Origin of the sequence: Klebsiella sp. CN_Kp113 (assembly GCF_040064585.1) — a bacterium.
GTDB lineage: Bacteria > Pseudomonadota > Gammaproteobacteria > Enterobacterales > Enterobacteriaceae > Klebsiella > Klebsiella michiganensis.
This window is the reverse complement of sequence record NZ_JBEAID010000021.1, coordinates 1-56263: the sequence shown is the minus strand read 5'-3', so window position 1 is coordinate 56263 and position 56263 is coordinate 1. Positions and strand designations below refer to the sequence as shown.

Here is a 56263-nt window from a genome sequence, read left to right as displayed (position 1 = left end):
AATACCACTAATGAAAGTTCTGTCTAACTTAATCGCATCAAATGGAAATTCTCTAAGATAGTTGAGAGAGGAATATCCAGTCCCAAAATCATCAATGTGAATTTTATATCCTTTTTCTTTAAGTTTAGTCAGGTTGTTTAAAGCTAAAGTTGGATTAGTTATCATTACGCTCTCAGTAATTTCAAAAATTATTCTGCAAGGATTGACTTCATATAGTTCAGCCATTTTGTCTATATGATTAAGAAGGGTACTATTTTCAAAATCCTTACCAGATAAATTAATCGAGAAAGAAATGCTATTCACCTGTTGTGAGAAACTGAAGACCGTTGTGATAACCATTGCAGTTATAGAATGTATTAAATCTACTTTCTCAGCAAAAGGAATAAAATTGTCTGGTGGTATGAAACCATAATTTGGATGATACCATCGTATTAATGCTTCTGCGCCGGATACATCAGAATTAATAAAACTATATTTAGGTTGATAATAAACAACAAATTGGTTTTCGCGAATTGCTTCAGTTAGCAGACCAAGCATAATAATTCTCTCTTCGTGTTCTTTATATAAGCTTTCGCTACCAAATATTACATTTTCTTTATCTATTCTGTAAGTTTGAGAGAAGGCAATTTGAACATGACTTATTATATTTGATCCTGAGATATTACAGTTGTTAACTATGAGGCAACCTGCGCATATGATCGGTTTAACTAATGAATCATTACCTGTGATGGATTTTTGTAATTCCTGGAAAAAAAATCCAATTCTGTTTTGAATAATATCTTTTGTGTGATATTCAACACGCTTCAATTGCAACGAGAAAATTATAGTATCGTTGTCTTTTTTAATAACAAAATCATTTTCTGAGCATTCTGCAGACAATTCCTTACAGAGGTTTTCAATAATTGAAGTAATGACATCCCTTCCGTAAACCTCACTGATCAGTGAGATGTTTCGTACAGAAATCTGTGATATAATTAGTACAGTATCTCTAAAGTTTACTTTTGATAAAGACTGCTCAATATTTTTGCAAATATTTTCTTTATATCTTACTTCATTATCTTCACTAGAAATGATGACAGATTTATTTTTAATATGATCGTCTGTAACGATTAATAATAAACAAATAAAATCATTTCGTCGAACGTACGTTTTACACGCTATCATCTCAACTTTAAAATTAATAGATTTATCGAGTGAGAAAAAACAATCACTGCTGTTTCTTATTAAACCATATTTCAGTTCTGAAAGCCAATTATCTATACTGATAACTGGGCTGTATAATATATCCGTTATCTTTTTTCCTTCAACCAGGTTAGCACTTAAAAATATATTCGAATCACTATGAAATGAATTTATAAAAAATCTGTCATTTAACTTAATATATATGATACCTTTTGATGTTGAATTATTGTAGTTATGTTCTTTGAAGGAAAGTAAATTTTTATATGAACTATCAATTAACCCTTTTTTTATTCGACGTTTTGCTAAGCAGTAGCAACCTAAAAAATTAACCAGAATCTGTGTTAGTAACAAAGATGATTGTGTTGCCCGACTTAAACCTTCAGAAAAAAAGCACAATAAAAGTAATATTGATGATAATGATACAATCAAAAAACAAACAATGCAGTCATTTTTTTCTTCATTAGTTTTATGAATAATCGATAGAGGATCCATAACCAAACCTTATAGTAAAGCTAACAATGCAAGAATAAATTCATTAGGGTAATATTCCATGTGTAACCTATTCATTTTATTACCATTTATAATGGTTACAAATCTACATCAGCAAGGTGATAACATACGATGAATGAAAAAGGTTTTTTGTTTATTATTCATGCTCCATGACACTGAATGGATTAGAATAAAATTAGCTATTCATACCCTGAATTAGCCAGAAAGTATTACCAGATAGTAAAAAGTATTATGTTTTTATAGCAGAACAGTAACTATTACAGCAACGATTTTGAAAAAAAATGATAAGTATGGCTTGTACGGGGCATGTTTACCCCATGTGAGAGAAACTTAGACTGGCTGGTTGTTTTTTAGCTAAATGATTTTGGATAGTGAAATAATTGTCACATTTCATTCCACAGGCAATAGGATTTTTCTTACTCCTGTTGTATATTACTCCCGCTGTGAATTTTGGAAAACAACAACATCTACAACATCATCATGTGAGGATAAAATGGAAACTCTGTTTTTCCTAGGGATAGCTATCGTTCTTTTCGTTATTTCAATTGTATCCCTGCTTTCATACATAAGAGACAGAAGGAGAATCAGAAGGACATTCATTAGTAAAAGGAGATAACCCATAAGACATGAATAAGGTGGTGATGGTTAATTCAATCACTGCATCTTTAATGATAACAAAAACCAATAAAAACAGGGAGTGAATTAAAAAACCAAGACTCTAATCAATCACTGCAGGTTTATAACGATCACTATAAATTATTATATCGATGACATCTGTTGCAGTAAATTTAAAATAAATAATTTGCAATCTTAACATTCTTTTTATAACAATTAGGGTTCTATTGATTGTGTTTTTAATAGGTAACATTAGCCTATAGTTACGCTGGAGAAGGATATTACATAGTATGCCAGATATCGGTAAATCTGGACGTAGAATGTCTACGTTACAGAAAAGAATACTCATTGTACTTGCCGCTTTGGATGAGCGTAAGCATATGCCAGTAGCCACTAAGGATATTGAACGAGTGCTAGCACAAGGAGGGGAAAAACCGGTATATGGTTCAAACTTAAGAGCTGCATGCAGAAAGCTCGAAGAAGCAGGATTTCTCAATACACTGAGAGCACGGAATTTGCAACTTGCTGTCGAACTAACTGAAACGGGTAAACTTATAGCACAGCCTTTACTTGAGAAGGAGAAGAATGATGAACTGGATAAAAAAAGGATTAGAGAGTGTCATGTATTACCCCACACCATGGCTTCATGGAGGGAAGTTGCGCATAGTATCGAGATAGATGGTAAAACATATTCTGTATTCCGCTGTGCATACGTAATTCGTTTGAATAAAACAAACTGTCTACAGTTATGGACAAACACAAGGAAAATAGTGAAACTTGAAGGAGACGCATTACAAATCGGCGAATGGTATCAGAAATGTTACGATGCAGGGATACATTGTCACATTCAAATTAATGAAGGCGAATGCTTGAGCAAGAGGAGTGTGGAGTATCTCAATTTCAAACATGGTTTATTCACTAAATAGGTCATGTAATCGATTACGTATTGATGAGAACATTATTTGGATTACATGGATGTTTCATTCAACGACGACCTTCTGGAATCAGTGATAATTCATCAAAGGGATTATCTGGCTGTAAATAGTAAAATCCAATAACGTTGGCAACGAATCATTTCGAAAGATGTTTGAAGTAAAAGTATCAGTCATTACTAAGAATGCTTTCACTTATGAAGCAATAATTAACATTTTTAAAAAAATAGCAATCCCGCACATTCAATTCATAATTAAGAAAAATGATGACTACCTGCTCGGTAAAGATGTTGTGTTTTATGAGACCCTGTCGGGTGAATTATTCTTACCTAATGCCAAATTTATGAAATGTAAACCAGCCAGGATTTTGTTTATATTGCATGATTATACTGATGGCTTTTGTTTTGATGATGTAAAACGATTTGAGAATAACACTTTTACTTTCTCAATGAAAAATAATACTCTTGAGCAACTAATGATTACTATCAAACATGGTTTGGTAAATTACACACATTCGCAATCTTGTTCAATTCAGGAAGAAAAGATTGAAAAACGTGTACGCATTAATTTATCTAAAAAACAGTCAAAATTACTATTCAACTGGCGAATGGACTAGATCTTAAGACAATATCTTCACTAAACAAAGTTACTGTCAATACTATAAAATATCATATAAAAGAAATAAAGAAAAAGATGAAACTTGCTAGCACATATGAGTTGTATCAATTCGCACATATGTTAAAATCCCTCACGGACTCGACCTAATATCCCTTTTTAATTGTTAACACAGGTATTTTTATGTTATTCTATGTTGTTTTATCTATTTCGCTGGTTTTATTATATGGGATGATAATAAAATATAAAGTGAAATCAAGGAAATCACAGGGCACTGTAAAAAAGCCTATGGCAATCAGGAATAATAGAAATCTAAAGTAGATTCAAAGAGAATAGCTTTCGGGTATAAATGTAGTTACAGTAAGTTAATGATAAATACTTTACCTCATGTTATACAGGACGAGTTGTTCTCACTTTTATCTAATGTGTCTTTATATCTAAAACTGAAGTCATTGATTCCAGACAGGGCGCGATGACGGTAGTTATCCCGTCTTGTCATTGCACAAGAATACTGAAAATCTACGGCCAATCCGACTGACCAGAATAATCAGAATTATTATTGCACAACAAATTTTCTTTTCCTCACTTCACTGATTCTGCCGTGCGTTAAGTAAAAACTGAGAAGATCTGCCAAATAATATATGATCTAATGTAGCTCTATATTATTTTTCCCGGAAATTAGCTGCAACAGATATATTCTGTCTTTCTCAATGAGAGCTGGAAATGTATCGCCAGTAGCTGCCAGCAGAGACCATACTTCCAGGATGGCATAGGCCTTGGTATATTCAAGTGCGAAACCTAACCCTTCCAGAGAACCTGCTCTGCGAATATGTTCACATATTGCATTTTCACATACTCGTGTCAAGGCTTCATAGCTGAGCGAAAAATCATATTTTTTATCCATCTTAAGCTATCTCCACCCAAATGCAGATATCTGGTTACACATTGTAATGCGAAACATTATCAATAATAACCCGATTATAACATAATCTTTCGTTTTGTAATGTCGGCACCACGCAACATTTTACTCTGTTTTTTTTAAAAAAAAGAGTGCCTTTGTTTTGGTGCACACCTTAGGGGGCGATCGCCCAGCAAAAAATCAATATTCGTTCTATAATAGCGAGTAAAAAACCGCATTACATGCATTGCTTAAAAGTTGCGCAATAAATCTGTGATCTTGACCCTCCATCTCCGAACAGCTTTTGTATCTTAAGTTAACGATGTCCGCTGCCGCCGGTATTCCCTCGGGGAGTGATATCCCAGCGCGCTGTGCGGATGCCATTCGTTGTAATGCGTGAACGCTGCTGCAAGGTTTCGCAGTGCTGTTCTCACATCCGGTTTTGGCATGAACGCGATATAGTCTTCTTTCATCGTTTTCACGAACCGTTCGGCCATGCCATTACTCTGCGGGCTGCTCACCGCTGTTGTGCAGGGCTCCAGATTCAGCTCTCTCGCGAACCTCCGCGTTTCATACGCGGTATACGCTGAACCGTTATCCGTCAGCCACTGCACCGCTGTGTCGGGCAACCTGTCGCCGAAGCGCGGGGATTGAGCAGACCAAAATTTTTAATGAACTTGAAGTCATATACCGCAACGTGAAAAGCGATGCAAACTTTGACTATCAGCATACACAGCAATCCATCGACGCTATCATGTCCCGGTTTTACGGTACAGTCATTAGCAAACAGATCTTCGGAAGTAACTGGTACGCACATTATAAATTTTACTGTGAATTTGAGAAAGCATGGGTTGAAGAAGAACTGAACCTGACACTGAAGGATAAAATTCCGCTTTCGCTCTGCTTTCTCGCCGGTCTGGTGATCATTTTCACTATAGCTGTCATCTGGAAAACGTCCTGATGTTGCTGTCGATGAAAAGTTCAGTAAGCTGACTGGCAAATATGCGATGTATATGTATAGCCGGTATCACCATCTAATTTACGTTCAATAAAATTGACCTGCTATTCTGCAGGTCAATTCATACTTCAGACCCTTCCGTTGTCTTACTTGCTCAGAGCGAGGTGTCGCTCCTGGGCTTCATCAGCAGAGTTAGAAGCTGAAGTCTCCTCTATCAACACAACCAGAGTCATGGCAGTCGGTAAATTCGTTACCTAATTAGCCAGTTAAGATCCGGCTTTAGCTTTTTTCGGATCTGACCGGGAAAAGAGAGAATACAACATAGGTTCAACATATCCATATGCCGGGCATCTGCATAGGTGTGGCATACGCATATACTTACCATCTGCATATGCTATGACTATACATATGCTTTGCATCTGCATATACTGAACATAGTCATACAGGCCGGTCGGCCAGGAGGAAATGATGAGAACTGTATCCATTTTTAAAAACGGCAATAACCGCGCCATTCGTCTGCCCCGCGATCTGGATTTTGAGGGAGTGAGCGAGCTGGAGATCGTCCGGGAAGGGGACAGCATTATTTTGCGTCCCGTCCGGCCGACCTGGGGCTCGTTCGCGCAGTTCGAGAAGGCAGACCCGGACTTTATGGCGGAGCGCGAGGACGTTGTCAGCGACGAAGGACGATTTAACCTGTGAACAAGACCTATATGCTCGACACCTGTATCTGCTCGTTCATCATGCGCGAGCAGCCGGAAGCCGTCCTGAAGCGCCTGGAGCAGGCGGTGCTGCGCGGCCAGCGCATCGTTGTCTCGGCCATCACTTATTCTGAAATGCGCTTCGGGGCCACCGGCCCGAAGGCCTCCCCGCGCCACGTCGAGCTGGTCGACGCGTTCTGCGCCCGCCTCGATGCCATCCTGCCCTGGGATCGCGCTGCGGTGGACGCCACCACGGAGATTAAGGTGGCGCTGCGAATGGCCGGGACGCCGATCGGCCCGAACGACACGGCCATTGCCGGGCACGCCATCGCCGCCGGTGCCGTGCTGGTGACGAATAATACGCGGGAATTTGAGCGGGTACCGGGTCTTGTGCTGGAAGACTGGGTAAGATAACGCTGTAAAACAAAACAGGCGGTCTGGCGCAGCCGGACACTCTTTCAGTCAGCGGTATATAAAGGAATAAAAGATGCCTCTGATCACGCGGCTTATGCTGTAAAACTTTAAAAAGTTTCCGGAACTGGACCAGCGCTTCACTCATGACCGTAACATTCTGGTCGGGGACAATGAGTCCGGGAAAAGCACGATTCTGCTGGCCCTTGACCTTGTGCTGAGTGACAGCCGGCACCGGGTCGAGGCATTGGGTGTGGAATCGCTCCTGTCCCAGTCAGCAGTAAGGCAGTTTCAGGAAGGTGAGCGCCGCGCCGATCAGTTACCCGTGCTGACAGCTGACGTTTTCCTGAGTAATGGGGGAGATCCTGACCTGAACGGCAGGCAAAATCTGGCGGGTATCAATGCGGATGGTCTCAGAATGCGTATTGCACCAATGACGGAGGAATACGGCCAGGATATTCACAATGTACTACAGCAGGATCCCGATAATTTTCCCTATGAATACTATTCCGTGCGGTTCAGCACCTTCTCCGGTGGTCATTTCGCCAGCTTCAGACGCTATCTGCGCCATCTGCTCTTAGACAGTGCACGCATCGATAACGAGCACGCCGCACAGGAATATACGCGCACAGTTTACAGCGTCAATGTGCCGGTGGCCGATCGGTACCGGCTTGAAAACAGTTACCGGCAACAGAAAATGCACTTCTGCACCCGGCATCTGTCAGCCATAAACGACACGCTGGAAACGTATCAGTTTGGCGTGCGTTCCGGTGCTAAATCAGGGCTTGAGGCGAATCTGGACATTACCGAGGACGGTATTTCCATTCGTCACCGTGGAAAAGGAAGGCAGTGCTTCATCAAAACGGAGTTTGCGCTGCAGCGGCATCAGCAGCAGGGAGAGCTCCACGTACTGTTGCTTGAGGAGCCGGAAAATCATCTCAGCCATGTCAGTATGAAGAGGCTGGTTAATCAGCTTGCCACTGAACGGCAGACGCAGGTGTTTATTGCCACACACAGCAGCCATATCTCCTCCCGCCTCGATCTGCGTAAGGCAATCCTCCTCGGGTCTGCCCGGCCGGTACTGATGAATGAACTTTCCGCTGAGACTGCCGCCTTCTTCATGAAAGCACCGGATAATAACGTACTGGAATTTGCGCTGGCCAGACGTGTGCTGCTCGTGGAGGGGGATGCTGAGTTTATTCTGATCGAGGCCTTTTATCGCCGCCTGTATGGCAGGGCACCGGAGGAAGACGGAGTTCACATCATCGCTATCGGCGGAACGAGTTTCCGTCGTTATCTTGAACTGGCCCGTCTTCTGGAAAATCGCGTCGCGGCCCTTCGTGATAATGACGGCAACTATCAGCAAAACTGCGATGAACGCTATGCTGACGTGATTTGTTCCCGCTCCCGGGTATTTGCTGATCGCGATAACACCCGATCCACATTTGAAATCAGCCTGTATCAGGATAACGCTGATCTGTGTGATACGCTTTTCCGCGGACCCCGCCGGACACTCACGGTGCAGGAATACATGCTGGCCAATAAGGCAGAAGCAGCATTCCGGCTGTTACAGCTGCACGCCGGAGAGCTGACCGTACCTGATTATATTCAGGAGGCACTGGCATGGATAAGAGAGTGATATTTGCGGTTGCCGGCTCGGGCAAGACCACGCTGCTGATACGACGGTTGAGTGAGGACAGGAGGACGCTGCTCCTGACCTTCACCGTGAATAATGAAGCGCATCTGCGGGCACAGATTATCAGACGTTTTGGCTTTATCCCGGAAGGGATCAGGGTGATGACCTGGTTTGAGTTTCTGCACGGTTTTTGCTTCCGGCCTTTCCTGCAGGAGCAGCTGGCATCGCGTGGCCTGAGCTTCGACCAGCCCCCACCCAGAATACCGCGCACGAATGCCCGGCATTATCAGGATCCCGCCGGACGGCTGTATCACCGGAGGCTCGCACATTTACTGACAGCCCGGGGGTTGCTGCCGGATATCCGTATCCGGCTTGCCCGTTACTATGATGAACTGCTTGTCGATGAAGTCCAGGACTTTGCCGGACATGACTTTAATTTTCTGCTGGAGCTCTGCCGCGCGGAAATCACTGTGCTCTGTTGCGGCGATTTTTATCAGCATACCTTTGATACAAGCCATGACGGCAACGTTAATTCAACGCTGCACGACGACATCACGCGATATGAGGCCCGCTTCGACGCAGCAGGTTTCGCGGTTGACCGGGACACGCTCAACCGGACATGGCGTTGCTCAGCTTCAGTGTGCGAGTTTATCACCGGGCAACTGAACATCCGTATCGCTGCCCATGGGATACATGCCTCCCTGATTGAAACGATCGCAGATACAGAGCGCTCAGCCACCCTGCACGCCGATAATACGGTGATTAAGCTCTTCTATCGTGAACATCACCGTTACGGCTGCTATTCCATGAACTGGGGCGCCAGTAAAGGGCTCGATCACTTTCAGGATGTCTGCATTGTGATGGGATCCTCCCACTGGAAGCTTCTGACCCGTCAGGAACTGGCAACCCTTCCACCGTCGTCCCGTAACAGGCTGTACGTGGCATGCTCACGGGCACGCGGCAACATTTATTTTGTTCCCGAAACTCATCTGCGCCGATTCCGAAACTGAGTTACCGACTTCTCAGTCGGGCACAAATCAGTAAAAAGCGAGGGTCATCGACGGGAATACCGGCTGGACAGGTGCGGTTCCGGTTCTCGCTTTCCGGAACCTGGCTAACAATATGTAACATTATCATTAAATACAATTATGCCAGTTATTTTTATTCGCAAAATGCTAATAATGTGGCATACACGCCAGTATGAAAACATTGTTAACTTTTTAAGTTCTGAATGGTATGTCGCTTGTGCAGTTAAAAGTGCAGATCATTGAAAGTATTGTACGGTTTTGTTGACCGGAGACTGTTTCATCGTCGCGGATAATGAGCAGAATTATCTGTCCACTATATCTGGGGCAGGCTGAAAACATGGAATGGTTGGTTATGGATGCTGAGATTCTGTCATTTATGAAACAATTTCATTTGTGGTACTATAAAAATAGTTTTTCTGATTTACCTGAGCTGTGAATATGGCATACTGCAGATGTTACCCGGCCGCACTCATACCGGGTAACGAACTGTGTATTGTGATGATTTTTTATTACAGGGGGATGATCGTGATCAATAAGATTTGCCAGGTAATTGACGGGGAGTACGTCTGCGACATTGATATCAGTGTGGAAGAATGGAAAGCTCTGTTAATGAATGAAAAGGTTTTTGACTCTAAAAGTATTGAGGCGTTAAAAAAATGGTATATTGAACCAAATCATTCCTGCACATGTTTCGATATAGGCAAAAAGTACGAACAGCACAGTATGAGTGCTAATGGCGTTATTAACGGGCTCGGTGGTAGAGTTCAAAAAGAGCTTGGCAGATTTGAAGTTAAAGGGATCGGCAATATAGCACCCGGCACAAAATTCATTACAGTCATGAAGAGTAAAGAAACCGGTGAAAAACCAAAAAGATACTTATGGACTATTCGTGATGAACTTGTTCAGGCAATTAAAGAACTGGATTTTTTTGGGTCGGAAGAAATAACCACCAATGAGTATTACTCAGACGATGAGTTGATCAACGCCATGGAGGCGAATAATACATTTGATGTCGCGCAGACATTTGAATATACAGGGGAAGCTAAACCAAAGAAACATGCAACAGAAGTAAAAAATGGCGTCTCGTACCCAAGAAGTAAAGGGGTTTCAAAAAATGCACTGAACAAAGCAGGTTACAGATGTGAAGTCGATGGCGAACACCCAACCTTCAGAAGGCGTAACTCTCCCCTGAATTATACTGAACCTCATCACATTGTACCTATGTCCAGGCAGGATGACTTTAACACTTCGCTTGACGTCGAAGAAAATATAATATCGCTGTGTTGCAATTGCCATAAGCAAATTCACCTCGGACAGGGATATGAAGAAATGCTTGAGAAAATATATAATGAGAGAAAGGAGTTGTTAAAACAGGTAGCTATCGATATATCTCTGGAGGATTTGATTCGCTATTATAAAGGACAGAACAGGTGAATGTTATTCAATAGTAATGCTTTTACCTTACTTACAGAGAATGTCATTATTTCCTGGCAGTTACCGATTTGGCGCGTAAAAATACAAAACCCGAAATTAATCGGGTTTGAATTATTTAACGATTAACAGACTCCTGTGTCCAGGAATGATGTAAAATCACGCTTATCGTGACATTTCTGCAAATTTTACTTTTGAGTATCAAGCCATTTATTCATCTGCTCAATTTCACCTTTTTGAGCTTTAATGATGTCCTGCGCGAGCTTTCTCATTTCGGGATCTTTTCCGTATTTTAGCTCAGTCTCAGCCATTGCTATTGCCCCTTCATGGTGTGCTACCATGCCTTTCGCAAAAGCCTTGTCGGGATCGGATTCATTTACAGCAGTCATCATTTTGTCATGCATGTCTTTCATGCCAGCCATATATTCCTGTGACGAAGCTGAGGTAGACATATCAGTCATTTTCATTTCTGAATGTTCTGCTGAAATCGCTGGCAGGGATAACATTAATACTGCAAATAAAGTGTTTCTGGCTTTCATAAAAAATATCCTTTTAGCGTTGATACCCGTTAACTGTAGCAGAATCTGATAAAAATGCCCCCTGTAGGGGGCAAAGATGTTGCAATATATCCGGTTACGGAAAAATCTATCAAGGAAATCAGGACTGCAAAGATACTACCATCGCCGTCAGCCTGCATTGAGCATACGACGATGCGCTTCGGCCATGGCCTGATGTGGGCCGGACTGACCGTTATTCATAAATTCATGGGCAACTGCAGCTCTTTCATGCTCATTCATTGCCGCGAATGACTTTGACGGCCCGGTAGGGGAAACGGTCTGACTTCCCATCATCCTCTGATGACTTTCCACCATTTTCTGGTGCGCATCCGCCGACTCGTTCGTCATGGTTTCATGGGCAATAATGGCCTGTTCATGCTGGTCCATACCGGTCATACGAGGAGCCGTCCCCTGGATCACGGCAGGAGCCGCAGCAGACTGCATCTGGTGAGCTGGCGCCTGCGCATTATTGACGCGCTCATGGATATTCACGGTTTCAGTGGCCCAGGCCGAAGAAATTAAACTAAAGCCCAGCAAGGATGCTAATACGATATTTTTCATGATAACTCTCCATTTCTTAATTAGTGATGTCCGGGGGAGTACAACCGGTGTTTTCAGTTCCATAACTGAAACAGGTTCGGCAGTGTTTATTTCTCCGGGAGAGGACTGGATATTCATTTCCTGGCGTACTCTGACGACGGGTATTGATGAAGCAATCCAGCCTTCCTGATAAGTTGCACTAATTATATCGAATGGCTTCTGTTTGCTGCATGACAGGCTAATGACATCTTTGTCATTTAAATCTTTATTCTAAGTATTGGGTTTCCGGAAGCATTTTCTCAAGTCTGGGCACGGATAAGATAAAACGAGTTGAGCGTACGTCCGATTCCACCTGCACTCTTCCGTGATGTGCTTCCACGATGGACTTCACAATCGCAAGGCCGATGCCGCTGCCTTCTCCTTTTCGTTGTCTGGACGGATCCACCCGATAAAAACGGTCAAACAGCCTTGATAAATGCTCTTCAGGGATTGGTTCCCCAGGATTTTCAATCACAAGGTCAAAAAAGCTCTCCTGCTCTCTTATTGAGACGGTGATTGCCTGTCCCTCTGGGGTATAACGCAGGGCATTGGATAACAGATTATTGATCGCTCTTCTGAACATTTGTGGCTCTCCCTCAACCAGGCAGGGCATCCCGTTAAATTTGAGCGTGATATTTCGTTCTTCGGCCCAGGCTTCGAAAAACTCGAAGACTTTCATGACTTCTGCTCTGAGGTCAAACCGAACCCTGTCAGGTATCAGCTGATTATTGTCCGCCTGCGCCAGGAACAGCATGTCGCTGACCATTTTTGTCATCCGGTTATACTCTTCAAGGCTGGAATAGAGGACATCCTCAAGTTCCTTCTGGGTTCGATCCTGACTCAGAGCGATTTCAGTCTGCGTCACCAGATTGGTGATGGGTGTTCTGATCTCGTGCGCGATATCGGCAGAGAAATTGGCCTGGCGGGTAAAAACATCCTCAATCTTTCCAATCATATGATTGAACGAGATAACCAGCTGCTCCAGCTCAATGGGAACGCGTGTCGGTTCCAGCCGCGCATCAAGATTCTCGGAGGTGATGTTTTTAATGGCATTGCTGACATTACGAAGTGGCAGGTGCCCCTGACGGACAGCAATGCGAATGATCAGAACAATTAGCAGACTTATCACGACAGCGATCGCAATCAGATTTTTTTTCAGCGCATCGAGGTAATGGAGATGGAAATTAATGGAGAGGCCAGTCAGCATGACATAGTTCTGCTGTTTGCCCTGAAATATCGCCTGACCAGAGGAGGCAATAATTCTGTATGTTTCCATCTTCATTCCGGACCCGGTATCCATCGGTCTCGCAGGATCCTCCACCGTCCAGAGAAAGACATCACGTGCACGGCTATGCTCGCTAAAATCGGCTGAACTCACAGCAGAGCGTAAAGCAGCCCCCTGCACAGAGCTGTACAGCACCTCTCCCCGGGGATTAAGTAGCAAAAGAGCAACGTTACGGTAGCTGGCGATCGATTCCTTTATTTTGCTTATTTTCTTTTCATCCGGATCAACCGGAGACTGCAGGATACGGTTTAGTGTGGTGCTGATTTGGTGCAGATCGCTGACATCCTGCTCGGCAAAATGCTTATCAACAGAATGCAGCATAAACCAGGTGAAGGCGATAAACGCCAGTATTGTGGACAGGCTGATAAAAAAGGTCAGCCGCAGAGCGAGTGAGAAAGGTCGTCTGGACGGTTTGCTATGCATCCGGGATCTCCAGCATGTAGCCCACGCCCCGCACTGTCTGGATCAGTTTTGTCTCGTAATCGTTGTCTATTTTAGCGCGGAGTCGCTTTACTGCGACATCAATCGCGTTAGTGTCGCTGTCAAAATTCATGTCCCAGACCTGAGAGGCAATCAGGGAGCGGGGAAGAACTTCTCCCTGATGGCGAATGAAGAATTCCAGCAGGCTGAACTCTTTACTGGTGAGCACAATGCGGTTCCCGGCGCGGCTGACTTTTCTGGATACGAGATCAATAGAGAGGTCAGCCACCTTAAACTGGCTTTCCGTGATCATCGTGTTTCCCCGCCTCAGAAGAGTTCTCACCCGGGCGAGCAGTTCGGCAAACGCAAAGGGTTTAACCAGATAATCGTCCGCACCCAGCTCCAGTCCTTTGACCCTGTGTTCGATCGTGCCCAGGGCCGTCAGCAGTAAGACCGGCATACCCTTTCCGGCAGTGCGCAGCATACGGATGATATCCCAGCCGTTCACATCAGGTAGCATGATATCCAGAATGACTAAATCATACTCGGCGGTCATGGCGAGATGATATCCGGTAAGACCATTATCAGCGTGATCCACTACGAACCCTGCTTCTGTAAGCCCTTTGCTGAGATATTCACCTGTTTTAATTTCGTCTTCGACGATCAATATTTTCATCTTGCTCCCCGGCTGGCTGCTAATGTCATTCTATTGCGTCCACGATCGTTATCAACGGATTACAGCAAAAATGACAACATTGTCATTATCCTGTCACCCGGCAAACAGAGAGCGTTCGGTAAAGTATCCCTATCAATACTCTGGACTTCGTTTGAACCATTTACCAGGTCTGCCTGTACGAGAAGCGTTATGTTCAAATTAAAATTACTTAGCATCAGCACCATATTCATCCTGGCAGGTTGTGTTTCTCTGGCACCTGAATATCAGCGTCCGCCAGCTCCGGTTCCCCAGCAGTTTTCATTGTCTAAAAACAGTCTGACGCCTGCGGTAAACAGCTATCAGGATACGGGCTGGCGAAACTTTTTTGTCGATCCCCAGGTCAGCAGGCTGATCGGTGAAGCCCTGAATAATAACCGTGATTTGAGAATGGCTGCCCTGAAGGTTGAAGAGGCCCGGGCCCAGTTCAACGTCACGGATGCAGATCGTTATCCCCAACTGAATGCCTCATCCGGGATCACATACAGCGGTAGTCTGAAAGGTGACAAGCCGACCACGCAGGAGTACGACGCGGGTCTGGAACTCAGCTATGAGCTCGATTTTTTTGGCAAACTTAAGAACATGAGTGAGGCTGATCGCCAGAACTACTTTGCCAGCGAAGAAGCCCGTCGTGCCGTACACATCCTGCTGGTCTCCAACGTTTCACAGAGCTATTTCAGCCAGCAACTGGCGTACGAACAACTCCGTATTGCGCGGGAAACGCTGAAAAATTATGAACAGTCTTATGCATTCGTTGAGCAACAACTGGTGACCGGGAGTACGAACGTTCTGGCGCTTGAACAAGCCAGGGGGCAAATCGAAAGTACCCGCGCCGAAATAGCCAAACGAGAAGGCGATCTGGCTCAGGCAAACAATGCCCTGCAACTGGTGCTTGGAACGTACCGCGCAGTTCCGTCAGAAAAAGGGATGAAAGGTGGGGAGATCGCACCAGTAAAATTGCCACCAAATCTGTCGTCACAAATATTGCTGCAGCGTCCGGATATTATGGAAGCGGAATACCAGTTGAAAGCGGCTGATGCCAATATTGGCGCAGCGCGAGCGGCTTTTTTCCCGTCCATTACCCTGACCAGTGGTCTCTCCTCAAGCAGTACGGAGCTGTCCAGCCTCTTTACGTCAGGAAGTGGAATGTGGAATTTTATTCCTAAAATTGAAATTCCTATTTTTAATGCTGGCAGGAACAAAGCCAATCTGAAGCTGGCTGAAATTCGCCAGCAACAGTCGGTGGTTAATTACGAACAAAAAATTCAGTCAGCCTTTAAGGATGTTTCCGACACGCTTGCGCTGCGCGACAGCCTTAGCCAGCAACTTGAGTCACAGCAGCGTTATCTTGACTCACTTCAGATAACTCTACAGCGTGCCAGAGGATTGTATGCAAGTGGTGCTGTCAGTTACATAGAAGTGCTGGATGCAGAACGCTCGCTGTTCACTACGCAGCAAGCCATTCTCGACCTTACCTATTCCCGACAGGTTAACGAGATTAATCTGTTTACCGCGCTTGGTGGCGGTTGGGTAGAGTAAATTATATTCAACATATCAGGAAATTAAAAATGCGTAACTCACTTAAAGCCGTTTTATTTGGTGCTATCTCTGTCATGTTTTCTGCTGGTCTTCATGCTGAAGCACATCAGCATGGTGATATGAACACTGCCAGTGATGCTTCGGCACAACAGGTTATCAAGGGCACCGGTGTCATTAAAGACATTGATATGAATAGTAAAAAAATCACCATTTCGCACGAAGCAATTCCTGCGGTGGGCTGGCCTGCAATGACCATGCGCTTCACTTTTGTTAATGCAGACGACAATATTAACACCCTCAAAACCGGTAATCATGTTGATTTCTCGTTTATTCAGCAGGGCAATATTTCCTTGCTCAAGAGCATAAATGTTACGCAATCCTGATTGATAGTCCGGAACGGATATAACCAGTGCGCCTGAACATTCATAAAGTCATCATAGTGATTTAATGATCAGGCGCATATGCCAGGGGTTTTGACTTTTCAGCGAGAAATTGTATGGCTTCGTTAAAGATAAAATATGCTGCAATAATTATCAGCAGCCTCATAGCAGGAGGGCTGATATCGGTTACTGCCTGGCAGTATTTAAACTCATCACAAAAAACAGTACAAACAGAACAAAAGGCACCGGAGAAAAAGGTACTTTTCTGGTATGACCCGATGAAACCGGATACCAAATTTGATAAACCCGGAAAATCTCCCTTTATGGATATGGACCTGGTGCCGAAATATGCTGATGAAAGTGGCGATAAAAGCAGTGGCGGGATCCGTATCGATCCAACCCAGGTTCAGAATCTGGGATTAAAAACGCAAAAAGTTACGCGAGGAATGCTGAATTATTCCCAGACAATCCCGGCTAATGTCAGTTACAACGAGTATCAGTTTGTCATTGTGCAGGCGCGTTCTGACGGTTTCGTCGAAAAAGTGTATCCCCTGACGATTGGCGATCATGTGAAGAAAGGCACTCCGCTTATCGATATCACCATTCCTGAATGGGTTGAGGCACAAAGTGAGTTCCTGCTTTTATCCGGTACAGGCGGTACGCCAACCCAGATAAAAGGGGTTCTTGAGCGACTTCGTCTGGCTGGTATGCCGGAAGAGGATATTCAAAGGCTGCGTTCAACCCGCACAATCCAGACCCGTTTTACCATTAAAGCACCTATTGATGGTGTCATTACTGCATTTGACCTGCGCACCGGCATGAATATTTCGAAAGATAAAGTGGTGGCTCAGATTCAGGGGATGGATCCGGTCTGGATCAGCGCTGCAGTGCCTGAATCTATCGCCTATTTGCTGAAAGATACGTCGCAGTTTGAAATTTCGGTACCGGCTTATCCGGATAAAACATTCCATGTCGAAAAATGGAACATTCTTCCCAGCGTGGATCAGACAACCCGCACGCTTCAGGTCCGTCTCCAGGTTTCTAATAAGGATGAGTTTCTCAAGCCGGGTATGAATGCCTATCTCAAACTGAATACCCAAAGCCAGGAGATGCTGCTGATACCAAGCCAGGCCGTTATCGATACCGGCAAAGAACAGCGCGTGATTACTGTTGATGATGAAGGCAAGTTTGTGCCGAAACAGATCCACGTTCTGCATGAATCACAGCAACAGTCCGGCATTGGCTCCGGCCTTAATGAAGGCGATACCGTGGTGGTCAGTGGCCTGTTCCTCATTGACTCCGAAGCCAATATTACGGGTGCGCTGGAACGTATGCGCCACCCTGAAAAAACAGAAAACAGTATGCCAGCAATGTCTGAGCAGCCTGTAAATATGCATTCAGGGCACTGAGGAGACGACGATGATTGAATGGATTATCCGGCGCTCTGTCGCCAACCGTTTCCTGGTCATGATGGGCGCACTGTTTCTCAGCATCTGGGGCACATGGACGATAATTAACACGCCGGTCGATGCGCTGCCTGACCTGTCTGATGTACAGGTCATTATTAAAACCAGCTATCCCGGACAGGCACCGCAGATTGTAGAAAACCAGGTCACCTATCCGCTTACCACCACCATGCTGTCCGTACCTGGCGCAAAAACCGTGCGTGGATTTTCACAGTTCGGTGATTCGTATGTGTATGTCATTTTTGAAGACGGGACCGATCTGTACTGGGCCCGTACGCGCGTGCTGGAATACCTGAACCAGGTTCAGGGCAAACTGCCTGCGGGTGTGAGCTCTGAAATCGGTCCGGACGCCACGGGAGTGGGCTGGATATTTGAATATGCCCTGGTCGATCGCAGCGGAAAACACGACCTTTCAGAACTGCGTTCTTTGCAGGACTGGTTCCTGAAATTTGAACTGAAGACCATCCCGAACGTGGCTGAGGTAGCCTCGGTTGGCGGCGTGGTGAAGCAGTACCAGATTCAGGTCAATCCGGTAAAACTGTCCCAGTATGGGATCAGCCTGCCCGAAGTGAAACAGGCTCTTGAATCATCTAACCAGGAGGCCGGTGGTTCATCCGTTGAAATAGCCGAAGCTGAGTATATGGTCCGCGCCAGCGGCTATCTGCAGAGCATTGATGATTTTAATAACATCGTCCTGAAAACAGGCGAGAATGGCGTGCCGGTTTATTTGCGGGATGTTGCCCGCGTGCAGACCGGGCCTGAAATGCGGCGTGGTATTGCCGAACTGAACGGCCAGGGGGAAGTCGCAGGCGGCGTGGTGATACTGCGGTCGGGTAAAAACGCGCGTGATGTAATCACAGCAGTGAGGGATAAACTGGAGACACTGAAGGCCAGTCTGCCGGAAGGCGTTGAAATCGTGACCACCTACGATCGCAGCCAGTTAATCGATCGGGCGATTGATAATCTCAGTTCCAAACTTCTCGAAGAGTTTATCGTGGTGGCCATCGTCTGTGCCCTGTTCCTGTGGCACGTACGTTCTGCCCTGGTGGCGATTATCTCTCTGCCGCTTGGCCTGTGTATCGCCTTTATCGTCATGCACTTCCAGGGACTGAACGCCAATATCATGTCGCTGGGAGGGATAGCCATTGCCGTCGGTGCGATGGTGGATGCCGCCATTGTGATGATTGAGAATGCGCATAAACGGCTTGAGGAATGGGATCATCAGCATCCGGGTGAGCAGATTGACAACGCTACCCGCTGGAAGGTGATTACCGACGCCTCCGTGGAAGTGGGACCCGCACTGTTTATCAGCCTGCTGATCATCACCCTGTCCTTTATTCCTATCTTTACCCTGGAAGGTCAGGAAGGACGTCTGTTTGGCCCGCTGGCATTCACGAAAACGTACTCCATGGCAGGAGCGGCCGCGCTGGCCATCATTGTCATTCCGATCCTGATGGGATTCTGGATCCGGGGAAAAATTCCTGCCGAGACCAGTAACCCCCTGAACCGGGTGCTGATCAAAGCGTATCATCCATTGCTGCTGCGGGTCCTCCACTGGCCAAAAACAACCCTGCTGGTTGCGGCCTTGTCCATTTTCACCGTTATCTGGCCACTGAGTCAGGTGGGTGGGGAGTTTCTGCCGAAGATCAATGAGGGCGACCTGCTGTATATGCCGTCAACATTGCCTGGCGTCTCTCCGGCAGAAGCTGCAGCACTCCTGCAGACGACGGACAAGTTAATCAAAAGCGTTCCTGAAGTGGCCTCTGTATTTGGCAAGACCGGTAAAGCAGAGACCGCAACGGATTCCGCACCGCTTGAAATGGTGGAAACCACGATCCAGCTCAAACCTGAGGATCAGTGGCGTCCAGGTATGACGATTGACAAGATAATTGAAGAACTCGACAAGACCGTCCGTTTACCGGGTCTGGCAAACCTGTGGGTTCCGCCAATCCGTAACCGTATTGATATGCTTTCAACCGGGATCAAAAGCCCGATAGGTATCAAGGTTTCAGGGACTGTTCTGGCCGATATTGATGCGACTGCGCAGAGTATCGAGGCGGTAGCCAAAACCGTGCCGGGCGTGGTGTCTGCCCTGGCTGAGCGACTTGAAGGCGGGCGTTACATCGATATCGATATCAACCGGGAAAAAGCGTCCCGTTACGGTATGACTGTCGGTGATGTGCAGCTGTTTGTCTCATCAGCCATCGGCGGCGCAACGGTAGGGGAAACGGTTGAAGGCGTGGCCCGCTACCCGATTAATATCCGCTATCCGCAGGATTACCGGAACAGTCCAAATGCATTGAAACAGATGCCGATCCTGACCCCGATGAAGCAGCAGATCACGCTGGGCGATGTCGCGGATATTAAGGTCGTTTCAGGGCCGACTATGCTGAAAACGGAAAATGCCCGGCCAGCCAGCTGGATTTATGTTGATGCCCGCGGCAGGGACATGGTGTCGGTGGTTAACGACATTAAGACGGCCATCAGCGAGAAAGTGAAACTGAGACCGGGAACCAGTGTGGCATTCTCCGGACAGTTTGAACTGCTTGAGCATGCCAACAAGAAACTGAAGCTGATGGTGCCGATGACGGTGATGATCATTTTCATCCTGTTGTATCTGGCATTCCGCCGGGTTGACGAAGCCCTGCTGATCCTGATGAGCCTGCCGTTCGCCCTGGTTGGCGGAATATGGTTCCTGTACTGGCAGGGCTTCCATATGTCAGTGGCGACCGGAACCGGGTTTATCGCCCTGGCCGGGGTGGCAGCAGAGTTTGGCGTGGTCATGCTGATGTATCTGCGTCATGCCATTGAAGCGCACCCGGAATTGTCCCGTAAAGAGACGTTCACACCGGAAGGTCTTGATGAAGCCCTCTATCATGGTGCCGTACTGCGTGTCCGGCCGAAAGCCATGACCGTGGCGGTGATCATTGCGGGTCTGCTGCCAATACTCTGGGGAACCGGCGCAGGTTCAGAAGTCATGAGCCGTATTGCTGCGCCAATGATTGGTGGGATGATCACGGCTCCGCTGCTGTCCCTGTTCATTATTCCTGCCGCCTACAAATTAATCTGGCTGCGCAGACATAAAAAAAGCGTGTCATAACCCTGAAAGAGCGCCCCCAGTGGGCGTCCTTCTGCACTGATTCACCCTGACGTCAGGGTTTATATCGATAATATACAGAGGTGAGTATGAAAAAAGTGGTTCTAATGGCCCTGGCTCTCGGCCTGTCACTGCCTGCAATGGCGAGTGAAAAAGTCATTGATATGTACAAATCTGAAAACTGTGGCTGTTGTTCCCTGTGGGGCAAAGCGATGGAAAAAGACGGGTTCGAAGTGCGAACTCACGTCATGAATGATCAGGCGCTGTCAGCCCTGAAAGAAAAGCATGCTGTTCCTGCTGGACTACGAAGTTGTCATACCGCGGTTGTAGGTAATTTGATCATTGAAGGCCATGTGCCTGCGGCAACGATACATAAGGCCATGCAGTCTGGTTCGGGTATATACGGTCTCGCCACCCCCGGTATGCCAGCAGGAAGTCCGGGAATGGAGATGGGGGCCCGAAAAGAGGCTTACGATGTTATCGCATTCTCACCGGAGGGCAGTAAAAAAGTCTTCCAGCGAATCGAATAGTCAGCGGAACGGCTGATAACGGGACGCCGGCAGCAGGCACTCTTATGCCGGCGGCATTCGTGGTAATCGCATCCATGACATATCCTGAAGACAGAAAATGCTTCAGATATGCATAAGGAGAGTTACTGTGAAAAATGACAATGCAGTGGAACATAACAACCAGACTGCTTCTGAGCAGACATCATCCCCGGACGAGAGTCACGCATTGCATAAGGTGAGAGATCCCGTGTGCGGGATGGTCATCCTGCCTGACAAGGCGCACAGCAGCATTCGATACCAGGACCATCAGCTTTATTTCTGCTCCGCCAGCTGTGAGAGCAAATTTAAAGCCCATCCCGATCATTATTTTACCGAAGATGCCAGTGAACATCACCATCACCACGACCACCATGAAGTCAGCCCTGATAAGATAAAACAGTCTCACCGCCAGGCGGAGAAAGAGATTTCTGAAGGTGTGTGGACATGTCCGATGCATCCGGAGATACGCCGTAGTGGTCCCGGAAGCTGTCCTGTCTGTGGAATGGCACTGGAGCCGCTCGTAGCTACGGCATCCACGGGGACGAGTGATGAACTTCGCGACATGACAAGACGCTTCTGGCTGGGGTTGTTGCTGGCGTTTCCGGTTCTGATACTCGAAATGGGTTCTCATCTGTTTCCCGCTTTGAGGAATACAGTACCGCCACAGTACAACACATGGCTGCAGTTACTTCTGGCCTCTCCTGTCGTTTTGTGGTGTGGCTGGCCATTCTTCGCCCGGGCCGGAATGTCGTTACGTAACCGCTCCCTGAATATGTTTACCCTTGTTGCAATGGGGACCGGCGTAGCCTGGGTTTACAGCGTCATTGCAACCGTCTTCCCCTCCTGGTTTCCTGCATCGTTCAGAAACATGGATGGCCTGGTGGCCATTTATTTTGAAGCCGCAGCTGTTATTACGGTGCTTGTTCTGCTGGGACAGGTCCTTGAATTGCGGGCAAGGGAACAAACCTCAGGTACCATTACTGCACTTCTGAACCTTGCCCCCAAAACCGCCAGGCGGCTGGATCATGACGGTCATGAAACGGATATTAATGCGGAAGATGTCCTGCCTGGCGATAAGCTCCGCATCAGACCTGGAGAGAGTATTCCGGTCGACGGTATCGTGGTCGAAGGCAAAACAACCGTGGATGAATCGATGGTGACCGGGGAGTCTATGCCGGTTACCAAAACGGAGGGTGAACCCGTCATTGGGGGGACGATTAATCAGACAGGTAGTCTTATCATCCGTGCAGAGAAAGTCGGTGATGAAACGATGCTCTCACGAATTGTTCAGATGGTCGCTGATGCACAGCGTTCGCGGGCCCCCATCCAGAGAATGGCTGACAGCGTTTCAGGCTGGTTTGTTCCTCTGGTGATACTTATCGCGGTTGTTGCTTTCATGATCTGGTCTGTCTGGGGGCCCGAGCCCAGGATGGCGCACGGTCTCATTGCGGCTGTGTCGGTCCTGATTATTGCCTGTCCCTGCGCGCTGGGGCTGGCCACGCCGATGTCGATAATGGTGGGGGTGGGCAAAGGAGCCCAGGCCGGGGTGTTAATTAAGAATGCCGAAGCCCTTGAGCGTCTTGAAAAAGTGGACACGCTGGTTGTCGACAAAACAGGCACGCTCACGGAAGGTTCGCCGACGGTGACAGGGATTATCAGTCTCAATCCGGGTGGGGAAACATCTCTTTTGCGTGTAACGGCCGCAGTGGAAAAAGGCTCGCAGCATCCGCTGGGTATGGCAGTAGTTAAAGCAGCACAGGAAAAGGGGATCGCAATACCCGCAGTCACTCATTTCAATGCGCCGTCGGGTAAAGGTGTCTCAGGCGATGTCGAAGGTCAACGGGTTGTTATTGGTAATGAACTGGCTATGCAGGAAAACAGTATCGTTATTGATAATCAAAAGGCCGTTGCGGATACGTTGCGGATGGAAGGTGCTACCGTTATCTATGTGGCCACAGACGGGCACCTTGCAGGCCTGATAGCTATCTCGGATCCCGTGAAAGCAACCACGCCGGATGCGCTTAAAGCTTTGCGTCAGGCGGGGATCCGCATCGTTATGCTCACCGGGGATAACCAGCTTACCGCTGAAGCGGTCGCACGGAAACTGGGAATAGATGAGGTTGAAGCCGGGATTCTGCCGGATGGCAAAAAAGCAGTGATAACCCGACTGAAAGCGTCTGGCCATGTGGTTGCGATGGCCGGAGATGGTGTGAATGATGCCCCGGCGCTGGCAGCGGCTGACGTGGGAATAGCCATGGGAACGGGTACAGATGTGGCAATTGAAAGTGCCGGAGTCACCCTTCTCAAAGGCGACTTGATGATACTGAACAGGGCCCGTCATCTGTCAGAAATCACCATGAAAAATATCCGACAGAATCTGTTTTTTGCATTTATCTACAACGCACTTGGCGTGCCTGTGGCTGCAGGCCTGCTTTATCCTGTGTATGGAATACTGCTGTCGCCAGTTATTGCGGCGGCGGCCATGGCTCTTTCCTCCGTCAGCGTCATTGTGAATGCGTTGCGTCTGAAAAGTGTCAGGCTCGGGAAATAACACTGAGTGAAGGGGCTGTTACGAACAGAAGGAGTCCAGTATGAAAAGTACCACCTATGCGCTTATTGCTGTCGCCGCGATCGCGGCATTTGCCCTCCTGCGCGAACACTGGTCACATGTGGCAGGTTACTGGCCATATCTGTTATTGCTGGTCTGCCCGCTAATGCATCTTTTCCACGGCCACGGAGGGCATGGAGATCATCAACATCAAGGAAGTGAAAACGATAAAAAAAATTAATCCGGCAGACGGGGCCGCGTCGCGGCCCCGTTATCAGTCCAGGTATCGTTCGTAGTCTCTGGCATGCGCAAAGGCATGCTGTTCAAGTTTGTTATCAGCGGGTGCCGCTGCCCGGAACGCCAGTGAGTTAACAGGATTGTTATTGATGACCAGCTCGTAATGCAGATGAGGACCGGATGAACGTCCGCTGTTACCGGATAACGCAATAGCGCCTCCCCGGGTAACCCTGGCCCCTTTAGTAACGAGTATTTTATTGAGGTGGAGATAGCGAGTTTTAACACCGGCTTTTCCTGTTACTTCAACAAAATATCCCATGGTGCTGTTGTATTCGGCCCGGGTGATTTTTCCGTCGATGACGCTGACTATTTTCGTGTTCATGGGCATGGAATAATCAATGCCATTATGGGGACTCACTTTTCCCGATACCGGGTTAAGTCTTGCAGGATTGAAAGGCGAACTGAGTCTTGCTGTGGCCGGTAACGGATAATCGAGACTGCCTTTCCCGGAAGTATCGGAAAGGTTATAGAACTTTTTATCTGATATACGATACGCCGTGTAATTAAATGAACCGGACGTAAATTTATAGGCCACGACACGTGATTTTCCCGCTTTCTTTTGCAGTACGAGTTTTAATGATTCATTTTTTTTCAAATGCCGCAGATTAAACCGGGAAGGCAAGGAGCGCTGAAGAGTAGCGATCTCGTTCGATTCCAGCCCCGAGCGGGTGGCTGAAAGGTAGGCATTTTCTTTTACGACATCGGTAGAATACATTTACTGGAATTCGCCGTTAGCATGAACACTGCGGCGTATGCTAGGGGTTTTCAGGAGGCGTGTCATCTGTCAGTTAATCGGGAGCACCGTTGATGGTCGTCATTTTTGTAACATATCTTGTTTCCCGTTTGCTCCTGAAGCTCTGGGAACTGTATGACCAGCCCGACGGTGATGATTAACGGGACTGAAACAGGTTACGGCAGAGCAATATGGGGCTCATGTCCTGCTACGTAACCCGTCAGTAAAGCCCTGCTGCGCACCTGACGCTAAGCACTAACCCGCCTGCAGTTACCTGGTCGAATACAGCCCGCGAAGCTTTCTTGCCTGCGTCTGATGTGCTTCCGCACCGGCATTATTGACCTGCTCATGCACGAGAGCGGCTTTTTCTCCGGCATTCAGTTCGTTAAAAGAAGAAGACGAGGTCTTTGAATTTGCATCACTGCCGGACAGCATTTTTTTATGTTCCTCAATCATTTTCTGATGCGCATAGGACGCGCTGTTGTTCATAAATGAATGAGCAACAATGGCCCTTTCATGTTCATTCATTTCAGAGAATGAGGGCGTGTTGTTTTTATTAACCCTGTCCGGTAAGTTTTCATGCGTCGAGTAATTCACATGACTGACGGCTGAGGCATTATTAACAAATCGATGTGCTTCATGGGCAATATCACTGGACTGAGCAAAAGCTGCCCCACAAAATAAAGCTGTAAACGCAGTGGTCGTGATTAATATATTCATGTGTAATTACCTTCTGAGGTACATAAAAGATGTCCTTATGATCATATATAAAAATAATCAACCTGTGGGGAAGATGACGTAAATGTAATACAGCTATGTACATTACACGATTGTAATGAATTTGTTTCTTAAGGTGTGCTAGATTCATTTCATTGTAAGTGGATGAACCAGTAATTTAATTTAAATCGGTTCTCGAATTCTGTCAGTAACCATACTTTAAATAAGGGAATGCGCATGCTGTTGAAAACGTCTCGACGAACTTTCCTGAAGGGGTTAACCCTCTCTGGCGTAGCCGGAAGTCTTGGCGTATGGAGTTTCAATGCGCGTTCCAGTCTGAGCCTGCCAGTTGCCGCATCCCTGCAGGGTACTCAGTTTGACCTGACCATTGGTGAAACGGCCGTCAATATCACGGGCAGTGAGCGTCAGGCCAAAACAATCAATGGAGGCCTGCCGGGGCCCGTTCTTCGCTGGAAAGAAGGTGACACCATTACCCTGAAGGTCAAAAACCGTCTTAATGAACAGACGTCCATTCACTGGCACGGCATTATTCTTCCGGCCAATATGGATGGTGTTCCGGGGCTGAGTTTTATGGGCATAGAGCCTGATGATACCTACGTTTACACCTTTAAGGTTAAGCAGAACGGGACTTACTGGTACCACAGCCATTCCGGTCTGCAGGAACAGGAGGGGGTATACGGTGCCATTATCATCGATGCCAGGGAGCCAGAACCGTTTGCTTACGATCGTGAGCATGTGGTCATGTTGTCTGACTGGACCGATGAAAATCCTCACAGCCTGCTGAAAAAATTAAAAAAACAGTCGGATTACTACAATTTCAATAAACCAACCGTTGGCTCTTTTTTCCGCGACGTGAATACCAGGGGGCTGTCAGCCACCATTGCCGATCGGAAAATGTGGGCTGAAATGAAAATGAATCCGACTGACCTCGCGGATGTCAGTGGCTACACCTACACCTATCTCATGAACGGGCAGGCCCCGCTGAAAAACTGGACCGGACTGTTCCGTCCCGGTGAAAAGATACGCTTACGGTTTATCAACGGCTCGGCAATGACCTATTTCGATATCCGTATCCCCGGGCTGAAAATGACGGTCGTGGCTGCAGATGGCCAGTATGTAAACCCGGTTACCGTTGACGAATTCAGGATTGCCGTTGCCGAAACCTATGATGTCATTGTGGAGCCTCAGGGTGAGGCCTATACCATCTTCGCACAATCCATGGACAGGACCGGTTACGCTCGAGGGACACTGGCCACGAGAGAAGGGTTAAGTGCTGCCGTTCCCCCCCTCGACCCCCGTCCTCTGTTGACCATGGAAGATATGGGTATGGGGGGAATGGGACATGATATGGCAGGAATGGACCACAGCCAGATGGGAGGCATGGATAACAGCGGAGAGATGATGTCTATGGACGGTGCTGACCTTCCGGATAGCGGGACATCCTCCGCGCCCATGGATCACAGCAGCATGGCCGGTATGGATCATTCCCGGATGGCCGGAATGCCGGGTATGCAAAGTCATCCTGCGTCAGAAACGGATAACCCACTGGTTGATATGCAGGCGATGAGCGTCTCTCCGAAATTAAATGATCCGGGTATTGGTCTTCGAAATAACGGAAGAAAGGTTCTCACGTACGCGGATTTGAAAAGCCGCTTTGAGGATCCTGACGGACGTGAACCTGGCCGTACCATAGAACTGCATTTAACCGGCCACATGGAAAAGTTTGCCTGGTCATTTAACGGAATCAAGTTTTCAGATGCCGCACCGGTGCTGCTGAAATACGGTGAGCGGCTCAGGATCACGCTGATCAACGATACCATGATGACTCACCCCATTCACCTGCATGGTATGTGGAGCGATCTGGAAGATGAAAACGGTAATTTCATGGTTCGTAAACACACAATAGATGTTCCCCCTGGTACAAAACGCAGTTACAGAGTGACAGCAGATGCGCTTGGCCGCTGGGCGTATCACTGCCATTTGCTCTATCACATGGAAATGGGAATGTTTCGTGAAGTCCGGGTGGAGGAATGATGCGAATGAAGAGAAATTTGAAGGCCATACCTGTTCTGGTCGCCGGTTTGTTTACCTCACAGCTTTCTATTGCGGCGGGCTCCGTCTCTGCAGATCCCCACGCCGGGCACGACATGTCTGCCATGCAGATGCCAGCAGATGAGAATTTCACTGAGATGACGTCAATGGAGCCCATTGTAACTGAGAGCAGAACGCCAATTCCGCCTGTTACCGATGCCGACCGGAAGGCTGCATTCGGCAATTTACAGGGGCATGCGATTCACGACAGTGCGATTAATTATCTGGTTCTGCTGGATCAACTGGAATGGCAACGGTCGGATAACACCAACAATTTCAGCTGGAGTGTTAACAGCTGGATTGGAGGCGACACAGATCGGATTTGGCTAAAGAGTGAAGGTGAACGAAGCAATGGGGAAACGGAGGCGGCTGAAGCGCAGTTACTCTGGGGACATGCGGTTGGCCCATGGTGGGATTTGGTTGCGGGTGTCAGGCAGGATTTCAGACCTGCTTCTGCCCGGACCTGGGCTGCTGTCGGTTTTCAGGGGCTGGCACTCTATAATTTTGAGTCTGAAATTACGGGTTTTGTCAGTAATGGCGGAAAAGCAGCCCTTCGTCTGGGAGGAGAATACGACGTTTTACTGACTAACCGGCTCATACTCCAGCCATCCTATGAGGTGAATTTCTACAGTCAGGATGATGAATCGCGGGGTCGCGGCAGGGGACTGACTGACACAGAGCTGGGGCTCCGGCTGCGCTATGAAATACGCCGTGAGTTTGCACCCTATATAGGCGTTTCCTGGAATCAACTTTACGGGAAAACATCCGATATGGCGAAAAGAGAAGGTGAGAAAGACCATCAGGTAGTATTCCTGGCGGGAGCCAGAATCTGGTTTTAACGCACTGATATAAAACACTCAACTAAACAGGTAAATAAAATGTCGATTTTAAATAAAGCCATTCTTACAGGTGGCCTCGTTATGGGCGTTGCTTTCTCTGCTATGGCCCATCCGGAATTAAAAAGCTCTGTGCCACAGGCTGATTCAGCCGTAGCGGCCCCGGAAAAGATTCAGCTTAATTTCTCGGAAAATCTGACCGTGAAATTCTCAGGTGCAAAATTAACGATGACGGGTATGAAAGGCATGTCATCACATTCTCCGATGCCGGTCGCGGCAAAAGTGGCGCCAGGCGCTGACCCTAAATCGATGGTCATTATTCCGCGAGAGCCTTTACCCGCTGGCACTTATCGTGTTGACTGGCGCGCGGTTTCTTCAGATACGCACCCTATTACCGGTAATTACACCTTTACAGTGAAGTAATATTATGAACGACCTGATTATGATTGTTATTCGTTTTCTTCTTTATCTGGATTTGATGGTAATATTTGGATTGCCATTTTTTCAGATATATGGAATAAGCGGTGTCAGACATGAAACCTATAACCTGACTAATTTCAGGTCGTTTATAACCTTTGCTGTTGTTACAGGCATCATTCTTACTGGCATTAATATGCTCCTGGTATCTAATGCCATGAGTGGAGTAACTGACCTCAGAGAATTATCCATCCATGTTATCGAGATGGTGATAGAAGAAACTGATGTGGGTATTAGCTGGATTGTCAGGCTCTGTGCCCTGTTTACCACACTCGGTGCTTTGTTCCTTTACACTAATAAGAGAGTATTGTCCTGCCTGCTGATGACGATGAGTGGGGGCGTGGCGCTGGCTACACTTGCCTGGGGAGGACACGCCGTTATGCATGACGGTCTGCATTACTATCTCCATTTACTGAGCGATCTGACCCATCTCGGCGCTGCAGGTGCCTGGACAGGTGCTCTGGTTGCATTTGCTATCCTGCTGATGCGCAGAAACGAGCATAATGCACAGAGCGTCATTGTGATATCTGACTCCCTGGCAAAATTTGCCACGGCAGGAACGGTGATTGTTGTAGCCCTGATCCTGAGTGCGCTGGTCAACTATCTGTATATTGCTGAGGGTAACTTAACTCCCTTATTCAACAGTTCCTGGGGGAGGATATTGCTTGCCAAGACGGCTCTGTTTGTTCTGATGCTTCTTCTGGCTGCAGCAAACCGGTTTCACCTGGGTCCCCGGCTTGAAGTTATGGTCAGGGAAGGGAATTATGATCGCAGCGTTGCCCTGATGCGAAACAGCATCCTGACAGAATTCGTTGTTGCGATTATCATTCTAGGCGCCGTAGCGTGGCTTGGAATGCTTGCTCCGTCTCAGATCAGCTAGGGGACAGCCAAAGCTCATGCGTGAGATTTTTACTTTCATATCAGCGAGTTGACCATGCAGCGTATTTTAATCGTTGAAGACGAACAAAAAACAGGTCGTTACCTGCAGCAGGGACTGGTTGAGGAAGGCTATCAGGCCGATCTCTTTAATAATGGCCGCGATGGTCTCGGGGCCGCGTCGAAGGGACAGTATGATTTGATAATACTGGACGTGATGCTGCCTTTCCTCGACGGGTGGCAAATCATCAGCGCACTGAGGGAGTCCGGGCACGAAGAACCGGTCCTGTTTTTAACCGCAAAGGACAACGTGCGGGACAAAGTGAAAGGACTGGAGCTTGGCGCAGATGACTACCTGATTAAGCCCTTTGATTTTACGGAGCTGGTTGCACGTGTAAGAACCCTACTGCGCCGGGCACGCTCGCAGGCCGCAACAGTCTGCACCATCGCCGATATGACCGTTGATATGGTGCGCCGGACCGTGATCCGTTCGGGGAAGAAGATCCATCTCACCGGTAAAGAATACGTTCTGCTTGAGTTGCTGCTGCAACGCACCGGAGAAGTGTTACCCAGGAGTCTTATCTCGTCCCTGGTCTGGAACATGAATTTTGACAGTGATACGAATGTGATTGATGTCGCCGTGAGACGTCTGAGAAGTAAAATTGATGATGACTTTGAGCCAAAACTGATCCATACCGTTCGCGGTGCCGGATATGTCCTGGAGATCAGAGAAGAGTGAGGTTCAAAATTTCCCTGACCACACGCCTGAGCCTGATTTTTTCTGCGGTGATGCTTACGGTATGGTGGTTATCAAGTTTTATCCTGATTAGCACCCTGAATGGCTATTTCGATAATCAGGACCGCGATTTTCTGACAGGTAAACTTCAGCTCACCGAAGAGTTTCTTAAAACAGAGACGTTCAGGAACAAAACGGATATTAAGTCATTATCAGAAAAAATAAACGATGCGATGGTGGGGCACAATGGCTTATTCATTTCTATAAAAAACATGGAAAATGAAAAAATTGTTGAACTCTATGCCAAAAATTCTGTTGTTCCAGCGGTCCTGCTTAATAAGTCGGGTGATATTCTCGACTATATGATCCAGACGGAAGAAAATAACACCGTGTACCGCAGTATCTCGCGGCGGGTTGCCGTGACGCCGGAACAGGGTAAAAGCAAACATGTCATCATTACGGTTGCCACGGATACTGGGTATCACACCCTGTTTATGGACAAACTCAGTACCTGGCTGTTCTGGTTCAATATCGGTCTGGTCTTTATTTCTGTTTTTCTGGGCTGGCTGACCACACGTATTGGTCTGAAACCGCTACGGGAAATGACCAGTCTGGCTTCCTCCATGACCGTACACAGCCTGGATCAGCGTCTAAATCCCGATCTGGCTCCGCCGGAAATCTCTGAGACCATGCAGGAGTTCAATAATATGTTTGATCGCCTGGAGGGGGCATTCCGGAAACTGTCAGATTTCTCGTCTGACATCGCGCATGAGCTGCGCACACCAGTCAGTAATCTGATGATGCAGACGCAGTTTGCACTGGCTAAGGAAAGGGATGTTTCGCATTACCGCGAAATTTTATTCGCTAACCTGGAAGAACTGAAAAGGTTGTCACGAATGACCAGTGACATGCTTTTTCTGGCACGTTCAGAGCATGGTCTGCTGCGGCTGGATAAACATGATGTGGATCTGGCAGCCGAACTGAATGAATTACGTGAGTTGTTCGAGCCCCTGGCAGACGAAACAGGAAAGACAATCACGGTTGAAGGAGAGGGCGTTGTTGCCGGAGACAGCGATATGCTCCGACGTGCTTTCAGTAACCTGCTTTCCAATGCAATCAAGTATTCTCCCGATAACACCTGTACAGCGATACACCTTGAGCGTGACAGTGACTGTGTGAACGTGATGATTACGAATACGATGTCCGGCCAGGTTCCCGCTAATCTGGAACGTTTGTTTGACCGGTTCTATCGCGCAGACTCATCAAGGTTCTACAACACGGAAGGCGCGGGGCTGGGATTATCAATTACAAGGTCGATCATTCATGCTCACGGCGGCGAGCTGTCAGCAGAACAGCAGGGGCGGGAAATTGTGTTCAGTGTGCGTCTGTTAATGGATTAATACCGTTATTCAGGAGAAACCCGGAAGGTGACAAAAATGTCATCGTTCAGTCACGCGATAAACAGAGGCGGTTTTTTATAATCAGCCATAAATCAGGACAGCGTGATAATTCAATCGCCCGGTTCCTGGCGTGATGATCAACCAGCCCTGAGATCAAATGCTTTCTCTGTTATAAGCATTGATTGTTCGGGTATGAAAACACCGGAGACCCAACCATGAAAAAGATCCTTGTATCCTTTATTGCCATGATGGCTGTCGCTTCATCTGCCTGGGCTGCAGAGACAATGAACATGCATGACCAGGTAAATAATGCCCAGGCGCCTGCCCATCAGATGCAATCATCCGCTGAAAAAAGTGCAGTTCAGGGGGAGAGCATGAAAATGATGGATATGAGCGGTCACGATCAGGCCGCAATGTCCCATGAAATGATGCAAAACGGCAATTCTGCCGCCCATCAGGACATGGCTGAAATGCATAAAAAAATGATGAAAGCCAAACCTGAGAACACCCAAGAAACTGCTAAGCCATTTTCCGAAATGAGCGAGCATGAGAAAGCCGCTGTTGTGCATGAGAAGGCGAATAATGGCCAGTCTTCCGTTATTCATCAGCAACAGGCGGAAAAGCATCGCAGCCAGATCACCCAGAATTAACCCGCAGCTCCACTTGTCAGACCCTCATTTGACGCCGAAGTCACTGGCTTACGCTCCCGTCCGGGAGCGTTTTTTTTATAAGCGAAATGAATAATAATGAAAGAGTCCATACACAATGTTTTTTTTGGTCATGTCGACCTCACAATTAACTTATATTGTTTGAGAATCCTGTTCCCCGGTCATCTCCAGGGTGCATGTCGCGCCGTATCCTGAGACTGGCTGAGAATACGAATGACCGTAACCATAGAATGTGATGATACAAAATAGATCGTATGCCGGTTCTACCGGCAGTGTGCAGATATCGTCTCCCAGCTCTGCACAATGCGTGCCGATATCATGCATGGCCAGCACATCAAATACTGCAGCTATACGACCGATCTATGCATCCGCCTGAACAACCCCGATCTGTCTGAAGCTGAAGTCCCAGATGGCCTCCAGATCCTCTTCTGCTTTGGGTGTCAGCTCAATCTCTTTCATTTGCCACCCTGGCCCTGACATTCCTCAGGAATGCATTCTTGTTCCATGGTTTCGCCTCGCCGCTGCTGATCCCTTCGGCCAGCAGATCGCGCAGTTCCTGAAGTCTGGATTCAGCCTGCTTTTCATGCAGCTCATCACCCACGTCCACCGTCATCGTACGAGCCATAACCCCTCCATATCTTAATGTAAGATTTATTCTTACATCATTAAATCAGCTTACTACGCTGCTTCCATCTCCGGCATTTTTTCAAAACAGCCCTGCTGCAGTCTGGAGATCCGACTTAGCCAGAAACCGGATCTGCGCGGCGGGAAACGCGCAAAGGATATGATAATCAAACCAAACACATAAAATCATACTGAATGTGATATTTAGCATTAAACACACAATAATATCTGATATGATATTTGAATTATTAGTAAGAAATCATACATGATATGATTTTTAACCTAACCGGACATGTTCAGACGGAGCGAGCAGGATGGATGAGAAGGAAGTGAATTTTTCACTCAGCTATGAGCAGCTGACCCGGATAGCGGAAGAGCGTATCCGTGAATGCAATCTGGACAGCCAGGGCGCGATTTACATCAGCGAGTCAGCCAAGGCCGGTGCCGTGCTGAGCTATTGGTATGAACTGGCCATAAATGGCTATGCCTCAGTGAATGCCATAAAGAGGCAAGAGCTCATAGACGCCGATCACCTGCGCCTCAGAAAACTCATCTGGCCGGAGGCGGACAAGCAATGACTCAGGCGCGCCGACCATCGCCGCTGCAGCGGCGGGTGCTGATTGTGCTGGCCGCCCTCGATGCGAAACGTCCGGGGCCGGTGGCGACGCGGGATATCGAGCGGGTGCTGGAGCAGGGCGGGGATGCCCCGGTGTACGGGCCAAACCTGCGCGCCTCCTGCCGGCGCATGGAAGCCGCGGGCTGGCTGCGCACCCTGCGCGCCCCGAACCTGCAGCTGGCCGTAGAGCTGACGGAGGCCGGTCGCGGCATTGCAGAACCGCTCTTCCAGGCAGAACGCGAGGCTGAAACGGCACGACAACGACTGACAGACGTCCGGCGTCTGCCGTTACGCCAGACGGCTGCCGGTGACGCGGTGGAGTTGCAGCTGGGTGACGGTCATTACTCCCTGCGGGAAGCGGCCTACGTGATCCGTCTGGACGGTACCACCTGCCTGCAGCTGACGGATGCCGGCGGCATACGCCGGATAAAAGAGGGCGATCCCCTGCAGGTGGCCAGCTGGTATCAGACCTGTTTTGATGCAGGCCTGCCGGTCACCGTCCAGGTGAATGAGAGCCGGGACTGATCGCCACCACACAAGGAATATGAGCATAAAATGAAAGTCACTGAACCCGGGCTGAATAAGCTGATCGATAACCTGAACACCCTGATTTGCGATGACAGCCTGCTCACGCGCCAGGAGCGTGAAACGCTGGTACTGGCCGTCGCCGCTATCGGCGCCATGAAAGCGCGCGTCGGCTTGAAAAAAGGCGATGCGCCGACCGTTGCCAGACGGGAAAAAAGGGAGAAAAAAGACCGCCAGCCTGATCCGCGTTTTCCGCGAGCCGGTCATCCCTGGCAGGAAGACGAAAAAACCTTACTGAGTGATGCGCTCGATTCGGTACCGGACGAAGAGATTGGCAAGCATCTGTTCTGGCTTTCCGAGAAACTGGGCAGAACGCCTTTCAGTGTTGCTTTCCAGATCGCGGCAATCAGGGAGCTGCAGGACGGGTGGGAGGAGCAGTTCAGGGAGATTTCGGATAACATACGCTTGTCCGGTCTGAGCATCAGTGATTATCTTACGCAGAACGGCACGGGCCATAACGCCTGAAAGAAATTTGCGTTATTTGTAAAATTAAATACCATGGAAGCCTCAGGATATAAAAAACTAATGACCAAACAAGAATGGATTTTACGACTACGGCGCTGTACATCGAAGGAAACCCTGGAAAGGGTAATAGAAAAAAATAAATATTCTCTGTCAGATGATGAGCTTGAGCATTTCAATGCTGCGGTTGATCACCGGCTGGCGGAAATGGCAATGGGGAAGTTTTATGACAAAATACCTGCAGGCGTCTGGAAATATGTTAAATAATACAGCCGGCATCAGTCTGTTCGCAGTTATCTCACCTGGAGCGCAATCATGAATATGATATTTGAACTGATTGGATTGTTACTGGTAGTCGGATGCGCATTCTTCACCACTTTTTTCTTAGCCGCAGTAGCAGGCACTATGGTAGTTATTCTTGGATGGGGAATTTCTATTGTCACCCCGAAGGTGGTTACCTGTACTAATGATTGCATCACTACTGTTTTTGATGCCAAACCCTTTGGCTGGCTTCTGATTGTGTTTTCATTAACCATGATGTTCTTTATTATCAGAGGTATGATTAAACGTTAGATTGCCTTTAGTGTGTAGTTAAATCATCATCACAACAGCGTTAATCTGAAACTGATATTGCCGGAGGGGATCATCATGACGGGAAGAGGCATTAACACAGTACGTATCGGCGATGAAGTGAAGCACATCACCGAGCTCGATGCACTAACACTCATGCATGAATGGTCAAAGCTTACAAAAGAAAATGCAGACCTGTATGACTATAACCGTCAGGTTAACCGGGGGTGGCGCGGCTTTATTCTTCGCCTGATGGGTATCCATTTGCCTGACAAAAACCGTGTTTGCCTTCATGGCATTAATGTCAGAAAAGAATCCATCTATCCCGACTGAAGCCGTGCCGGCAGTGATAGTGAGCAGGTCATTGCAGAAGAATAGCTCTAATTTTACATTAAGTGTTTGATATTTAACATAAAACGCATTATCGATACTTTGAGGTGTGTAGCATTTGCTATACGTTCGTGTTGTGTTATTCTTGTATACCAATTGCTATACAGGAGAGGTGTGTATGAAATCAGATGTTCAACTCAACCTAAGAGCTAAAGAGTCTCAGAGAGCACTCATCGATGCCGCTGCAGAGATCCTTCATAAATCGCGAACCGACTTTATCCTGGAGATGGCCTGCAAGGCTGCGGAGAATGTGATCCTTGATCGCCGTGTTTTCAATTTTAACGACGAACAGTATGCAGAGTTCATCGATATGCTCGATGCACCAGTCGAGGATGATTCCGCCATTAATAAACTACTGGCAAGGAAACCTCAGTGGGACGTATAACCGCGCCCGAGCCGTTATCCAGCGCTCATCAGCTGGCTGAGTTCGTCAGTGGAGAGACAGTCCTCGATGAATGGCTAAAACAGAGAGGTTTAAAAAATCAAGCTCTTGGCGCTGCCCGAACGTTCGTTGTTTGCAAGAAGGGTACGAAGAAAGTAGCTGGTTTTTACTCTTTGGCCACCGGTAGCGTTAACCATACGGAAGCTACAGGCAGTCTTCGGCGTAACATGCCAGATCCTATACCGGTGATTATACTCGCTCGCCTGGCGGTAGATGTCTCATTGCACGGAAAAGGGGTTGGTGCCGATTTACTCCACGATGCAGTTCTACGATGTTATCGCGTAGCTGAGAACATTGGCGTTCGTGCGATAATGGTTCATGCGCTTACTGAAGAAGCCAAAGGTTTCTATGCTCACCATGGATTTAAGGCATCACAAACTCATGAGAGGACTCTGTTTCTAAAGCTTCCATGACTGGTTGCTGGAGTGGGAAAGTAGCAGGCCACTGCGTCAACATATTGATTTTTATGTCGTTTATTATTTTATTTAACATAATCTTTGTTAAGCGCACTAAGGTTGTCAGCACAAAGCGTTATTGTCGTCTCAGGGGCTGCGGATGTTTTCCTGGACTGTTATGTTGTGATCATTATTATTGCACAACAAATTTTCTTTTCCTCACTTCACTGATTCTGACGTGCGTTAAGTAAAAACTGAGAAGATCTGCCAAATAATATATGATCTAATGTAGCTCTATATTATTTTTCCCGGAAATTAGCTGCAACAGATATATTCTGTCTTTCTCAATGAGAGCTGGAAATGTATCGCCAGTAGCTGCCAGCAGAGACCATACTTCCAGGATGGCATAGGCCTTGGTATATTCAAGTGCGAAACCTAACCCTTCCAGAGAACCTGCTCTGCGAATATGTTCACATATTGCATTTTCACATACTCGTGTCAAGGCTTCATAGCTGAGCGAAAAATCATATTTTTTATCCATCTTAAGCTATCTCCACCCAAAAGCAGATATCTGGTTACACATTGTAATGCGAAACATTATCAATAATAACCCGATTATAACATAATCTTTCGTTTTGTAATGCCGGCACCACACAACATTTTACTCTGTTTTTTTTAAAAAAAAGAGTACCTTTGTTTTGATGCACACCTTAGGGGGCGATCGCCCAGCAAAAAATCAATATTCGTTCTATAATAGCGAGTAGAAAACCGCATTACATGCATTGCTTAAAAGTTGCGCAATAAATCTGGAGCCTTCACAAGGCTATTAATAACGCATGAATTATCTCTGTAAATCATAACCAGTATCTATCCGAACCATGTCACATTATTTGATTCATACCCGTGATGAGTAAGGCAAGAATAGGTATACTGGAATAGTATGTTCAGTGCCAGCTAATCGGTCAGTGAAGTTGGCGAAAATATAGCTTTATATCTTTACAATTTGAGGGGAGATCTGCATGGTTAGTCGTAAGCTGGAACGTTTGATTAGCCCTGGAAAGTGGATACATAATCTATCAGTCCTCTCTTTATCGATTCTTTCAGCTGGTATATTTTTTTTTGTATTATCTGAGAGCGTAGCTTACCTGATTTTTCGGGATAAAATTAAAGACTATACTTCCGATGTGCTTGTTCGCTCTGAATCGCTCCTAGTTCAGACTGAATCTGTCAAGACTGCTGCAAAGTCACATGTGAATATAGGAGACAGTCCATGTACTAATGAAAATATCCTACATCTTCGGGTTGTAGTATGGCCCTATCCGTTGATTAAAGATGTTGGCTACATCATAAAAGGAGAATTAGCCTGTAGTGCTCTGTGGGGGAGTTTACGTCCCACCTTAAGTCTGGAACATTTTGATAAAAAATGGCCTTCGCGGGAAGGAGTGTGGCTTTTTGGTATTAAGCTTATGGATGATATATCCGTCAATGGATATATTTCTGAAGGTATTATGGTGACCCTATCACCATTTGTCTTCAGACGATTCGAAACTGATATGTATTCAAAAAACTTTAGCGCTGTTGTCGGAAATAGTAAGCATGACAGGCATTACTTCAATATAGGACCTGATGCTCCTCTTCTTGATCGGCATGATAGCGTTCCACTAAGGTTTATAGTGTTTAGGGCATGTAGCCTACATTATGATCTCTGTGTTGCAGGAGGTGGGTATTTTACGGGGATATTTTCAGAGCACTGGAGCATACAAATGTTATTAGTAACAGTGTCACTACTTTCCGGTTTAATGATTTATATTCTCATTATGAACAGAGCAGAACTCAATAGTTCACTATCTGCAAGGTTTGTAAAGGCTTTGAAAAATGAAGCCCTGTCGCTGGTCTATCAACCTATTTACAGAATTGAAGACGGACAGATCTGCGGATTTGAGGCCTTGCTCAGATGGAAAGATGAAAGACTCGGGAATATTAGCCCTGAAGTATTTATACCGCTTTCTGAAAGGGAAGGGTTGCAGGAGGATGTGACTTTATTCGTCATTGACCATGCTATCCGAGAATTTATCCATACTGCTATTCAGAATGAAATATTTTTGAGCGTAAACATTAATCCAAGCGATCTTGACTCAGAAAAATTCAGGGATAAACTACTAGGATTAATTTCTGAATATAATATCCCATATAAAACAATCCTTCTTGAAATTACGGAGCGTCAAGGAGGGGATTTTGAAGGTATGAAAATTCACATTGATAAATATAAAAATCATGGTGTCAGGTTTGCCATCGATGACTTTGGGACAGGATATTCTAATCTTAATCTGGTAGCTGCGCTTGATGTAGATGAAATAAAAATAGACAAATCGCTAACTAGTGCTATTGGTACTGAATCTTTACGATATGATCTTCTTCCCGGACTGCATGAGATGTTCCGCTCCATTGCAGATAAGATTGTGTTTGAGGGTGTAGAGACTCAGGAGCAGGTGAACTATCTGAAGACGTTCTGGCCACAGAGTTATGCTCAGGGCTGGTATTACTCCAGAGCGCTTCCGCTGGAAGAAGCGAGAAAACTTACCATCCGGGAATTGAACTGACCGGCACTTTCAGCGCAAACACTCAGCAATTGCTTGCCGATCAGCTGGTAGAAATTGAAGGGCAGTGTAATCACCTTGATGTAGCCCCCTCAGTTTGAAGCGGCCTACCGCGACCTGCTTTCCATCCGTACAGAAGATGATCTGACCCGGATTTTGCTGCGTAATGCACAGTACCTCCGCATGCGAACCAGCCAGGTTCTGCCACGGGGACAGCAGTTCTACGGCGGGACTGCGCTGTATTTTGCCCTGTTCTGCGATGTCGCCGGTCGTGATGAACAGACGATTGAAGCCTTCTGGGCCAGTATCGCGCGTTTCTGGGGAGCCTGGTATCGTCGGCAGGATTATTATCAGCAGATCAACCAGCTGCGCGGAGTCATGGGCAAGGCGCCGGCGAATGGTCTCAGCGAGGCGCATGCGGTGGGCGTTTACAGCCGGGTTGCAGTGTTTCAGGATGAAAGCGTCCAGAAAGGACACAGTCAGGTGCTGCTGACCCTTCGCACAGAGAATACGCAGGCGCTGCCGGCAGGCGAGTTCGATCAGTTTGAGTTGCCGTTCTGTAATGGTCACATTCTGGTGCCTGATCCGGGCTATGGCGCCCCCGTTGTTTTTCTCAACAATGTACTCGGCCTGGGGTTCCGCTTCCGGGAAGGAACCTGCTCCATGCACTGCTACACTGTGGAGGACGCCCGGCTCGGGGCTACCCAGACACTGACGGAAGTGGCGGAAGCGCTCGTCAGTAATGTTGATGCTCCCCTGCGGGCCTACGCTGCAACCATCCCGGTAAATCAGAGGTAGTTTCTGTAAAGGCCACGACCGTGTGGTCTTTCACTGCATGTGCAGCAACTGGATACCGGGGCTGGCTGTGAATTTTCTTGACGGCTGAGGCGTTTGAGACACTGGTCCGGGAATTCACCACGAAATGTGAAGAGGGTTCTTTGGACGGGGCCCTGACCGGACTTCGCTGTCTGTACGGAGAGCGCTGAATGATTTGTTAAGTGAATTTGTGCAGTATACATTCTGTACATGTACGCGAATCTGATTAAGCCATCATCAGCTACCCTTGACTTCCGGACTATTACCTGCGTAGCCACGACGGCTGAGCTGATGGTAATGTACCGTGACCAGAACCCCGCCCAGCAACAGTAAAATGGCGGCAGTTTCCTGCAGATCCGGAATGCGCTGTGAATAGATAAAACCATATAGCAGCGCGAAAAGGGTTTCAAAAACCACCATCTGCCCTGTCAGTGATACCGGAAGACGCCGGGAACAGAGATTCCACGCCAGATATCCCAGCCATGAGGAGACCACGGCTAACATCATGTTCGTTATCCAAAAGAGCGTTTGAGTGTGTTCCGGTAACGACAAGTCAACTGCAGAAAACCTGAATATACTGGCGATGAGCCACAGCAGTACCGAAATACATCCCGTACACAGGCCTATCAGGAGCGACCACTGGTTGCTGTTGTAAGGGAGGTTTTTCAGACAGCGGGAGTTCTCGACAGCGTAACGGCTCCAGCACAGTAATGCAGCGAAGGCACAAAGCATCCCCAGCATCTGCCGTTTTCCTTCTGTAACTTGGTGCGAGGATGTTTGTAGCGCATGCAGATTAATCAGCACCACTCCGGCAATGATAGCCGCCATCGGCAGCAATAATTGCCTGAAGGGCGGCGCATGCTGGTCCCTGCGACCAAGCACCGGAACCATCACCGGAATTAAACCTATCACTAACGATGTCGCGGCAATACCTACCTGCTTTACGGCCACCGCGACGAGCAGAAAATAGAGGACATTGCTCATCAGCGAAAGACGGATCAGCGTCAGCAGATCGCGATGATGCCAGACGCGGGCAATGTTGCGCCATTGAGGTATAAGTAATATTGCCGCCAGTATTCCATAGGTAGCAAAGCGACCGCAGGTTAACAGCAGTGGTGAGATCTCGGGTAGCAGTACCGGTGGCAGGAAGATGAATCCCCAGCATGCGCCAGCCAGGGCGCCAAATATAATCCCCTGCTTCATGCTGACTCCTGAAATGCCGTTTCAGGTAATCTCGTCCCCGACTGACGCTCACTCCACGACGACAAAAAATACTGCAGCCGCGGGCTTTTCGGCCGATGGAACAGTTGCGCCGGCGGTCCCTGCTCTTCAATGCAGCCATCGGCAAGAAACAGCACACGATCGGAGACTTTTGCGGCAAACCCCATCTCATGGGTCACAATCATCATGGTCATACCATCATCGGCAAGATTTCGGATGACCTTTAGCACCTCCCCGACCAGCTCCGGATCAAGCGCTGAAGTCGGTTCATCGAACAACATAATGGCGGGTTTCATGGTCAATGCCCGGGCGATGGCAACGCGCTGCTGCTGACCACCGGATAGCATCGCGGGCCAGCTATCGGCTTTGTCTGCCAGACCAACCCGCGCCAGCTGCTTTTTCGCTTCGGCATAGGCTGCTTCACGGGAGACCTTTTTAACCCGTCGCAACGGCGTGGCTACGTTATCGAGTACCGTCATATGCGGCCACAGATTAAACTGCTGAAAGACCATACAGACGTCGCGTAACGCCTTACGGTTTTCCTTGTCGCTTAAACGCCGGCGTTTTTCGCCGCTGAGTGGTTCATAGCCGACGCACTCGCCATTCACCACAATGCTGCCGGAGCTGTAATCCTCCAAAAAGTTAATGCAGCGTAACAGCGTGGATTTACCCGACCCTGAGCCGCCAATCACGCAAATGACTTCTCCGGGAGTAATGCTGACATTGATGCCACGTAAAACATGGTTTTCGCCATAATATTTATTGAGGCTGTTAATCTCAATAGCATAATCACGCATACTATTAACCTCGGCTTAATTGAGAATAAGAATAATGACGCTCTATTTTATTACCCAAACGGGAGATACCGATCGCGATTCCCCAATAGACAATGGCCATTAAGGAGTAGATTTCAACCATCGCATAGGTCTGGTTGGCAATGGCCATGGCGGTATTGGTGAGTTCACCAACCGTAATAATCGACAGCACCGACGACTCTTTTACCAGAATAACGCTCTGACCAATCAGTGGCTGGATAATTCTCGCGAACATTTGCGGCCAGACAATGAAAGTAAATATTTGCCACGGACTTAAACCAAGGTCTGCCGCCGCTTCGCTTTGTCCGCCAGAGACAGCATTGCGACCTGCACGGAATATTTCCGAAAAATAAGCGGAACCATAACAGCCCAGGCACAGTACTCCGACCTGTTGGGCCTCGAGGTTAATACCAATATAGGGCCCACCATAAAAGACTAAAAATAGCTGTACCAGTAACGGCGTGCCGCGAAAAACATTAATCCATGTATGGTATATCACATTAAGTAGCGCTGGTTTTTGTCTTTCGAGGAGAAAAAAACACAGACCGATCGCCAGCCCCAGCAGGATACCGCCGAGGCTCATTTTTAGGGTCATTAAAATACCGGCGGCGATGGCATCTTTATAGGTAAAAAGTATCTCAACATTCATTTTGCTAATACCCTTTTAGCCGAAGATGAGCGGTTTTTCTCTAACCTGACGCCAGCGATACTCAGCCCCCATGAGGTCAGGAAATAAAGGAGCCCACATGCCGTATAAAACTCCAGCGGCCGATAGGTGGTTGAGGCCAACGTTTGCGTCACTCTCATCAACTCATGGACCGCCACCACCGAGACCAGTGCCGAATTTTTGATAATATCAATGGTTTCATTAATCAATGCCGGCATCATGGTACGCAACACCTGCGGCATCTGAATATAAAACAGGGTTTGCGCCGCTGAAAAGCCAAAATCTCGTGCTGCCTCCAGCTGGCCTTTGGGTAACATGTTAAAACCGGCCCGAAGAATCTCCCCCTGAAAGGCCGCGGTATTTAATGAGAGGGCAATAACCGCCGCCAGCAATGGCGAAAGCGTGATCCCCACGGCCGGCAAAGCATAAAATATTAATATCAACTGGACCAGTAACGGCGTGCCACGGTAAAAACTGACATAGATTTTGCAAAAACAGCGCACGAGACGCTGCTGAGAATTTAATCCCAGACAAATTAACCAACCGAGGATCAATCCTGTGACAATTGCGCTCAGTGATACAGCCAGAGTACTGAGCACGCCGATTAATAGCTGAGGGAAATAGGGAAACACCACCGAAATATCAAACATATTGCCCTCCAGTATCCATCAAATTAGTTTGCCGGGGTTGGAACTTGCTCTGGAACGGCCATAGAAAAACCCAGCCATTTGGTTTGTAGCTGCGCCAGTTTTCCCGATTTATTCAACTGCACAATGCCGTCGCTGACAAATTTGACCAGTGAGGCGCTATCCGCATCTTTTCTTCCGGCCCATGCATACCAGGTGGCCGGGCCAAACGGCGGGCGTACAATTTCAAACGTATCACCACGTGTCTTCACCAACGGCGCGAGGTTCGGCAGCGATTGCACAACCGCGTCAACACGATGTGCCGCCAATGCCGCGTAAGCTTCGTTATAATCAATAAAGGCTTTTATTTCTTTAACGCCGTGACCGGTGGTGGGTTTAAGTACCGATGCTTCATACTCTTTTAGCACAGCAATCTGCGGCGCCCCGGCCTGACTGGCGACAATCATGCCCTGGAGATCTTTGGCGCTGTTAATACGGCTATCCCCTTTGCGTTTCAGAATGGCTACGCTGGCGTCAGAAAAGGGAGCGGTAAAGGCGAATTTAGCTTCACGATCGCGGGTGATGGTTAAAGAGGTTGCCACAAAGTCGAATCGTTTGCTTTCCAGTCCGGGTAAAATCCCCTGAAATGGAATATCCAGCTGAACCACTTTCACCCCGGGTAATCCCTTCATGACTTCCGTGAGAATATCTTTTCCCAGACCGACTATTTTGCCATCTTCAAGCATTTCAAAAGGGGCATAGCGCGCTTCTGTGGCAATCACTATTTCTTTTTTTTGCTTAATATCATCCAGCAAATCAGCCTGGGCAGTGGGTATCATTAATGGTGAAAGTTGTATGACAGACATTGACAGTAACAGCCACAGTTTATTTTTCATGAGATTTCTCCGCGAATTTGAATGACGCTGATAATATTTATTCATTCTCTTAGCGGCGACAAACGGTGGTTTCTAACTGATAACTATTAGCACGGCTAATGGTGCCTTTGGCATGAATAGTGCTTATTGCAGGTTATTTAGCAACAGAGAAACCGATGATGCAACCTAAACCAGGTTTGCCGTCCCTGGACGGTTTGCGCTACTTTGATGCCGCGGCGCGTAATCTTAGTTTTACCCGTGCCGCGCAGGAACTTTTTCTTACTCAGAGTGCGGTAAGCCAGAAAATTCAATTACTTGAACAACATCTTGGCTATCTTGTCTTTCACCGGACTCCCGCAGGGTTACGCTTAACCCCACAGGGTGAACAGCTGTTTATCGGGGTGCGTCAGGCATTTTCCATCCTTGAAACCACGCTGCACCAAACCGGTGAAGAAACTCTTGAGGGCACCATAAAGATTCGGGTTATGCCGTCCTTTGCAACCAAATGGCTGCTTCCCCGATTACATCAGTTTTATGAGCAGTACCCTGTCAGTCTGGAAATTGATGCCGATATGACACCCGCCAATTTTAAATCTGACGCAGTCGATATCGCCATTACTCCTTTTTGGGTTGACGATAAAAATTTAATTCAACGACACCTGTTCAATGATGTGATCTATCCTGTGATCAGCCCGGATTTGATGAAAAACCGACCTCTGAAAAATTACAGCGATCTCTGCGGTTTACGCTTACTACATGATTCCATGCCGCAAAATGCCTATAGCACCCACTGGCGATCTTATTTTGCCCGCCTCGGGCTCTATGACCTGGATGTTGAGGCTGGAACCGGCTTTTCCCGTGCCGACCTCGTGCTCCAGGCCGCCTGCGCCGGACAAGGGATCGCCTTAAGTCGTCACTCTTTGTGTGCAACGGAGGTTCGCAATGGCGCACTGATACGCCCTTTTACAGATATCGTCGAAGACGGACAGGTGTGGTTAACCTGTCCGCGTAATAATGAGAAACGGCCACGCGTTCAGGCGTTGATCAACTGGCTGACGGAGGAAACCGCGCGTCATATTGCAGAACGCAAGCAAATCCTCAGTGAATATACACTGCATAAGGCCAGCTAATGACGACAAATTAATAATCTCCGTTTGTCGCAAGATATCGTTTTCCAGATGATGACAACACGCCATTATCAACAACGGAGTTTATCATGAGCATGCCAGATATTATTGAATTAGCTAATGGACAAAAAGTAAAAGGAACGTTCAGCACCCATGAAATGCAGCGCCGACTGTCAGGATTACGCGCCATCATGGAGGCAGATAGTATTGATGCAGTTATTTTAACCTCGGTTCATAATATTAATTATTACGGCGATTTTTTATATTGTAGCTTTGGACGCCAGTATGCCCTGGTGGTGACGCCGAGCCAGTCATTTTTAATTACCACCAATATCGATGGCGGCCAGGGATGGCGTCGTAGCTACGGTGCAAATATCGTTTACACGGATTGGCAGCGTGATAACTATTACCGGGCAGTGCGCAAAGTGGTTCCTGATGATAGCCGGCGGATTGCCCTTGAAGGCGACCATGTGACGATCGAACAGCGTGCTAAATTTTGTCATTACTTAACCCAGACAGAGTTTGTTGATATTGCCCCGGCGACGATGCGTATGCGCATGATTAAGTCTGCCGAAGAGATCGCGCTTATTAAATTTGGTGCCCAGGTCGCCGACCTCGGGGGTGCGGCATGTATCGAGGCGATTGCCGAAAATGTTCCCGAGTATGAAATCGCACTGGCGGCCACGTCAGCGATGACCCGGGAAATCGCGAAACGCCTGCCGCATGTTGAATTGCGTGATACCTGGACGTGGTTTCAGTCTGGCTTGAATACTGATGGAGCACACCATCCGGTGACATCCCGTCGTCTCAAGGCTGGCGATATTTTATCGCTGAACTGTTTTCCAATGATTGCCGGCTACTATACCGCGCTGGAACGAACACTGTTCTTCGGTCAGCCCAGCGATGAGCAACTACGTTGCTGGGAGATCAACTGCGAAGTGCACCGCCGTGGGCAGGAGTTAATCCGTCCAGGCACACGTTGTTGCGACATTGCCGCCTCGCTTAATGAAATTTATCGCGAGCATGGTCTTCTGCAGTACCGGACCTTTGGTTATGGTCATTCGTTCGGCGTACTGAGTCACTATTATGGTCGTGAAGCCGGTTTAGAATTGCGCGAGGATATTGAGACCGTTTTGGCACCAGGAATGGTTGTCTCGATGGAGCCGATGATCATGCTGCCGGAGAGCATGCCGGGGCACGGTGGTTACCGCGAACACGATATCCTGGTCGTAACCGAAATGGCAGCAGAGAACATAACTCATTTCCCCTATGGTCCTGAGCATAATATTATTGCAGCTAATATATAAGCATGCCGAATGACTCCTGTGCTGCGCCTTGATAAGAAAATAATGAGCAGCAGATGGCATCGCACCGTCTCTGTTCGGCTGCATCCGGCTGGCAGACCGTTCCGGAGCATCACGCCCCGCTCTGGCAGCAGGTCAGTCAGGTGGAACCCGAAATCTGATTTATTCAACAAAGCCGCACCAAATCATCACTCGAAGATATTCAGGCATGGTACATCCGCGGCAAGCCCCTAATTTGTACTGAGGGGCAAAGTGAAAAAAGTTACTTTTTGTTGAAACGACAGTTAGCAATAACCCCCGCTTGCGGGGGCCATACCCACCAGGAGCAAACGCAGAAAGCCCGAGATACTTCTGCTGTACCGGGGGCTGGCGACATTTCAGGCAACACTCATAGTTGACATCCTCCCCGCCCTAAAGGGCGGGGAGGATGTCAATAATAGCAGACCACATCATGATGTCATTCTGACCGACAGATGCCAGAAGCAGAGGATCCATCCCATTTTATACCTACCTTATAACACTTAGAAAAACAACATGTTAATAATGTTTATTGGAAACAATTTTATTTCCAATTGTAATGATAACCATTCTCATATTAATATGGCTACGTGATAATTAACTTTTGATGCACTCCGCATGTCTGACCGTGCCACTACCACAGCTTCCTTAACGTTCGAATCGCTTTATGGCACCCATCACGGCTGGTTGAAAAGTTGGCTGACGCGCAAACTCCAGTCTGCCTTTGATGCAGATGACATTGCCCAGGACACTTTTTTGCGGGTAATGAGCAGCGAAACGCTCTCGACGATCCGCGATCCTCGCTCTTTCCTGTGCTCTATCGCCAAACGCGTGATGGTGGACCTGTTTCGCCGAAACGCGCTGGAAAAAGCGTATCTGGAGATGCTGGCGCTTATGCCGGAGGGGGTAGCGCCTTCACCTGAGGAACGCGAAAGCCAGCTCGAGACCCTACAACTCGTCGACAGCATGCTGGACGGGCTAAACGGAAAAACACGTGAAGCGTTTCTGCTTTCGCAACTGGATGGCCTGACATACAGCGAGATTGCGCACAAACTCGGTGTTTCCGTCAGCTCCGTGAAAAAATACGTGGCGAAAGCCGTCGAGCACTGCCTGCTGTTTCGTCTGGAGCATGGGTTATGAATCCTTCGTTAACCGATTCCCGCCGTCAGGCGCTGCGTTCAGCTTCCCACTGGTATGCCGTGCTAAGCGGCGAGCGCGTCAGCCCACAACAGGAAGCGCGCTGGCAACAGTGGTATGAACAGGATCAGGATAACCAGTGGGCCTGGCAGCAGGTTGAAAACCTGCGCAACCAGCTTGGCGGTGTGCCTGGCGACGTTGCCAGCCGGGCGCTGCACGATACCCGCCTCACCCGCCGTCACGTGATGAAAGGATTACTGCTGTTGCTCGGCGCTGGCGGAGGCTGGCAACTCTGGCAGTCGGAAACCGGCGAAGGTCTGCGGGCAGATTACCGCACCGCCAAAGGCGCAGTCAGCCGTCAGCAACTGGAAGATGGCTCCCTGCTCACGCTGAATACCCAAAGCGCGGCGGATGTGCGTTTTGATGCGCATCAGCGCACCGTCCGGCTCTGGTACGGTGAAATCGCCATTACTACCGCGAAAGATGCGCAGTAACGCCCCTTCCGCGTCCTGACCCGTCAGGGCCAACTCACCGCTTTAGGGACAGAATTTACCGTCCGCCAGCAGGATAATTTCACGCAGCTTGACGTGCAGCAGCACGCCGTGGAAGTGCTTCTCGCCAGTGCCCCCGCGCAAAAACGCATCGTGAACGCTGGTGAAAGCCTGCAGTTCAGCGCCTCTGAGTTTGGCGCAGTGAAACCGCTGGATGACGAGAGTACAAGCTGGACGAAGGGCATCCTGAGCTTCAGCGATAAACCGCTGGGTGAGGTGATAGCCACGCTAAGCCGTTACCGCAACGGCGTGCTGCGCTGCGATCCCGCCGTTGCCGGGCTGCGCCTGAGCGGGACGTTCCCGCTGAAAAATACCGATGCGATCCTGAACGTTATCGCTCAAACGCTTCCCGTTAAAATTCAGTCTATTACGCGGTACTGGATAAACATTTCACCGCTGTAAGAAAAATAATTCTCATTTCGATTGTCCTTTTTACCCTTCTCGTTCGACTCATAGCTGAACACAACAAAAATGATGATGGAGAAGGTATGACGCCGTTACGCGTTTTTCGTAAAACAACACCTTTGGTTAACGCCATTCGCCTGAGCCTGCTGCCGCTGGCCGGTCTCTCGTTTTCCGCTTTTGCTGCACAGGTTGATATCGCACCGGGATCGCTCGACAAAGCGCTCAATCAGTATGCCGCACACAGCGGAATTACCCTCTCGGTTGACGCCAGCCTGACGCGCGGCAAGCAGAGCAACGGTCTGCACGGAGATTACGACGTCGAGAGCGGCCTGCAACAGCTGCTGGACGGCAGCGGACTGCAGGTAAAACCGCTGGGAAATAACAGCTGGACGCTGGAGCCCGCGCCCGCGCCAAAAGAAGATGCCCTGACCGTGGTCGGCGACTGGCTGGGCGATGCGCGTGAAAACGACGTATTTGAACATGCTGGCGCGCGTGACGTGATCCGCCGTGAGGATTTCGCCAAAACCGGCGCAACCACCATGCGTGAGGTGCTTAACCGCATCCCTGGCGTCAGCGCGCCGGAAAACAACGGCACCGGCAGCCACGACCTGGCGATGAACTTTGGCATCCGGGGCCTGAACCCACGCCTCGCCAGCCGCTCGACCGTCCTGATGGACGGCATCCCCGTCCCCTTTGCCCCTTACGGTCAGCCGCAGCTTTCACTGGCTCCCGTTTCGCTCGGCAACATGGATGCCATTGACGTGGTGCGCGGTGGTGGTGCGGTGCGTTACGGACCGCAGAGCGTGGGCGGCGTGGTGAACTTTGTTACCCGCGCCATTCCGCAGGACTTTGGTATCGAGGCGGGGGTGGAAGGTCAGCTCAGCCCAACCTCTTCACAAAACAATCCGAAAGAGACGCACAACCTGATGGTGGGCGGCACAGCGGACAACGGTTTTGGCACCGCGCTGCTCTACTCCGGCACGCGCGGCAGTGACTGGCGCGAGCACAGCGCCACCCGCATCGACGACCTGATGCTGAAAAGCAAATATGCGCCGAATGAGGTGCACACCTTCAACAGCCTGCTGCAATATTACGATGGTGAAGCCGACATGCCCGGCGGCCTGTCCCGCGCGGATTACGACGCCGATCGCTGGCAATCCACCCGCCCGTATGACCGCTTCTGGGGCCGTCGCAAGCTGGCGAGCCTGGGCTACCAGTTCCAGCCGGACAGCCAGCATAAATTCAACATTCAGGGGTTCTACACCCAAACCCTGCGCAGCGGCTACCTGGAGCAAGGCAAACGCATCACCCTCTCGCCGCGTAACTACTGGGTGCGCGGTATTGAGCCACGCTACAGCCAGAGCTTTATGATCGGCCCTTCCGCGCACGAAGTGGGCGTGGGCTATCGCTATGTGAATGAATCAACGCATGAAATGCGTTACTACACCGCCACCAGCAGCGGGCAGTTGCCGTCCGGCTCAAGCCCTTACGACCGCGACACGCGTTCCGGCACCGAGGCGCACGCCTGGTATCTGGATGACAAAATCGACATCGGCAACTGGACCATCACGCCGGGTATGCGTTTCGAACATATCGAGTCATACCAGAACAACGCCATTAAAGGCACGCACGAAGAGGTGAGCTATAACGCACCGCTTCCGGCGTTGAACGTGCTCTATCACCTGACTGACAGCTGGAATCTTTATGCAAACACTGAAGGCTCGTTCGGCACCGTACAGTACAGCCAGATTGGCAAGGCTGTGCAAAGCGGCAATGTGGAACCGGAAAAAGCGCGAACCTGGGAACTCGGTACCCGCTACGACGACGGCGCGCTGACGGCGGAAATGGGGCTGTTCCTGATTAACTTTAACAATCAGTACGACTCCAACCAGACCAACGACACCGTCACTGCACGTGGCAAAACGCGCCATACCGGGCTGGAAACGCAGGCACGTTACGACCTGGGTACGCTAACGCCAACGCTTGATAACGTTTCCGTCTACGCCAGCTATGCGTATGTGAACGCGGAAATCCGCGAGAAAGGCGACACCTATGGCAATCAGGTGCCATTCTCCCCGAAACATAAAGGCACGCTGGGCGTGGACTACAAGCCGGGCAACTGGACGTTCAATCTGAACAGCGATTTCCAGTCCAGCCAGTTTGCGGATAACGCCAATACGGTGAAAGAGAGCGCCGACGGCAGTACCGGCCGCATTCCCGGCTTCATGCTCTGGGGCGCACGCGTGGCGTATGACTTTGGCCCGCAGATGGCAGATCTGAACCTGGCGTTCGGTGTGAAAAACATCTTCGACCAGGACTACTTCATCCGCTCTTATGACGACAACAACAAAGGCATCTACGCAGGCCAGCCGCGCACGCTGTATATGCAGGGGTCGTTGAAGTTCTGATGTGTTAACGCCCGGCTTGCCGGGCTTTTAGCTGGAATGTGACTATGTTGGCATTTATCCGTTTTATTTTTGCAGGCCTGCTGCTGGTGATCGGCCACGCCTTTGCCGCCACGGTTCAGGACGAACACGGCACGTTTACACTCGATAAAACGCCACAACGGATTGTGGTGCTGGAACTCTCGTTCGCCGATGCGCTGGCCGCCGTGGACGTCAGCCCGATCGGTATTGCCGACGATAACGATGCAAAACGCATCCTGCCCGAAGTGCGTGCGCACCTGAAACCGTGGCAGTCCGTCGGAACGCGCGCGCAGCCGAGCCTGGAAGCCATTGCTGCCCTGAAACCAGACCTGATCATTGCCGACAGCAGTCGCCATGCGGGGATTTACACCGCCTTGCAGCAAATCGCGCCGGTACTGCTGCTTAAGTCCCGCAACGAAACCTACGCTGAAAATTTGCACTCAGCGGCTATCATCGGCGAAGTGGTAGGTAAAAAACGAGAGATGCAGGCGCGTCTGGAACAACATAAAGAGAAGATGGCGCAGTGGGCCAGCCAGCTTCCCACAGGGACACGCGTGGCCTTTGGCACATCACGCGAACAGCTATTCAACCTGCATACCCAGGAGACCTGGACCGGCAGCGTGCTGGCTTCTCTGGGGCTGAACGTTCCCGCTGCGATGGCGGGCGCGTCCATGCCGTCCATCGGCCTGGAGCAACTGCTGGCGGTCAATCCTGCCTGGCTGCTGGTTGCCCACTATCGCGAAGAGAGCATTGTTAAACGCTGGCAACAAGATCCGCTCTGGCAGATATTAACCGCCGCGCAGAAGCAGCAGGTTGCTTCAGTCGACAGTAACGCCTGGGCGCGGATGCGCGGTATTTTTGCCGCAGAGCGTATTGCCGCTGACACGGTAAAAATCTTCCACCATCAGCCGCTTACCGATGTGAAATGACCGCGCTAAAACACCCGGTGCTGCTGTGGGGGCTTCCCGTTGCAGTACTTATTATTATTTTCTGGCTGAGTCTGTTTTGCTACTCGGCCATTCCTGTTTCCGGAGCAGACGCAATCCGCGCCCTGCTGCCTGGACACACGCCAACGCTACCAGAAGCGCTGGTGCAAAACCTTCGTTTGCCGCGAAGCTTGGTCGCCGTTCTGATCGGCGCAAGCCTGGCGCTCGCGGGCACGCTGCTGCAAACCCTGACCCACAACCCAATGGCCTCTCCTTCACTGCTCGGCATTAACAGCGGCGCGGCGCTGGCTATGGCGCTTACCAGCGCGCTGAGTCCGACGCCGGTTGCAGGCTATTCCCTGTCGTTCATCGCGGCATGCGGGGGCGGCGTGAGCTGGCTGCTGGTCATGACCGCAGGAGGCGGGTTTCGTCATACCCAGGACAGAAACAAACTGATCCTCGCGGGTATCGCGCTGTCGGCCTTTTGTATGGCCCTGACCCGCATCACCCTGCTGCTGGCCGAAGATCATGCTTACGGCATCTTTTACTGGCTGGCAGGCGGAGTGTCCCACGCCCACTGGCAGGATGTCTGGCAGCTCTTGCCGGTGGTGGTCACTGCAGTCCCTTTCGTGTTGCTGCTGGCGAATCAACTGAACCTGCTCAACGTCAGCGACAGTACCGCCCATACGCTGGGAGTGAACCTGCCGAGACTACGTTTGATCATCAATATGTTAGTGCTGCTTCTGGTTGGCGCGTGCGTCAGTGTGGCAGGTCCGGTGGCGTTTATCGGCCTGCTGGTGCCACATCTGGCGCGCTTCTGGGCAGGCTTCGATCAGCGCAACGTACTGCCGGTGAGCATGCTGCTGGGGGCCACGCTGATGCTGATGGCAGATGTACTCGCACGCGCGCTGGCCTTCCCCGGCGATCTGCCCGCAGGCGCAGTGCTGGCGCTAATTGGCAGTCCTTGCTTTGTCTGGCTGGTGAGGAGGCGAGGATGAAAATTGCGCTGGTCATTTTCATCACCCTTGCCCTGGCAGGCTGTGCGCTGTTATCACTCCATATGGGGGTGATCCCCGTGCCGTGGCGCGCGCTGCTGACCGACTGGCAGGACGGACGCGAGCATTATTATGTATTGATGGAGTACCGACTGCCGCGCTTGCTGCTGGCACTGTTTGTCGGTGCAGCCCTCGCCGTGGCGGGCGTGCTGGTACAGGGGATTGTGCGTAACCCGCTAGCATCACCGGATATTCTCGGCATTAACCATGCCGCCAGCCTTGCCTCTGTGGGAGCACTGCTTCTTATGCCATCACTATCCGTGATGGTGCTGCCGCTGCTGGCCTTTGCGGGCGGTATGGCGGGGTTGATCTTGCTGAAGATGCTGGCAAAGACCCACCAGCCGATGAAGCTGGCGCTCACCGGCGTGGCGCTTTCCGCCTGCTGGGCGAGCCTGACGGATTACCTGATGCTCCTGCACCCGCAGGATGTAAACAGTGCCCTGCTGTGGCTGACGGGTAGCTTATGGGGGCGCGACTGGCACTTTGTGAAGATTGCCGTGCCGTTGCTCATTCTGTTTTTGCCGCTGAGCCTGCGCTTTTGTCGCGATCTCGACCTGCTGGCGCTGGGCGATGCACGAGCAGCCACGCTCGGCGTGTCGGTTCAGCGCACCCGGTTCCAGGGGCTGATGCTGGCTGTCGCGATGACAGCAACCGGCGTGGCCGTCTGTGGCCCGATAAGTTTTATTGGTCTCGTCGTGCCGCACATGGTGCGCAGGATCGCCGGCGGGCGTCACCGCTGGCTGATGCCCGTTTCGGCCCTGACGGGCGCGTTGTTGCTGGTCATTGCCGATCTGCTGGCACGAATCATTCATCCGCCGCTGGAGCTTCCGGCAGGCGTGCTGACCGCCATTATCGGCGCACCGTGGTTTGTCTGGCTGCTTGTGAGAATGCGATAAATGAGATTACGTACTGAAAATCTGACCGTCAGCTATGGCGCACAAACCGTGCTGGATGGACTTTCTCTCGCCCTGCCTGCCGGAAAAATCACGGCCCTGCTCGGCCCTAACGGTTGCGGGAAATCGACGCTGTTGAACTGTTTTTCTCGCCTGTTAACACCAGACTCTGGCGAGATATTGCTTGATGAAAAACCCATAGCCGGTTTTTCCGCCCGCCAGCTGGCTCGCCGCCTGGCTTTACTGCCGCAACACCATTTATCCCCCGAGGGGATCACTGTACGGGAACTGGTTTCCTACGGCCGCAGCCCGTGGCTGTCGTTGTGGGGGCGACTCTCCGCGGAAGACAACGAGCGGGTCAACGTGGCAATGAGTCAGACCCGGACGCGCAATCTGGCTGACCGCAGGTTAACCCAGCTTTCCGGCGGCCAGCGCCAGCGTGCGTTTCTGGCGATGGTGCTGGCACAGGATACCCCACTCATTCTTCTTGATGAGCCTACGACCTACCTCGATATCAATCATCAGGTTGAACTGATGCGCCTGATGGTTGAACTCAAAAGGCAGGGGAAAACCGTAGTGACGGTACTCCACGATCTGAATCAGGCCAGCCGCTATTGCGATCATCTGGTGGTACTGGCAAGCGGTCGCGTGATGGCGCAAGGTGCTCCGGAAGCAGTGATGAAACCAGAGCTTCTAAAGACGGTGTTCAGCGTAGAAGCGGAAATCCATCCCGAACCGGTATCTGGCAGACCCATGTGTGTGGTGAAGTAGTCTGGCGAAGTCATAAGGATCATCACAGGACAGATAAAGGAAGTGATAACCACCTGCCAACAGGCACCAAAATCTGGCTGGTTGCCGGTATCACCGACATGCGCAACGGCTTCAATGGTCTCGCCGCAAAGGTGCAGACGATGCTGAAAGATGACCCGATGTCCGGCCATGTCTTCATCTTCCGGGGCCGCAGCGGCAGTAAGGTCAAACTGCTGTGGTCCACCGGCGACGGGCTGTGCCTGCTGACCAAACGGCTGGAACGCGGCCGCTTCGCCTGGCCCTCTGCCCGCGATGGCAAAGTGTTCCTGACCCCGGCGCAGCTGGCAATGCTTCTGGAAGGCATCGACTGGCGGCAGCCTAAAAGACTGCTTACGTCCCTGACCATGTTGTAGGCCTCTTTATCCTGGTTGTCGTTGAATAAGCCTGGTAAAATGCGGGCTTATGAACAACACCTCCCCCTGACGACATCCTTCTGCTGAAACAGCGCCTGTCCGAACAGGAAGCGCTGAACCGCGCCCTGCTGGAAAAGCAGGCCGACCGGGAGCGCGAAATAGACCATCTGCAGGCGCAGCTGGATAAGCTTCGCCGGATGAACTTCGGCAGTCGTTCTGAATAAATCTCCCGCCGCATCGCGCAGATAGAATCCGACCTGAACCGGCTTCAGACAGAAAGCGATACGCTGACGGGTCGGGTTGCCGATACGGGCCGGGCCCCGTATCGTTTTAACCCTGAATATTCATCGCAGATATTGTTTCGGGTTTTCCGGCATACCAGCCCTGAACTAGGTAACCGGGGCCAAGAGAACAGGCGAATTCAAACTGTCCTGGCGTTTCCACCCCTTCAAACACCAGTGGTTTGCCAGTACCACGTAACCCTTTCACCACAGAAACAAGTAGCGCTCGCTTCACCGGGTCATCAATATTGGCAATAAAAATACGGTCTATTTTTATCTCATCGAAATCCAGTACCGTCAGCCATTCAATATGGGGGCCGCTTGGAAAACGGAATCTATGGTCACTCCCGTTTTTGCAACACCGATTTTGACGACAAGT

The 56263-nt window shown here is 49.1% G+C and carries 58 protein-coding genes and 9 pseudogenes (1 of these 67 cut by a window edge); 46 read left to right on the top strand and 21 right to left on the bottom strand.

Annotated elements, in window-relative coordinates; translation table 11 throughout:
• Positions 1–1674, bottom strand: the 5' portion of a protein-coding gene (locus ABLV30_RS13365; protein ID WP_196565404.1) for an EAL domain-containing protein. It extends 210 nt beyond the left edge of the window; 1674 of the gene's 1884 nt are visible here — the first part of the coding sequence; the start codon lies at positions 1672–1674; its stop codon lies beyond the left edge, outside the window.
• A 376-nt stretch (positions 1675–2050) separates the two neighbouring features.
• Between ABLV30_RS13365 and ABLV30_RS13360 the strand changes: the two genes are divergently transcribed.
• From ABLV30_RS13360 to ABLV30_RS13350, 3 genes are all read left to right on the top strand, one after another.
• Complete coding sequence (locus tag ABLV30_RS13360; RefSeq protein WP_306075525.1) at positions 2051–2308, top strand: small membrane protein; 258 nt, start codon at positions 2051–2053, stop codon at positions 2306–2308.
• Between the two features lie 289 nt (positions 2309–2597).
• Positions 2598–3233, top strand: a complete 636-nt coding sequence (locus ABLV30_RS13355) for a hypothetical protein (protein ID WP_023292101.1) — start codon at positions 2598–2600, stop codon at positions 3231–3233.
• Positions 3234–3390: 157 nt separating this feature from the next.
• Positions 3391–3855, top strand: coding sequence for a hypothetical protein (locus ABLV30_RS13350; protein ID WP_022064513.1), 465 nt, complete (start codon positions 3391–3393; stop codon positions 3853–3855).
• A gap of 645 nt (positions 3856–4500) precedes the next feature.
• On the opposite strand, the gene ABLV30_RS13345 is transcribed toward ABLV30_RS13350, so the two are convergent.
• Both ABLV30_RS13345 and ABLV30_RS13340 read right to left on the bottom strand, forming a co-directional pair.
• Positions 4501–4758: a hypothetical protein gene (locus tag ABLV30_RS13345; RefSeq protein WP_023292103.1), complete on the bottom strand. Its 258-nt coding sequence runs from the start codon at positions 4756–4758 to the stop codon at positions 4501–4503.
• Positions 4759–5063: 305 nt separating this feature from the next.
• Positions 5064–5396, bottom strand: a pseudogene (locus tag ABLV30_RS13340) (integrase core domain-containing protein); the annotation flags it as partial.
• Here ABLV30_RS13340 and ABLV30_RS13335 point away from each other — a divergent pair.
• Positions 5393–5713, top strand: a pseudogene (locus tag ABLV30_RS13335) (hypothetical protein); the annotation flags it as partial. The pseudogenes ABLV30_RS13340 and ABLV30_RS13335 overlap by 4 nt on opposite strands.
• A 266-nt stretch (positions 5714–5979) precedes the next feature.
• On the opposite strand, the pseudogene ABLV30_RS13330 reads toward ABLV30_RS13335, so the two are convergent.
• Positions 5980–6222: pseudogene (locus ABLV30_RS13330) on the bottom strand (hypothetical protein); the annotation flags it as partial.
• Between ABLV30_RS13330 and vapB the strand changes: the two are divergent.
• The 5 genes from vapB (at position 6179) to ABLV30_RS13305 (ending at position 10917) form a co-directional block, all read left to right on the top strand.
• On the top strand, positions 6179–6409 hold the full coding sequence (vapB, locus tag ABLV30_RS13325) for a type II toxin-antitoxin system VapB family antitoxin (protein ID WP_001261282.1): 231 nt from the start codon (positions 6179–6181) through the stop codon (positions 6407–6409). The pseudogene ABLV30_RS13330 and the gene vapB sit on opposite strands and share 44 nt — an antisense overlap.
• The gene (locus ABLV30_RS13320; protein ID WP_001044770.1) at positions 6406–6822 is read left to right on the top strand and encodes a type II toxin-antitoxin system VapC family toxin; all 417 of its coding nucleotides are present in this window, start codon (positions 6406–6408) and stop codon (positions 6820–6822) included. Before vapB ends, ABLV30_RS13320 begins: the two co-directional genes overlap by 4 nt.
• A gap of 124 nt (positions 6823–6946) precedes the next feature.
• Positions 6947–8458, top strand: a complete 1512-nt coding sequence (locus ABLV30_RS13315) for a TOPRIM nucleotidyl transferase/hydrolase domain-containing protein (protein WP_224326243.1) — start codon at positions 6947–6949, stop codon at positions 8456–8458.
• A complete protein-coding gene (locus tag ABLV30_RS13310; RefSeq protein ID WP_000361404.1) occupies positions 8443–9465 on the top strand; it encodes a helicase UvrD in 1023 nt (340 codons plus the stop codon). The genes ABLV30_RS13315 and ABLV30_RS13310 overlap by 16 nt, the downstream gene beginning before the upstream one ends.
• Before the next feature lie 543 nt (positions 9466–10008).
• Positions 10009–10917 carry an HNH endonuclease gene (locus tag ABLV30_RS13305; protein ID WP_102803961.1) on the top strand — a complete coding sequence of 303 codons (909 nt, stop codon included), beginning with the start codon at positions 10009–10011 and terminating at the stop codon, positions 10915–10917.
• Between the two features lie 185 nt (positions 10918–11102).
• On the opposite strand, the gene ABLV30_RS13300 is transcribed toward ABLV30_RS13305, so the two are convergent.
• The 4 genes from ABLV30_RS13300 to silR form a co-directional block, all read right to left on the bottom strand.
• Positions 11103–11453, bottom strand: coding sequence for a DUF305 domain-containing protein (locus tag ABLV30_RS13300; RefSeq protein WP_004187110.1), 351 nt, complete (start codon positions 11451–11453; stop codon positions 11103–11105).
• 147 nt (positions 11454–11600) lie between these two features.
• Entirely contained in the window at positions 11601–12032 is a 432-nt protein-coding gene (gene silE / locus ABLV30_RS13295) for a silver-binding protein SilE (RefSeq protein ID WP_102803955.1), read from the bottom strand.
• A 244-nt stretch (positions 12033–12276) separates the two neighbouring features.
• Positions 12277–13758: a copper/silver sensor histidine kinase SilS gene (silS, locus tag ABLV30_RS13290; RefSeq protein WP_032439671.1), complete on the bottom strand. Its 1482-nt coding sequence runs from the start codon at positions 13756–13758 to the stop codon at positions 12277–12279.
• Positions 13751–14431 (bottom strand): copper/silver response regulator transcription factor SilR, encoded by a 681-nt coding sequence (gene silR, locus ABLV30_RS13285; RefSeq protein WP_004118020.1) that lies wholly within the window; start codon positions 14429–14431, stop codon positions 13751–13753. The genes silS and silR overlap by 8 nt, the downstream gene beginning before the upstream one ends.
• Positions 14432–14620: 189 nt before the next feature.
• On the opposite strand from silR, the gene silC reads away from it, so the two are divergent.
• The 7 genes from silC to ABLV30_RS13250 all read left to right on the top strand — a co-directional run bounded on the left by silC (position 14621) and on the right by ABLV30_RS13250 (position 24286).
• Positions 14621–16006: a Cu(+)/Ag(+) efflux RND transporter outer membrane channel SilC gene (gene silC, locus ABLV30_RS13280; protein WP_032439669.1), complete on the top strand. Its 1386-nt coding sequence runs from the start codon at positions 14621–14623 to the stop codon at positions 16004–16006.
• 29 nt (positions 16007–16035) lie between these two features.
• Positions 16036–16389, top strand: coding sequence for a cation efflux system protein CusF (gene cusF / locus ABLV30_RS13275; protein ID WP_032439668.1), 354 nt, complete (start codon positions 16036–16038; stop codon positions 16387–16389).
• A 113-nt stretch (positions 16390–16502) separates the two neighbouring features.
• A complete protein-coding gene (gene silB / locus ABLV30_RS13270) occupies positions 16503–17795 on the top strand; it encodes a Cu(+)/Ag(+) efflux RND transporter periplasmic adaptor subunit SilB (protein ID WP_001548143.1) in 1293 nt (430 codons plus the stop codon).
• A gap of 10 nt (positions 17796–17805) precedes the next feature.
• A complete protein-coding gene (silA, locus tag ABLV30_RS13265; RefSeq protein ID WP_102803957.1) occupies positions 17806–20952 on the top strand; it encodes a Cu(+)/Ag(+) efflux RND transporter permease subunit SilA in 3147 nt (1048 codons plus the stop codon).
• A gap of 86 nt (positions 20953–21038) precedes the next feature.
• Positions 21039–21479 (top strand): DUF411 domain-containing protein, encoded by a 441-nt coding sequence (locus ABLV30_RS13260; RefSeq protein ID WP_002436620.1) that lies wholly within the window; start codon positions 21039–21041, stop codon positions 21477–21479.
• 97 nt (positions 21480–21576) lie between these two features.
• Positions 21577–24048: an Ag(+)-translocating P-type ATPase SilP gene (gene silP / locus ABLV30_RS13255; RefSeq protein WP_224326231.1), complete on the top strand. Its 2472-nt coding sequence runs from the start codon at positions 21577–21579 to the stop codon at positions 24046–24048.
• Between the two features lie 40 nt (positions 24049–24088).
• The gene (locus ABLV30_RS13250; protein ID WP_000843497.1) at positions 24089–24286 is read left to right on the top strand and encodes a DUF2933 domain-containing protein; all 198 of its coding nucleotides are present in this window, start codon (positions 24089–24091) and stop codon (positions 24284–24286) included.
• 33 nt (positions 24287–24319) lie between these two features.
• On the opposite strand, the gene ABLV30_RS13245 is transcribed toward ABLV30_RS13250, so the two are convergent.
• Together ABLV30_RS13245 and ABLV30_RS13240 are read right to left on the bottom strand one after the other, a co-directional pair.
• Positions 24320–25057 (bottom strand): peptidoglycan DD-metalloendopeptidase family protein, encoded by a 738-nt coding sequence (locus ABLV30_RS13245; RefSeq protein WP_000287501.1) that lies wholly within the window; start codon positions 25055–25057, stop codon positions 24320–24322.
• Between the two features lie 288 nt (positions 25058–25345).
• A complete protein-coding gene (locus ABLV30_RS13240) occupies positions 25346–25795 on the bottom strand; it encodes a hypothetical protein (protein WP_003032836.1) in 450 nt (149 codons plus the stop codon).
• A 234-nt stretch (positions 25796–26029) separates the two neighbouring features.
• On the opposite strand from ABLV30_RS13240, the gene pcoA reads away from it, so the two are divergent.
• From pcoA to ABLV30_RS13205, 7 genes are all read left to right on the top strand, one after another.
• The gene (gene pcoA, locus ABLV30_RS13235) at positions 26030–27847 is read left to right on the top strand and encodes a multicopper oxidase PcoA (protein ID WP_000925242.1); all 1818 of its coding nucleotides are present in this window, start codon (positions 26030–26032) and stop codon (positions 27845–27847) included.
• Positions 27848–27852: 5 nt separating this feature from the next.
• On the top strand, positions 27853–28743 hold the full coding sequence (pcoB, locus tag ABLV30_RS13230) for a copper resistance outer membrane transporter PcoB (protein ID WP_001378118.1): 891 nt from the start codon (positions 27853–27855) through the stop codon (positions 28741–28743).
• A 39-nt stretch (positions 28744–28782) separates the two neighbouring features.
• Entirely contained in the window at positions 28783–29163 is a 381-nt protein-coding gene (gene pcoC, locus ABLV30_RS13225; protein WP_000025662.1) for a copper resistance system metallochaperone PcoC, read from the top strand.
• A gap of 55 nt (positions 29164–29218) precedes the next feature.
• Positions 29219–30097, top strand: coding sequence for a copper resistance inner membrane protein PcoD (gene pcoD, locus ABLV30_RS13220; protein ID WP_080821469.1), 879 nt, complete (start codon positions 29219–29221; stop codon positions 30095–30097).
• A gap of 54 nt (positions 30098–30151) precedes the next feature.
• Complete coding sequence (gene pcoR / locus ABLV30_RS13215; protein WP_001188930.1) at positions 30152–30832, top strand: copper response regulator transcription factor PcoR; 681 nt, start codon at positions 30152–30154, stop codon at positions 30830–30832.
• Positions 30829–32229, top strand: coding sequence for a copper resistance membrane spanning protein PcoS (pcoS, locus tag ABLV30_RS13210; protein WP_002436614.1), 1401 nt, complete (start codon positions 30829–30831; stop codon positions 32227–32229). Before pcoR ends, pcoS begins: the two co-directional genes overlap by 4 nt.
• 215 nt (positions 32230–32444) lie before the next feature.
• On the top strand, positions 32445–32879 hold the full coding sequence (locus ABLV30_RS13205; RefSeq protein ID WP_004118347.1) for a hypothetical protein: 435 nt from the start codon (positions 32445–32447) through the stop codon (positions 32877–32879).
• Positions 32880–33058: 179 nt separating this feature from the next.
• On the opposite strand, the pseudogene ABLV30_RS13200 reads toward ABLV30_RS13205, so the two are convergent.
• The 3 genes and pseudogenes from ABLV30_RS13200 to ABLV30_RS13190 form a co-directional block, all read right to left on the bottom strand.
• Positions 33059–33221, bottom strand: a pseudogene (locus ABLV30_RS13200) (type II toxin-antitoxin system RelE/ParE family toxin).
• A 36-nt stretch (positions 33222–33257) separates the two neighbouring features.
• Positions 33258–33377, bottom strand: a complete 120-nt coding sequence (locus ABLV30_RS13195; RefSeq protein WP_009654306.1) for a type II toxin-antitoxin system RelE/ParE family toxin — start codon at positions 33375–33377, stop codon at positions 33258–33260.
• On the bottom strand, positions 33343–33522 hold the full coding sequence (locus ABLV30_RS13190) for a type II toxin-antitoxin system ParD family antitoxin (RefSeq protein WP_004118349.1): 180 nt from the start codon (positions 33520–33522) through the stop codon (positions 33343–33345). Before ABLV30_RS13190 ends, ABLV30_RS13195 begins: the two co-directional genes overlap by 35 nt.
• Before the next feature lie 313 nt (positions 33523–33835).
• On the opposite strand from ABLV30_RS13190, the gene ABLV30_RS13185 reads away from it, so the two are divergent.
• The 8 genes from ABLV30_RS13185 to ABLV30_RS13150 all read left to right on the top strand — a co-directional run bounded on the left by ABLV30_RS13185 (position 33836) and on the right by ABLV30_RS13150 (position 36999).
• Complete coding sequence (locus ABLV30_RS13185) at positions 33836–34099, top strand: hypothetical protein (protein WP_004118691.1); 264 nt, start codon at positions 33836–33838, stop codon at positions 34097–34099.
• A complete protein-coding gene (locus ABLV30_RS13180; protein WP_009654312.1) occupies positions 34096–34662 on the top strand; it encodes a hypothetical protein in 567 nt (188 codons plus the stop codon). Before ABLV30_RS13185 ends, ABLV30_RS13180 begins: the two co-directional genes overlap by 4 nt.
• Before the next feature lie 30 nt (positions 34663–34692).
• A complete protein-coding gene (locus tag ABLV30_RS13175) occupies positions 34693–35187 on the top strand; it encodes a hypothetical protein (RefSeq protein ID WP_016528789.1) in 495 nt (164 codons plus the stop codon).
• Positions 35188–35247: 60 nt separating this feature from the next.
• Positions 35248–35451, top strand: a complete 204-nt coding sequence (locus ABLV30_RS13170; RefSeq protein WP_004150739.1) for an HHA domain-containing protein — start codon at positions 35248–35250, stop codon at positions 35449–35451.
• A gap of 48 nt (positions 35452–35499) precedes the next feature.
• Positions 35500–35757 (top strand): hypothetical protein, encoded by a 258-nt coding sequence (locus ABLV30_RS13165; protein WP_004098928.1) that lies wholly within the window; start codon positions 35500–35502, stop codon positions 35755–35757.
• Positions 35758–35832: 75 nt separating this feature from the next.
• A complete protein-coding gene (locus tag ABLV30_RS13160) occupies positions 35833–36087 on the top strand; it encodes a hypothetical protein (RefSeq protein WP_016528790.1) in 255 nt (84 codons plus the stop codon).
• 175 nt (positions 36088–36262) lie between these two features.
• The gene (locus ABLV30_RS13155; RefSeq protein WP_032415032.1) at positions 36263–36529 is read left to right on the top strand and encodes a DUF1778 domain-containing protein; all 267 of its coding nucleotides are present in this window, start codon (positions 36263–36265) and stop codon (positions 36527–36529) included.
• Entirely contained in the window at positions 36517–36999 is a 483-nt protein-coding gene (locus ABLV30_RS13150) for a GNAT family N-acetyltransferase (RefSeq protein ID WP_004098919.1), read from the top strand. The genes ABLV30_RS13155 and ABLV30_RS13150 overlap by 13 nt, the downstream gene beginning before the upstream one ends.
• A 265-nt stretch (positions 37000–37264) precedes the next feature.
• Here the strand turns inward: ABLV30_RS13150 and ABLV30_RS13145 are convergent, their stop codons facing one another.
• Entirely contained in the window at positions 37265–37522 is a 258-nt protein-coding gene (locus ABLV30_RS13145; RefSeq protein ID WP_023292103.1) for a hypothetical protein, read from the bottom strand.
• A gap of 478 nt (positions 37523–38000) precedes the next feature.
• On the opposite strand from ABLV30_RS13145, the pseudogene ABLV30_RS13140 reads away from it, so the two are divergent.
• The 4 genes and pseudogenes from ABLV30_RS13140 to ABLV30_RS13125 form a co-directional block, all read left to right on the top strand.
• Positions 38001–38729: pseudogene (locus ABLV30_RS13140) on the top strand (CSS-motif domain-containing protein); the annotation flags it as partial.
• Positions 38730–38744: 15 nt separating this feature from the next.
• Positions 38745–39581 carry an EAL domain-containing protein gene (locus tag ABLV30_RS13135; protein ID WP_224326244.1) on the top strand — a complete coding sequence of 279 codons (837 nt, stop codon included), beginning with the start codon at positions 38745–38747 and terminating at the stop codon, positions 39579–39581.
• A gap of 180 nt (positions 39582–39761) precedes the next feature.
• The gene (locus ABLV30_RS13130) at positions 39762–40376 is read left to right on the top strand and encodes a hypothetical protein (protein WP_102803963.1); all 615 of its coding nucleotides are present in this window, start codon (positions 39762–39764) and stop codon (positions 40374–40376) included.
• Positions 40377–40435: 59 nt separating this feature from the next.
• Positions 40436–40564, top strand: a pseudogene (locus ABLV30_RS13125) (transcriptional regulator); the annotation flags it as partial.
• Positions 40565–40631: 67 nt separating this feature from the next.
• On the opposite strand, the gene ABLV30_RS13120 reads toward ABLV30_RS13125, so the two are convergent.
• From ABLV30_RS13120 to ABLV30_RS13100, 5 genes are read right to left on the bottom strand one after another with little or no spacing between them, the layout of a single operon-like run.
• Positions 40632–41597, bottom strand: coding sequence for a DMT family transporter (locus tag ABLV30_RS13120; protein ID WP_004118146.1), 966 nt, complete (start codon positions 41595–41597; stop codon positions 40632–40634).
• Positions 41594–42412 carry an amino acid ABC transporter ATP-binding protein gene (locus tag ABLV30_RS13115; protein WP_004206594.1) on the bottom strand — a complete coding sequence of 273 codons (819 nt, stop codon included), beginning with the start codon at positions 42410–42412 and terminating at the stop codon, positions 41594–41596. Before ABLV30_RS13115 ends, ABLV30_RS13120 begins: the two co-directional genes overlap by 4 nt.
• Before the next feature lie 4 nt (positions 42413–42416).
• Positions 42417–43079: an amino acid ABC transporter permease gene (locus ABLV30_RS13110; RefSeq protein ID WP_004206593.1), complete on the bottom strand. Its 663-nt coding sequence runs from the start codon at positions 43077–43079 to the stop codon at positions 42417–42419.
• Entirely contained in the window at positions 43076–43747 is a 672-nt protein-coding gene (locus ABLV30_RS13105; RefSeq protein WP_102803959.1) for an amino acid ABC transporter permease, read from the bottom strand. Before ABLV30_RS13105 ends, ABLV30_RS13110 begins: the two co-directional genes overlap by 4 nt.
• Before the next feature lie 23 nt (positions 43748–43770).
• On the bottom strand, positions 43771–44619 hold the full coding sequence (locus ABLV30_RS13100; RefSeq protein ID WP_004206591.1) for a transporter substrate-binding domain-containing protein: 849 nt from the start codon (positions 44617–44619) through the stop codon (positions 43771–43773).
• A gap of 155 nt (positions 44620–44774) precedes the next feature.
• Between ABLV30_RS13100 and ABLV30_RS13095 the strand changes: the two genes are divergently transcribed.
• Both ABLV30_RS13095 and ABLV30_RS13090 read left to right on the top strand, forming a co-directional pair.
• Complete coding sequence (locus ABLV30_RS13095; protein ID WP_064380650.1) at positions 44775–45728, top strand: LysR substrate-binding domain-containing protein; 954 nt, start codon at positions 44775–44777, stop codon at positions 45726–45728.
• Positions 45729–45814: 86 nt separating this feature from the next.
• Positions 45815–47032, top strand: a complete 1218-nt coding sequence (locus tag ABLV30_RS13090; protein WP_004206589.1) for an aminopeptidase P family protein — start codon at positions 45815–45817, stop codon at positions 47030–47032.
• A 427-nt stretch (positions 47033–47459) separates the two neighbouring features.
• On the opposite strand, the pseudogene ABLV30_RS13085 reads toward ABLV30_RS13090, so the two are convergent.
• A pseudogene (locus tag ABLV30_RS13085) lies at positions 47460–47529 on the bottom strand (hypothetical protein).
• A gap of 136 nt (positions 47530–47665) precedes the next feature.
• Between ABLV30_RS13085 and fecI the strand changes: the two are divergent.
• The 9 genes and pseudogenes from fecI to ABLV30_RS13040 all read left to right on the top strand — a co-directional run.
• A complete protein-coding gene (fecI, locus tag ABLV30_RS13080) occupies positions 47666–48187 on the top strand; it encodes an RNA polymerase sigma factor FecI (protein WP_020325012.1) in 522 nt (173 codons plus the stop codon).
• Positions 48184–49137, top strand: a pseudogene (fecR, locus tag ABLV30_RS13075) (ferric citrate uptake sigma factor regulator FecR). The gene fecI and the pseudogene fecR overlap by 4 nt, the downstream one beginning before the upstream one ends.
• A gap of 86 nt (positions 49138–49223) precedes the next feature.
• On the top strand, positions 49224–51548 hold the full coding sequence (gene fecA / locus ABLV30_RS13070; protein WP_020325014.1) for a TonB-dependent Fe(3+) dicitrate receptor FecA: 2325 nt from the start codon (positions 49224–49226) through the stop codon (positions 51546–51548).
• Between the two features lie 44 nt (positions 51549–51592).
• Entirely contained in the window at positions 51593–52495 is a 903-nt protein-coding gene (fecB, locus tag ABLV30_RS13065) for a Fe(3+) dicitrate ABC transporter substrate-binding protein FecB (RefSeq protein WP_004182127.1), read from the top strand.
• Positions 52492–53490, top strand: coding sequence for an iron-dicitrate ABC transporter permease FecC (gene fecC, locus ABLV30_RS13060; protein ID WP_196565410.1), 999 nt, complete (start codon positions 52492–52494; stop codon positions 53488–53490). Before fecB ends, fecC begins: the two co-directional genes overlap by 4 nt.
• Positions 53487–54443 carry a Fe(3+) dicitrate ABC transporter permease subunit FecD gene (gene fecD / locus ABLV30_RS13055; protein ID WP_004118246.1) on the top strand — a complete coding sequence of 319 codons (957 nt, stop codon included), beginning with the start codon at positions 53487–53489 and terminating at the stop codon, positions 54441–54443. The genes fecC and fecD overlap by 4 nt, the downstream gene beginning before the upstream one ends.
• Positions 54444–55211 (top strand): Fe(3+) dicitrate ABC transporter ATP-binding protein FecE, encoded by a 768-nt coding sequence (gene fecE, locus ABLV30_RS13050; RefSeq protein ID WP_004152282.1) that lies wholly within the window; start codon positions 54444–54446, stop codon positions 55209–55211. It abuts the gene before it with no gap.
• A 98-nt stretch (positions 55212–55309) separates the two neighbouring features.
• Entirely contained in the window at positions 55310–55603 is a 294-nt protein-coding gene (gene tnpB / locus ABLV30_RS13045; RefSeq protein WP_004118251.1) for an IS66 family insertion sequence element accessory protein TnpB, read from the top strand.
• Positions 55604–55652: 49 nt separating this feature from the next.
• Positions 55653–55905 (top strand): annotated as a pseudogene (locus ABLV30_RS13040) (IS66 family transposase); the annotation flags it as partial.
• A 28-nt stretch (positions 55906–55933) separates the two neighbouring features.
• On the opposite strand, the gene ABLV30_RS13035 reads toward ABLV30_RS13040, so the two are convergent.
• Positions 55934–56263: EAL domain-containing protein (locus ABLV30_RS13035; protein WP_348865607.1), on the bottom strand; the 330-nt coding region annotated here is incomplete at its 5' end.

Coding starts and splice junctions, on each gene's coding strand:
- ABLV30_RS13360 (WP_306075525.1), top strand. CDS start 2,051: ATGATTTTGGATAGTGAAATAATTGTCACATTTCATTCCACAGGCAAT.
- ABLV30_RS13355 (WP_023292101.1), top strand. CDS start 2,598: ATGCCAGATATCGGTAAATCTGGACGTAGAATGTCTACGTTACAGAAA.
- ABLV30_RS13350 (WP_022064513.1), top strand. CDS start 3,391: ATGTTTGAAGTAAAAGTATCAGTCATTACTAAGAATGCTTTCACTTAT.
- ABLV30_RS13345 (WP_023292103.1), bottom strand. CDS start 4,758: ATGGATAAAAAATATGATTTTTCGCTCAGCTATGAAGCCTTGACACGA.
- vapB (WP_001261282.1), top strand. CDS start 6,179: ATGAGAACTGTATCCATTTTTAAAAACGGCAATAACCGCGCCATTCGT.
- ABLV30_RS13310 (WP_000361404.1), top strand. CDS start 8,443: ATGGATAAGAGAGTGATATTTGCGGTTGCCGGCTCGGGCAAGACCACG.
- ABLV30_RS13300 (WP_004187110.1), bottom strand. CDS start 11,453: ATGAAAGCCAGAAACACTTTATTTGCAGTATTAATGTTATCCCTGCCA.
- silE (WP_102803955.1), bottom strand. CDS start 12,032: ATGAAAAATATCGTATTAGCATCCTTGCTGGGCTTTAGTTTAATTTCT.
- silS (WP_032439671.1), bottom strand. CDS start 13,758: ATGCATAGCAAACCGTCCAGACGACCTTTCTCACTCGCTCTGCGGCTG.
- silR (WP_004118020.1), bottom strand. CDS start 14,431: ATGAAAATATTGATCGTCGAAGACGAAATTAAAACAGGTGAATATCTC.
- silC (WP_032439669.1), top strand. CDS start 14,621: ATGTTCAAATTAAAATTACTTAGCATCAGCACCATATTCATCCTGGCA.
- cusF (WP_032439668.1), top strand. CDS start 16,036: ATGCGTAACTCACTTAAAGCCGTTTTATTTGGTGCTATCTCTGTCATG.
- silB (WP_001548143.1), top strand. CDS start 16,503: ATGGCTTCGTTAAAGATAAAATATGCTGCAATAATTATCAGCAGCCTC.
- silA (WP_102803957.1), top strand. CDS start 17,806: ATGATTGAATGGATTATCCGGCGCTCTGTCGCCAACCGTTTCCTGGTC.
- ABLV30_RS13260 (WP_002436620.1), top strand. CDS start 21,039: ATGAAAAAAGTGGTTCTAATGGCCCTGGCTCTCGGCCTGTCACTGCCT.
- silP (WP_224326231.1), top strand. CDS start 21,577: ATGCTTCAGATATGCATAAGGAGAGTTACTGTGAAAAATGACAATGCA.
- ABLV30_RS13250 (WP_000843497.1), top strand. CDS start 24,089: ATGAAAAGTACCACCTATGCGCTTATTGCTGTCGCCGCGATCGCGGCA.
- ABLV30_RS13245 (WP_000287501.1), bottom strand. CDS start 25,057: ATGTATTCTACCGATGTCGTAAAAGAAAATGCCTACCTTTCAGCCACC.
- ABLV30_RS13240 (WP_003032836.1), bottom strand. CDS start 25,795: ATGAATATATTAATCACGACCACTGCGTTTACAGCTTTATTTTGTGGG.
- pcoA (WP_000925242.1), top strand. CDS start 26,030: ATGCTGTTGAAAACGTCTCGACGAACTTTCCTGAAGGGGTTAACCCTC.
- pcoB (WP_001378118.1), top strand. CDS start 27,853: ATGAAGAGAAATTTGAAGGCCATACCTGTTCTGGTCGCCGGTTTGTTT.
- pcoC (WP_000025662.1), top strand. CDS start 28,783: ATGTCGATTTTAAATAAAGCCATTCTTACAGGTGGCCTCGTTATGGGC.
- pcoD (WP_080821469.1), top strand. CDS start 29,219: ATGGTAATATTTGGATTGCCATTTTTTCAGATATATGGAATAAGCGGT.
- pcoR (WP_001188930.1), top strand. CDS start 30,152: ATGCAGCGTATTTTAATCGTTGAAGACGAACAAAAAACAGGTCGTTAC.
- ABLV30_RS13205 (WP_004118347.1), top strand. CDS start 32,445: ATGAAAAAGATCCTTGTATCCTTTATTGCCATGATGGCTGTCGCTTCA.
- ABLV30_RS13195 (WP_009654306.1), bottom strand. CDS start 33,377: ATGTCAGGGCCAGGGTGGCAAATGAAAGAGATTGAGCTGACACCCAAA.
- ABLV30_RS13190 (WP_004118349.1), bottom strand. CDS start 33,522: ATGGCTCGTACGATGACGGTGGACGTGGGTGATGAGCTGCATGAAAAG.
- ABLV30_RS13185 (WP_004118691.1), top strand. CDS start 33,836: ATGGATGAGAAGGAAGTGAATTTTTCACTCAGCTATGAGCAGCTGACC.
- ABLV30_RS13180 (WP_009654312.1), top strand. CDS start 34,096: ATGACTCAGGCGCGCCGACCATCGCCGCTGCAGCGGCGGGTGCTGATT.
- ABLV30_RS13175 (WP_016528789.1), top strand. CDS start 34,693: ATGAAAGTCACTGAACCCGGGCTGAATAAGCTGATCGATAACCTGAAC.
- ABLV30_RS13170 (WP_004150739.1), top strand. CDS start 35,248: ATGACCAAACAAGAATGGATTTTACGACTACGGCGCTGTACATCGAAG.
- ABLV30_RS13165 (WP_004098928.1), top strand. CDS start 35,500: ATGAATATGATATTTGAACTGATTGGATTGTTACTGGTAGTCGGATGC.
- ABLV30_RS13160 (WP_016528790.1), top strand. CDS start 35,833: ATGACGGGAAGAGGCATTAACACAGTACGTATCGGCGATGAAGTGAAG.
- ABLV30_RS13155 (WP_032415032.1), top strand. CDS start 36,263: ATGAAATCAGATGTTCAACTCAACCTAAGAGCTAAAGAGTCTCAGAGA.
- ABLV30_RS13145 (WP_023292103.1), bottom strand. CDS start 37,522: ATGGATAAAAAATATGATTTTTCGCTCAGCTATGAAGCCTTGACACGA.
- ABLV30_RS13135 (WP_224326244.1), top strand. CDS start 38,745: ATGTTATTAGTAACAGTGTCACTACTTTCCGGTTTAATGATTTATATT.
- ABLV30_RS13130 (WP_102803963.1), top strand. CDS start 39,762: ATGCGAACCAGCCAGGTTCTGCCACGGGGACAGCAGTTCTACGGCGGG.
- ABLV30_RS13120 (WP_004118146.1), bottom strand. CDS start 41,597: ATGAAGCAGGGGATTATATTTGGCGCCCTGGCTGGCGCATGCTGGGGA.
- ABLV30_RS13115 (WP_004206594.1), bottom strand. CDS start 42,412: ATGCGTGATTATGCTATTGAGATTAACAGCCTCAATAAATATTATGGC.
- ABLV30_RS13110 (WP_004206593.1), bottom strand. CDS start 43,079: ATGAATGTTGAGATACTTTTTACCTATAAAGATGCCATCGCCGCCGGT.
- ABLV30_RS13105 (WP_102803959.1), bottom strand. CDS start 43,747: ATGTTTGATATTTCGGTGGTGTTTCCCTATTTCCCTCAGCTATTAATC.
- ABLV30_RS13100 (WP_004206591.1), bottom strand. CDS start 44,619: ATGAAAAATAAACTGTGGCTGTTACTGTCAATGTCTGTCATACAACTT.
- ABLV30_RS13095 (WP_064380650.1), top strand. CDS start 44,775: ATGATGCAACCTAAACCAGGTTTGCCGTCCCTGGACGGTTTGCGCTAC.
- ABLV30_RS13090 (WP_004206589.1), top strand. CDS start 45,815: ATGAGCATGCCAGATATTATTGAATTAGCTAATGGACAAAAAGTAAAA.
- fecI (WP_020325012.1), top strand. CDS start 47,666: ATGTCTGACCGTGCCACTACCACAGCTTCCTTAACGTTCGAATCGCTT.
- fecA (WP_020325014.1), top strand. CDS start 49,224: ATGACGCCGTTACGCGTTTTTCGTAAAACAACACCTTTGGTTAACGCC.
- fecB (WP_004182127.1), top strand. CDS start 51,593: ATGTTGGCATTTATCCGTTTTATTTTTGCAGGCCTGCTGCTGGTGATC.
- fecC (WP_196565410.1), top strand. CDS start 52,492: ATGACCGCGCTAAAACACCCGGTGCTGCTGTGGGGGCTTCCCGTTGCA.
- fecD (WP_004118246.1), top strand. CDS start 53,487: ATGAAAATTGCGCTGGTCATTTTCATCACCCTTGCCCTGGCAGGCTGT.
- fecE (WP_004152282.1), top strand. CDS start 54,444: ATGAGATTACGTACTGAAAATCTGACCGTCAGCTATGGCGCACAAACC.
- tnpB (WP_004118251.1), top strand. CDS start 55,310: ATGCGCAACGGCTTCAATGGTCTCGCCGCAAAGGTGCAGACGATGCTG.